Origin of the sequence: Amycolatopsis sp. NPDC051128, from assembly GCF_040682715.1 — a bacterium.
In the GTDB taxonomy this organism is placed as follows: Bacteria; Actinomycetota; Actinomycetes; order Mycobacteriales; family Pseudonocardiaceae; genus Amycolatopsis.
Genome location: NZ_JBFBBN010000017.1, coordinates 13387 through 68118 on the forward strand (window position 1 = coordinate 13387; position 54732 = coordinate 68118).

Sequence of the window (54732 nt, forward strand, 5' to 3'; positions counted from 1 at the left end):
CTCGAACACCTACCACGCCAACTTTTGGCGCAAGCTGCTGCACGTGCCCGCATTGAGGGACTTGAAGTCCCTCAATGCGACATTCACGGCCCTACGGAGTGGGGGTCGGAGCGGCGCCCTGGCTGGAGGACGCGGGGGCCGAAGTCGTCGGCTGCTGGGCCGACGTGCTCGGGCTCGTCGGGGTCGATGAGGTGCTGGGGGTGGTCGACGTCGTCGGGGCCGTCGACGTGTCCGGCGGGCTCGTCGTCGTCTCGGTCGGTGACACCTGGGTGTCGGTGCTGGTCGGCGGGGTCGACGACGGGGCCTTGTCCGGCCGGCCGGAGCCGCCGCCGAGGACCTTGCCGATGCTCGAGCCCGTTCCGCCGCCGATCTGGGTGCCCGTCGCCGACTCGAAGCCGACGATCGACAGGATCGCCACCGCGAACGCCGCCACGCTCGTGCCGATGATCAACGGCCAGCGCAGTTTCCGCAGGCGGCTCGCCCCTTCCTCCGGGGGCTTCGCCAGCTGGACCGTCGGCTGGTCGGCGATCGGCACCGCCGGCTCGGCGGGCCCCCGCCGCCGGATGCCCGACGTCGCCAGCACCCGCGCCTTGAGCGCCGCTTCGCGGGTGCGCTGCAGCGAGCGCAGGTACACCTCGCTGCCGACTGTCGACACCACGCTCGCGACGCCGGCGCCGACGACCGTGCCGGCCACGCCCAGCGTCGACCCCAGCAGCGCCGCCGTCACCGCCGCGAGCGCCGCCGCCATTACCTGCGCGATGCGCAGACCCGACTTTTCTGCCTTCACTTCGGAAGCCGCTGCGTTCTCCTTGCTCATGATCCCGATCCGGTAGTAAGACTTCTCCCCTGTCCAACGTCTAAGGCGCGCGAGGAACTCCCCCCGTTGTCCCAACGTGAGAAGCACCACTCGGACTGTCTACAATAGACAGTGCCGATCGAAGATTTTCTTGACATACTCGGCCGATGGAACTGGTGACGATCTCTGACATCGAGGCCGCCGCGAAGCGCGTCGAAGGTGTTGCCGTGCGGACGCCCCTGCTGCTCCAGACGTGGGATCCCCGCAACACCCTGTGGCTCAAACCTGAAAGCCTGCAACCGATCGGCGCGTTCAAGGTGCGCGGCGCGTTCAACGCGATCGGCACGCTCGACGACGCGGCCCGCGCACGCGGCGTCATCGCGTACTCGAGCGGCAACCACGCGCAAGCGGTCGCGTACGCGGCGCAGCGATACGGGGTGCCCGCGGTGATCGTCGTGCCGGACGTCGCGCCGCGGATCAAGGTCGAGGCCACTCGCTCGTACGGCGCCGAAGTGGTCGAGGTGCCGATCGGCGAACATGAGGCGAAAGCGCACGAACTGGCCGCCGAACGCGGGCTGACCCTCGTGCCGCCCTTCGACGACGCGGCGATCATCGCCGGCCAGGGCACGGCGGGCCTCGAGATCGCCGAGGACCTCCCGGACGTCGAGGTCGTGCTGGTCCCGATCAGCGGCGGCGGGCTGGCGGCCGGCGTCGGCACCGCGATTAAGGCCCGCTGCCCGCGGGCGAAGGTCATCGGCGTCGAGCCCGCGCTGGCCGCGGACGCCGCCGAGAGCCTCCGACGGGGCGAACTGGTCCGGTGGCCGCAGGCCGACCGCGCCCGCACGATCGCCGACGGACTGCGCTCTCAGCCGTCCGAGCTGACCTTCGCCCACCTGCTGGAGGTCGTCGACCAGATGGTCACGGTCACCGAGGACGAGATCCGGGACGCCGTCCGCACGCTGGCCCGGCAGGCGCGGCTGGTCGCCGAACCCAGCGGCGCGGTGACGACGGCGGCGTACCTGTTCCACGCCGGCGAGCTACCCGCCGGCCGCACGGTCGCGATCGTGTCGGGCGGCAACGTCGACCCGGCGCAGTTCGCCGAGATCCTCGCCTGATCAGGGGCCCCGCAAGCGCCCCAAAGTGGCGTTGGTTGCGTCCAACGCACCCAACGCGGCGTTCGGTGCGCCCAACGCACCCAACGCCACATTGGGGCGCTTGGGCGGCTAGGAACCGGCGACCGGGGTCCCGCCGCCGCGGACGTGCGTCGGCGGGCCCTCGACGCCGCAGTGGTAGCACTTGCCCAGGTGGGGGCACTCCTCCGCGTCCGAAGCAGACTGCGACGGCGGTTCGAGGACGCCGTTGTGGATGCCCAGCGCGATCAGCCCGCCGGCGATCGCCAGTACCGCGCAGATGACCAGCGCCACCCGCCAGCCCGCGGTGAGCGCCACCGGGTCGGCGTAGGACTCGCCGGTCAGCCCGGCCGCGGCGGGCAGCACCGCCACCGCGAGGAGGCCGCCCGAGCGGGCGATCGCGTTGTTGACCCCCGAGGCGACGCCGGCGTAGCGGTCCGGGGCCGCGGCGAGCACCGTCGCGGTCACCGGGGCCACGACCGTCGCCAGGCCGAGCCCGAACACCGCGACCGCGGGCAGCACCGCGCCGAGGTAGGACGCGCCGGGCGCGATGCGCAGCATCAGCAGCATGCCGGCGCCGACGATGATCGGGCCGACCACCAGCTGCGTGCGCGGGCCGATCCGCTGGGCGAGCGCGCCGGAGCGGCCGGAGAGCAGGAGCATGATCACCGTCAGCGGCAGCCCGGCCAGGCCGGACACGGTCGGCGAGTAGCCGAGCGAGACCTGCAGCTGCATGACCAGCAGCATCATGACACCGCCCAGTGCGGCGTAGACGACGAACGTCAGCGCGTTCGACAGCGTGAAGGTGCGGTCCCGGAACAGCGACGGTGGCACGAGCGGTTCCCGCGACCGGTGCTGGACGAGGACGAACGCGGCCAGTCCCGCGATCCCCAGCAGGCCCGCGACCAGCACGATCGGGTCGCCGATGCCGCGTCCCGGCGCCTCGACGAGCGCGCCGGTGACCCCGGCGAGGCCGAGCGCGCCGAGCGCGGCGGCGCCGAAGTCCGGGTGTCCGGTGGCGTCCGGGTCGCGGGACTCGGGGACGAACCGCCGCGCCATCAGCACGACGACGACCGCGATCGGGACGTTGATGAGGAACGCCAGCCGCCACGACCAGACCTGGACGAGCAGACCGCCGACCAGCGGCCCGGCGGCGGCCGCGATGCCGCCGAGGCCGGACCACGCGCCGATCGCGCGGGCGCGGGCGTCGTGCGCGAAGGAAGACTGGAGGATCGCGAGCGAGCCGGGCGTCAGGAGGGCGCCGCCGATCCCCTGCAGGATCCGCATCGCGACGAGCATCTCGGTGGACACCGCGGCGGCGCACAGCCCGGAGGCGACCCCGAACCAGACGACGCCGACGAGGTACACGCGGCGCCTGCCGTACCGGTCGCCGAGCGAACCGGCGACGAGGATCAGCGCGGCGAGCGCCAGCAGGTAGCCGTCGAGGATCCATTGGAGCCCGGCGACGGAGGCGTCCAGTTCGACGCCGATGCGGGGCAGGGCGACGTTGACGATGGTGCCGTCGAGCATCGCCATGCCCGAACCGAGGATCGTGGTCGCGAGCACCCCCCGCCCGGCATGGGTCCCCCACCGGATCCCGGTGTCTTCGGTGGCAGTCACCCACCCACTCCACCGCGCACAGGGGACCCCGTCAACTCACGGAAGCAGCGTCGTCACGAACTTGTACCGGTCCCCCCGGTAGATCGCCCGGGCGAACTCGACCGGCTTGCCGTCCGTCGCGAACGAGTGGCGGGTCAGCATCAGCACCGGCATCCCGACGTCCGCGCCGAGCATCTCCGCTTCCTGTGGCCCGGCGAGCGACGTCTCGATCGTCTCCTCCGCACGCTCCAGTTCGACTCCGTAGTGCTCGCGTAGAACGGCGTACAACGAGCCGCCGGCCGAGACGTGCTTGCGCAGTCCGCGAAAACGGCCCAGGGGGAGGTGCGTCGTCTCCAAGGCCATCGGCTGGGAGTCCGCCAGTCGAAGACGTCGAAGGCGAAGAATTTTCGCACCCGTCCGGATTCCGAGCAGCTTCGCGAGATCGCCCTCCACCGGAAGCTCCTCGACTTCGAGGAGCTTCGACGACGGCTTGAGGCCCTGCTTGCGCATGTCCTCGGTGTAGGACGACAACTGCAGCCGCTGGGCGAGCTTCGGCTCGGCCGCGAACGTGCCTTTTCCCTGCACACGGTGCAGGCGCCCTTCGGCGGTCAGGTCGGCCAGCGCCTGGCGCACGGTGGTGCGGGAGACCGTGAACTCCCCGGCGAGCGCGCGTTCGGTCGGGATCGGCGACCCCGGCGGCAGCACGTCCAAGAGGTCGAGGAGGTGCTGCTTCAGTGCCCAGTACTTGGGCTCGCGCTGCCCGCGCATCCCGGCGACGGCGCCCGCCTCGCCCGTGGTGGTGGTCTCCAACATGCCCGGCTCCCTATGTCTTCCCTCATCGCACGCCACGTCCCCCGTAAGAAACGTACCCTTTTCCCCAAACGCGCCGCCCCACTAAGATTGGTCTAGACCTGACCGACGCCGCCTGAGTCCGGTACATAATGCCGGAGGTGGAGAGGAAAATGATGACCGAACAACGGCCCGGCGCGCACATGGCCGCGGAGATCGCCCAGCAGCCGGACGTCCTGGCGGGACTGGTCGAGCGTCAGGCGGAAATCGCCGGCGTGGCGGAAAAGATCTCACACCGGCCCCCGCGCTTCGCGTTGCTCGCCGCACGTGGATCGAGCGACCACGCAGCGTTGTACGCGAAGTACCTGATCGAGGTACTCCTCGGCCTTCCGGCGGGTCTGGTTTCGCCCTCCACGGCGACGCTGTACGGCGCGCGGCCCGATCTGCGCGACGTGCTGTTCGTCACGGTCAGCCAGAGCGGTGGCTCGCCTGACCTGATCGAGGTCACCGAAACAGCGCGGCGCCAGGGCGCGCTGACGGTGTCCGTCACCAACACGCCGGACTCGCCGCTGCGGGCCGCGTCCGAGCTCGGCGTCGACATCGGCGCGGGCGTCGAGAAGGCCGTCGCCGCGACCAAGACGTACTCCGCGACGCTGATGGCGCTGTACCTGCTGATCGACGCGGTGCGCGGCGGCAAGGCGGCGGACGCCGAGAAGATCGGCGAACTGGCGCAGCAGACGCTCGACGGCGCGGCCGAAGGCGTGCAGCGCGCGGTCGACCGGTACCGCTTCGTGGACCGGGTCCTCACCACCGGCCGCGGCTACTCCTACGCCACCGCGCTCGAAGGTTCGCTCAAGCTCGCCGAGACCAGCTACCTCGCCGCCCGCGCGTACAGCGGCGCGGACCTGCTGCACGGCCCGGTCGCGGCGGTGGACGGCGAGACCGCCGTGCTCGCGGTGACCAGCGCCGGGCACGGCGGCCGGGCGATGCACGAGGTCCTCGAGGCCGTCGGCAAGCGCGGCGCGGACGTCCTCGCCGTCGGTTCGGCCGCCGCCGAAATGCCCGCGGCGCTGCGCATCGACGTCGCCCCGACGGTCGAGGAGCTGGCACCGATCCTGGAGATCCTGCCGATCCAGCGGATCGCGCTCGGCCTGTCGCTCGCCCGCGGCGGCGACCCGGACAGCCCGCGCGGCCTGCTGAAGGTGACCAAGACCCGGTGAACCTCGCGGTGGGCGTCGACGCCGGCGGCACGTCGACCAGGGCCGCCCTGGTCGACGCCGCCGGCGCGGTACTGGGCACCGGGCGCGGTGAAGGCGCCAACCCGAACGCGCACCCACCCGAGGTCGCCGCGGGCCGGATCGCCGACGCGATCACCGCGGCGCTCGGCGCGCACGACCCCGGCGCCGTGCGGGCGTGCGTCGTCGGCATGGCCGGGGTGAGCAAGCTGAGCGACCCGGCGGTGGCGGCGGTGTTCGACGCGGCGTGGGCACGGATCGGGCTCACCGGCGTCGTCCGGATGGTCACCGACGCCGAAGTGGCGTACGCGTCCGCGACGCCGGCGCCGGACGGGACCGTGCTCGTCGCGGGCACCGGGTCGATCGCGGGCCGGATCCGGAAGCGGCGCCTGGCCGGCACCACCGGCGGTTATGGCTGGCTGCTCGGCGACGAAGGATCCGCGTTCTGGCTCGGCCGCGAAGCCGTCCGTTCCACTTTGGAGGCTCTCGGGCGCGGCCTGCCCCTCGACGGGCTGCCGTCGGCGGTGCTCGCCGCGGCGCTCGGACCGTCCGGTTTGGACGTCCGCACGGACGCCGGCCGGCTCGCCGCGGCACGGGCGCTGATCACCACGGCCAACGCCGAGGCACCGGTCCGGCTCGCCCGGTTCGCCCCGTTGGTGAGCGCGGCGCACGACGCGGGCGAGCCCGCGGCACGCGCGATCGTCGCCCGCGCGGCCGAACTTCTGGTCGCGAACGCCCTCGCCGCGCGCGAGCCCGGCGAGTCGACCCCGGTCGTGCTCGTCGGCTCGGTGTTGACCGGCGAGAGCCCGGTCGGGGCGCTCGTCCGCCGTGGATTGTCCGGTTGCGAGGTGCTGACCAGCTCCGATGGGGTGCTCGGGGCGGCCTGGCTCGCCGCCGTGGACGCTTTCGGCGACCGGGTGGTCAGACCAGTATTTCCCCGAGATTGAGCAAAAAGTGGCGCGAAGGCACCAAAACATCGACTGAACGCGGGTATTCCAGGTAACGTAGGCAGTGGCCCCCGGACCCTCCCCCCTCGCCGGGGGCCGCCTTATGCCCTGGGTACGTCGTCCGAGCCGGTTTCGGGGGCCAATCGCAGCCCGGGATGCTCCGGCGGCAACGCCCGGTAGAGCACCCAGCCACTCACCGCGACGGTCAGCGCGACCAGCGGCCACGACAGCAGCGTGCGGGCCACGCCGAGCGCGATCACCTGGCCGGACCACCACAGCAGGCCGTAGACGACCACGCGCAGCGTGTACTGGCCCAGCACCCACACCCAGCTGGCCCGCGAGTAGGCCTTGAGCAGCACCGGGTCGCGGCGCCAGCGCGTCTTCTGGCCGAGCACCAAGCCGACGACGACGCCGAGCAGCGGCCAGCGGATCACGATGCTCGCCGCCCACAGCAGGGCGCTGGCCACATTGGACATCAGCTGCAGCAGGAAGAAGTCCTGGGCCCGGCCGGTGTGCAGGGCGATCAGCGCGGCCGCGACGACGGCGGCCAGGCTGACGAGCAGCGCGCGGATCTTGCCGCCGCGCGCGAGCCGGTAGCCGCCGAGCCCGACGGCGACCGCGATGGCGGCACCGGCGCCCCAGGCGATGGACTGCCCGGCCGCGAGCCAGCCGGCGACGAAGCCGACCGGCGGGATACTGGCGTCGAGCGCGCCCCGGCGACCGCCGAGGATCTGCGCGAGCGACTCACGGGGTTCTCCGGACACGTCTCCAGCCTGCCGGATCGTCGTCAAGACCCCCTGGGCAGGGAGACCTTCGCCACACGAAGTGTGGGATTTGCCTTCGAGTGTGCTGTTTGCGGCATACCGAAGGTGAAGACTGCGTAATAGAGAGGCGGGGAAGGCCGACAAGAGAAGACACTGGCACCGCAGGCTGAACCGTAGGTGGCGGCGGACGCGTCGTGGGGGTGCGGCCCGACTGGATAGTTGAGGTGTACAACTACACGTCGGGGGAGTGTCGGCCGCAGGATGGGAAGGGGACCCAACGTGTACGGATTCGACAGCTACGTAGCCCTCGGGGACAGCTTCACCGAGGGCCTCAACGACGCGCTGCCGGACGGCTCCTTCCGGGGCTGGGCCGACCGGCTCGCGGAGATCCTGGCGGGTGGCAGGTCGGACTTCCGGTACGCGAACCTGGCGCTGCGCGGCAAGATGCTCGACGAGATCGTGGACGAGCAGCTGCCGATCGCGCTGGAGCTGAAACCCGACCTCGTCACGCTGTGCGCGGGCGGCAACGACATCATCGTGCCGGGCGCGGACGTCGACGCCGTCACGGAACGCCTGGAGGAGGCCGTCGCGAAGCTGCGCGAGGCCGGGATCCCGGTGCTGATGGTCAACGGCCCCGACACGAAGGTGCTGTCGGTGATGTCGGTGCTGCGCGGCAAGGTGGCGATCTACAACACGCACCTGTGGGCGATCGCGGAACGCCACGGCGCCCGGATGGTCGACCTCTGGGCGATGACACCCCTGCACGACCGCCGCGCCTGGAGCGACGACCGGCTCCACTTTTCCCCGGAAGCGCACCGCCGCATCGCCCTGAAGTCGGCGGAGGTCCTGGGCATCCCGCTGGACGGCGACTGGCGCGAGCCGTGGCCGGAGGAAGTGCTCCCGAGCCGCTGGATCGACTCGCGGCGATCCGATCTGACGTGGACGAAGGTGCACCTGCTGCCGTGGATCCGCCGGCAGCTGAAGGGCGAGTCGATGGGGGACGGGCTGTCGCCGAAGCGGCCGCAACTCGCGCCGCTGGTGCCGATGGACGTGCTCGAGGTGCCGGACAGCACCCAGCAGCAGCAGGCGAGCTGACGGGCTTCCGTCCCGTTCGGGCGACTCGGCTCAGCGCGAGCAAGCAGCCGCCCTAGAGGGCCCACAGACCTACCCCACCGCTCCCTGGGGGGGCCGCCCGCATCCAGCGTATCGGCCCGCACCGACGGAAAGCGTCCGGACGATCACTCGGCGGCCAGTTGTCCACATGCCGGCTTGCCTGGGGACAACTTGTGGACCACCACTCTTACTTCGGCTCGCCAACCCGCGTCACCCGGCTTACAGTCCCCTTATGTCCGGTGGTCGTCGCTGGATCCTGATGGTCCCGATCGCGGTGCTGGTCACGGCGCTGCTCGCGGCGGTCGTGACCTGGGTGCGAGCCGGTGACATCCAGCAGGATCTCACCTCCCGGGCGCAGGCCGCGCTGGCCGGCGCCGGGCTTTCCGCCGGGCACCTCGGCTTCCACGGCCGGGACGCCACCCTCAGCGGCTTCCCGCTCGACCAGTCGCTGCGCGCGCTCGAGGTCGTCCGGGCCGTCGACGGCGTCCGGGCCGCGCGGTTCGAAGGCGACGCGCTCCCCGTGACCACGAGCCCCGTCACCAGCGCGCCGCCCAGCACCCCGCCCAGCAGCAGCCCGCCGCCGACCACCACCCCGGCCGGGCCGCCGCCGCCGCCGACCGACAAGGCCGGCGTTCAGGCCGAGATCGACCGGATGCTCGCCGAGGCGCCGATCTCCTTCGTGCCGAACACCGCCCGGCTCACCCCCGAAGGCGCACAGGCCGCCCGCGACGTCGCGATCGCCCTCGCCAAGTCGCCGGCAAGCTTCCGGTACCGCGTCACCGGCCACGTCGCCCGCGGTCCGGGCGGCGCGACCGCCGCACTGAAGTTGTCCCAGGACCGCGCCCGGGCCGTCGCGCGGATCCTCACGTCCAACGGGCTGACGGCCAAGCGCGTGACCTACCGCGGGCTGGGCGACACCCGGCCGGCTTCCGGAGCCGGCGAAGACCGGCGCGTCGAAATCACGGTCCTGTGAGGGGTGAAGCGGATGCTGTGGCTGTTCGGGCAGATCTGGCTCTGGCTGATCGTCGCCTTCGTCCTCGGCGTGCTCACCGCGTGGCTGGTCCTGCGCGCCTCGCCGCGCCCGAAGCCCGAACCAGCGGGCGAAGCAGGCGAACCGGCCGAACCGCGGCACGAGCCGACGCCGTCGGCGGCCGAGCAGACGCAGTTCATCCCGGCCGCGTGGGCCCAGCACGCTCCCGACTGGACCGATGACCGCTTCCCCGGCGAAGAACAAGAGTCCGAGCCCGACGGCCACCGCGAGGGGCGGCTGCCGCTGCCGCCGCAGCGCGGGGCGCAGGCCGAGAACTGGTTCGCCGAGGAGGAGCCGGCCTGGCCGGAAGCCGACGAGGTCCCGGACGCCACCCGGCGGTGGCCGCACCAGCCTGGGCGCGGTGGCTGACACCCATCCTGGTAAATTCGGCTACGCACTGTGAGCGAGGCTGAGGAGGGGGTGGCGTGGCGCTCCCCCATTGGACGTCGCAGCAGGTCCTGCCACCGGGCCGCCACGCCGGCGATCTCGCCGACGTCTACGAACGCCTGGTCTTCGACGCCCCGCACCAGAACGACCGCGAAATCCTGTTCAGCGCGCTCAACAGCTACCTCGGCGTCGCCCGGCGGATCATCCCGTCCGGCCGCGCCTGGATCGGCGGCGAGCTCATCGCCCGGACCGCGGACCCGCCGCGCAGTCTCGACGTCGTCCTCATCCCGGACGAGTGGGGCGCGCTGAAGCGGCTCGACGACGCCGGCCGGTCGGCGCTGTACGGCCTGCTCACGCTGCGCGGCGTGATCGTCGGGCAGCCCGCGATGTACCTCGACCAGGTGCAGCCGGTCGGCGGCATGCTGGACGGCTTCCTGTGCCGTCCCGGCGACGAGGACGTCTGGGCCGAGGTCTGGGCCGAAGGCGGCAGGGGCTACCCGGAGATGATCTGGTGAGGAACGAGTTCCGGCGCATCGCCGACGAGATCCCCGGCGGCACGTGGCTCGACGACCTGGCGCGCGCGTCGGCGATGGCGGCGAACGCCAAGTTCGAGCGGACGTCGCGGTCGCCGTTGCTGCACGTTTCGGTGATCGGCGAGCAGAGCATCGACGCCTACACCTTCTCCGACATCAGCCGCGCCCTGCAGGACGCGACGGCGAAGATCGGGCACATCATCCGGAACCCGTCCGGCGAGGTGACGATCGTCCAGCAGGCCGACCGGGACAAGGCGCCACTGATCCAGCGCGGCCAAGCGGGCAACGCGATCTTCTTCGGCTTCCCGGAGCTCGACGTCTCCGACGACGCGCTGATCATCGACGGCATCGAGACGCTGTCCGAGCGCGCCGTCAAGGAGCTGTGCGACTTCCTGCCGGCGAACGGCTCGGACGACGGCGCGCTCGACGCCGTGCTGCTCCAGCGCGACACCGTCCGCAACGCGGTGAGCGACATCGTCAACGCCGTCGCGAAGAACGCCGGAATCGGGATGGCGCTGACCCCGACCGCGGGCGAGCAGGTGACCCGGAGCATGACCACCGAGCAGGCCCGGATCCTGCAGGGCAGCCTCCGTGAGTCCCGCGAGGCGGTCGGCTACGAGACGGTGCGCGGCCGGCTCGACGGCGTCCGGACCCGGCGGCGGATCTTCTACCTCGACCGCGAATCGGGCGGGACCATCCAGGGCGCGGTGGCGCCGGACCTGCTCGACGAGATCAAGGAGAACCTCGACCGCCCGGTGACCGCCCGGCTGCGCGTCGTGCGCACGACCACGATCGACGGCCGCCGCGGCCGGCCGGTCTTCGAACTCCTCGAAATCACGCCCGAAGTAAGTCTTTTCGACTGAGAAGTCCGGTATGCGACCTTCGTCGCGGAACCGGTACCTACGCTCGTCGTAGGCCTCACGGCGGTGCCAAGATGCGCGTACGGTATTTACGATCCCCAGGGTGAGGTCGTTATAACCGACGTCGAACAGTGGGAACTCCGATATTCTTCCCATTGATCACTTGGCCACATCCTGCCCGCGATGTCAGGAAATACCGATACCTGACGCAAAATGGTGGGACAATGACTTTTTCCAGAATGTAACATTTTCGTTCGGGGCCACACTTATGGGTTAACGTCGTCGCACTCCCACCCGAAGGGGTCTGCATGATGACCGACCCGCAGTACTCGCCGGCCACCGCGCGCCACGGCAGGCCCGCGCCGCCGGTGACCGCCACGGAGCGTCGTCAGGCCAACGCGAAGCCGGGGCGGAACATCGTGGCGATCGTCGGCCTGCTGCTGGGCGTGGCCGCACTGGCCGTCATGTTCGTGCCGGACGTCGAGTTCGTCGCGTGGCCACTGGCGGGGCTCGGGCTGGTCCTGGCGATCGTCGGGTTGGTCCAGGTCAAGAAGGGCACCGCCGGCGACCGCGGGCTGGCCATCACCGCCACCGTCGTCTCGGCCGCCGCGCTGCTTTCGACGGCCGGGATGCTGCTGTACTCGACCTTCCTCGGCGGTGGCGAGGCCGGGCTGCACCTGCCCGCGGTCGACGGCGACAAGCACTCGGTGATCTTCCAGGTCACCTCCTCGGGCGGCGCGACCGTGCGCTACGGCAGCCTCAGCGACCAGCGCACCGAAAACGCCCCCGGCAGCACCGACGCGTGGCAGGGCGCGGCGTCGTACAACAATGGCTCGTACCTGCTGACGCTCACCGCGGACACCGGCAATTCGGGCGTGAACAACGTAATCTCCTGCGCCATTACCGTCGACGGCAAGAAGGTCGCGGAAAACAGCGGGACGACGATCGCGCTCTGCACGGCGAACGTGGGCTGAGCGCCTGGCGACCGGCCGGCCTACCCCCATCTCGGCCGGCCGGGCCGCCACCAGCCGCTCCTGGCGGCTCCCGGCCCCACCGCGTTTCCCGTGCGGGGCCCGGCACCGGCGTCTCCGCCTGCCCCTCCCCTAGGGCTCTGCCGGCACCGCCGAACCTACGCGGACGCCACCCGAGGGCACTAAGAATCCACTAAGGATTCACCGGCCGAAGCCGGGCCGTGACCCATTCGCAACCGGATTCTCGCCACAAATGAGGATCACCGACGCCGGGTTGTCGCAGCCTCAATCGCGCCGGAAAGACTTCACGGCAGTTCGGCGAGTTCGGCGCGAACCTCGCCCACGAGTTTCGGGTGCACCCGCTCGTAAATGCGCACGGACAAGGCGAGCTGTTCGCGCGCGCCGTCGATGTCGCCACGGGCCCGCAGCACCCGGCCGAGAGTCAGCCTCAGCGCACCCTCCCGCGCGACGAACTCGCGGCTGATCGCGAGGTCGATCGCCTCCCGGACGTACCGCTCGGCCGCCGCGTGGTCCCCGGCGCGCAGGCTCAGCTCGGCCAGCTTGTCGAGCGAGCCGACGACCCGGTCGTCATCGCCGAGGTCACGGTCGATCCGCAGTCCGGCGAGCTGGTGTTCGATCGCCTCGGGCAGCCGGCCCGCCCGCTTCTCCGCCTGCGCGCAGCTGCTGAGCGCCTGCCCGCGCAGGGTGACGTCGCCGGCCTCCGCCACGGCCTTGGCCAGCCGTCCGATGGCCTGCTCGTGCCGGCCGAGCCGGCTCAGCGCGCGCCCGAGGTGCAGGTCGGCCGAGGTGGCCAGCCGCTCGTCGGCGAGCCCCGCGGACAGCTCCGCCGCCCGTTCGGCGTCGGCGAGACCGAAGCCGGGCAGCTCGAAGACGAGCGCGATTTCGCAGCGTGCGAGCCGCAGCCAGCACTGGCCCGCGACGTCGCCCGCGGCTTCGGCGGCGGCGACGCCGAGGTCGGCCATCCGCGTCCATTCGTCCAGCAACGGGCAGGCCACGCGGTAGGTGTGCCCCAGCCGGGCCAGCCGCCAGACGTCGTCGTAGCGGCCTGCGGCGTACGCGGCGTCGAGGACCGCGAGGAGGTTCGGCCACTCGGCCGCGAACCAGTCCCGCGCCTCGGCGAAGCCCGCCAGCGGCGGCATCGCCTCGTCGGCGAGCACGCCGCCGAAGTCGAGCGGGTCGGCGACGCGACCGAGCCGGCGCCGCGCGCGGTCGGCCACCGCCTGGTAGTACCGGACCGTCCAGCCGAGCGCTTCGTCGCGTTCCTTCTCGCCGAGCTCCTGTTCCGCGAGCTCACGCAGGTAGAGCCAGACGAGGTCGTGCGGGACGAAGACGTCGCGGGCGGTCTCGGCGATGAGGTTGTGCGCGGCCAGCGCGCGCAGCCGCCGCCGCGCCTCGGGCACCGGGATCTGCGCGACCGCGGCCATCAGGTGCGGCCCGACCATCACCCCGGGCACCGCGCCGAGCTGCAGGAACGTCTCGGCGATCTCGCCGGGCAGGCCGCGGAAGGAGACGTCGAACGCCGCGCGCACGCCGTCGTCGGCGCCGTCGACCTGCAGTCCCGCCAGCCGGGTGCGCTCGTTGCCGAGTTCGCCGACCAGCTCTTCGGCGGTGCGCTGCGGGCTCGCCGAGAGCCGGGCGCCGGCGATCCGCAGCGCGAGCGGGAGGTAACCGCAGAGCCGCGCGAGCGTGTGGTTGTGGCCGGCCGGCCCGGCGAGCTCCTCGATGAGCCGCACGGCGTCGTCCGGCGCGAGCGTGCCGAGCACCCGCTGCTTGGCCGCGTTCGACACGGCCAGCCCGTCCAGGCGCGAGCGGCTGGTCACCACCGTCATCGTGCGCGCGCTCGGCGGCAGCAGCGGGCGCACCTGCTCGGCCGTGCGCGCGTCGTCGAGCAGGACGAGCATCCGCCGTTCGGCGATCAGCGACCGGTACAGCGCGATGCGCTCGTGCAGCAGCTCGGGGATCTTCGCGGTTTCGACGCCCAAACCGAGCAGGAACTGCGTGAGCAGCTCGGCGGGCTCCAGCGGCGGGTGGTGGGGGTCGAAGCCGCGCAGCGAGGCGAACAGCACGCCGTCCGGGAACCGCGGCGCGACGCGGTGCGCCCACCACACGACGAGCGTGCTCTTGCCGACCCCGGCGGTGCCGGTCACCACGGCGATCGTGGTCTCGCCGGCCTCGGCACGGGTGACCAGGCCGTCGAGCCAGGCCAGTTCCTCGGCGCGCCCGGCCAGGCTGGGCACCGCGGCGGGCAGCTGCGAAGGCCCAGAGCCGTCGCTTTCACGTGAAAGCGGCGGGAGGTCGTCCTTGAGCACCCGTTCGTGAAGCCAGCGCACCTCGGCGCCGGGCTCGACGCCCAGGGTGCGGAGGGTGGCACGGGAGACCGTCCGGTACAGCTCGAGCGCGTCGCCGCGGCGCCCGGCGTGGTACAGCGCCCGCATCAGCTGGCCCGCGGTCCGCTCGGCGAGCGGGTCGGCCCGGACGATCGGGCTGAGCTCGGCGATCAGCTCGGCGTGCCGGCCGAGGTCGAGGTCCGCGTCGACGCGGGCGCCGTGCACGGCGCGGCGGAGGTCCTCCAGTTCGGGGGCCCGCAGGGAGTCGGGCACCCCGCCCAGCGCCGGGCCCTGCCACAACGCGAGCGCCTCGGCCAGCAGCGCGGCCGCGACCTCCGGGATGGCCACCGACGCCTGGTCGAGCAGCATGCGCGCCCGGTGGACGTCGATCCGGTCCGGCTCCACCTCCAGGCGGTAGCCCGGCGGGGTGGTGAGAATGCTCGGACCTTCGATTTCGCGCAGGATCCGCCGGAGGTGGGAGACGTTGCCGTGGACGATGGTGCGGGCCGTCGCGGGCGGGTTGTGGCCCCAGAGCGCGTCGATGATTTCGTCGAGCCCGACGACCTTTCCCGGCGTGAGCGCCAGCAGCGCGAGCAGGCCCCGGACACCGGGACCGCCGATCGGGACGGGCTGGTCGCCATCGAAGAGCTGGACGGGCCCGAGCAGCTGGAGCCGGGTTTCGGCCATGCTCGCGCCCACCTCCCCGTGGTTCTCAGTCCTTCGGCGTCTCCCTCACCGGAAAAATCAACCTACCGTGACCGTCAGCCGACGAATACCACCCGGCCGCGAACTCCCCACAGGCTTTCACTGGTCAGCGGAATCCGTAGGGATAGTGGGCCGGACCTGCGGCTTTTTCCGGCTTCCGCGGTCGCGAGCGGGCCTGTCGCGGAACGCTCACGCAAAACGGGCCCCCACGAGAAAGCAACCGACAGTTCGCGAGAGCCGCGGGAAAAGCTCGACCTTCCGCGGCCCCGCTGAGCACCCCGGACATACCACGACCCCGCACCATCGGTCCCGATTCCGCTGGTGCGGGGTCGTGCTGAATCTCCGGTCGGGCCGCCAGGGGGCCGGTCCGCCCGCCGCCGCCGCCGGCGACCGGGCGGGTGGGCTCACCCCGAGCGAAGCACCCGCCGGTCGTCCGCGAAGACGTTCCTGCGCGGACCACACGCCCACGCGGTGGCGACACGGTAACAAAGCGCACCGGGTCAGTCACGGGCGGGCCACCGCGTTCCGGGCTCCGGGTGGTGAAGCCCGGGATGACTCAGCGCGAAATCGGCGTCGAGTCGCGGCCGGCGATGAACGCGGGCCGCGGCGCGCCCGCCGCGAACGGCTGCTCCAGCGCGTTCTCCACGCTGTTGAACACCAGGAAGATGTTCGAGCGCGGGTACGGGGTGATGTTGTTCCCGGAGCCGTGCATGATGTTCGAGTCGAACCACAGCGCCGAGCCCGCCTGGCCGGTGAACTGGTCGATGCCGTACTCGGCCGCCATCTTCGTGATGTCGTCCTCGCTCGGCACGCCCACCCGCTGGTCCTTGAGCGAGCTCTTGTAGTTGTCGTCCGGCGTCTCGCCGGCGCACTGGACGAACGTCCGGTGCGAGCCCGGCATGATCATCAGGCCGCCGTTGAACGGGTAGTTGTCGGTCAGCGCGATGGAGCAGCTGACCGCGCGCGGCGACGGCATGCCGTCTTCCGCGTGCCAGGTTTCGAAGTCCGAGTGCCAGTAGAACCCGGTGCCCTTGAAACCGGGCATGTAGTTGACACGGCTCTGGTGGATGTACACCTCGGAGCCGAGCAGCTGCCGGGCCCGGTCCAGCACGCGCGGGTCGCGCACCAGTTCGGCGATCAGGTCCGAGATCTCGTGGACGTCGAAGATCGACCGGACTTCACCGGTCTTCGCCTCGGTGATCACGCGCTCGTCCTCGGCGAGTTCCCGGTCGGAGGACAGCCGCACCAGCTCCTGCCAGTACGTCTGGACCTCTCCGACGGAGAGCATGTCCTCGACCACGGTGTAACCCTTGGTCTCGTGGTTCGCCAGCGTGGCGGCGTCGATCGGGCCGTCGGCTTCGGTACCCCACACCGTGGGGTGCACGCGCGGCAGATGCGCCGGCGTACCGGTGATCCGGGTCGGGTAAGTGTCGTCGACCCGGGTGTCCGTCAGCGTCACGGGCTTCGCCTCCTGTTTCCTCTCCGGTACTTACGCTTCCTCGGTGATCAGCGGGTACACGCCGTTTTCGTCGTGCACCTCGCGGCCGGTCACCGGGGGGTTGAACACGCACACGCACTTGATCTCGGTCTTCGGCCGGACCTGGTGCTTGTCGTGGTCGTTGAGCAGGTAGAGCGTGCCGGGCTTGAGCTCGTACACCTTGCCGGTGGCCAGATCCTCGATCTCGCCCTCACCGGAGGTGATGAACACCGCCTCGATGTGGTTGGCGTACCAGAAGTCGTTGACCGTCCCCGCGTACAGCGTGGTCTCGTGCACCGAGAAGCCGACGCCCTCCTTGGCGAGGATGATCCGCTTGCTGCGCCAGTTCTCCGTCTTGATGTCGGCGTCGGTGTCGGTGATCTCGTCGAGCGTGCGGACGAGCACGTCGGACTCCTTACTTGGTCAGGACGGCCTTGACGGACTCGTCGATGATCGACAGGCCCTGCGTCAGCTCGTCGTCGGTCAGCGTCAGCGGCGGCAGCAGTTTCATGACTTCGCCGTCGGGACCCGAGGTTTCCATCAGCAGGCCGCGCGCGAAAGCTTCGGCGCAGACCCGGCCGGCCAGGTCGCCGTTCGTGAACTCGATGCCGCGCGCCAGGCCGCGGCCCTTGGCGAACAGGTTCGCTTCCGGGTAGGCCTCGACGATGCCCGAGAACGCGGAGGCGATGCGCTCGCCCTTCGCCTTGGTCGACTTCTCGAGCTCGTCGTCGCTCCAGTAGACGTCGATCGCTTCCTTGGCGGTGACGAACGCCGGGCTGATGCCGCGGAAGGTGCCGTTGTGCTCGCCGGGCTCCCAGACGTCGAGTTCGGGCTTGATCAGCGTCAGCGCCATCGGGATGCCGTAGCCGCCGATGGACTTCGACAGGCAGACGATGTCGGGCGTGACCCCGGCTTCCTCGAAGCTGAAGAACGGCCCGGTGCGGCCGCAGCCCATCTGGACGTCGTCGAGGATCAGCAGGATGTTGTGGCGCTTGCAGAGGTCGTCGAGCCCCTTCAGCCACTCCAGGCGCGCGGCGTTGATGCCGCCTTCGCCCTGCACGCCTTCGACGATCACCGCGGCCGGCTCGTTGAGCCCGCTGCCGGAGTCCTGCAGGAGCTTCTCGAAGTAGAGGAAGTCCGGCATCGCGCCGTCGAAGTACTTGTCGTACGGCATCGGGGTCGCGTGCACCAGCGGGACGCCGGCGCCGCCGCGCTTCATCGAGTTGCCGGTGACCGACAGCGCGCCCAGCGTCATGCCGTGGAAGGCGTTGGTGAAGTTGATGACCGACTCCCTGCCGGTCACCTTCCGCGCCAGCTTCAGCGCCGCCTCGACGGCGTTCGCGCCGCCCGGCCCGGGGAAGACGACCTTGTAGCCGAGCCCGCGCGGGTCGAGGATCTTGTCGCGGAAGGACTGCAGGAAGTCGCGCTTGGCCACGGTGAACATGTCGAGCGCGTGGGTGACGCCGTCCCGCTGGATGTAGTCGATCAGGGCCTGCTTCAGCTTCGGGTTGTTGTGCCCGTAGTTCAGCGCGCCGGCCCCGGCGAAGAAGTCCAAATAGGGCTTTCCGCTCTCGTCGTAGAGCCAGCTGCCCTGCGCGCGGTCGAACACGACCGGCCAGCCGCGGCTGTAGCTGCGGACTTCGGATTCGAGCTCTTCGAAGATGCTCATAACGGTTCTTTTCTCCTACTCGCCCGGATCTGTGCGTGTCGTCAGCGGACCGATGCGGTAAAGCTCTTCGGGCAGGTGCCCGGCTTCGGGGAAATCCTCCCCGCCGAACAGCACACTGGTTTCCATCGCGGCGTCCCATCGCTTCGCGAACGACGCGAACAGCCGGATGGACGCCTCGTTGTCCGGGGTGATGGTGGTCTCGAGGTAACGCACCCCCTCGCCGGTGAGCCGCGTGTACAGCGCGTCCAGCAGGGCTCCGGCCAGGCCTTTCCCTCGCTGCGACGCGTCGACCGCGACCTGCCAGACGAGCGCTGCCTCGGGCTCGTCCGGCCTGCGGTAGGCGATGACGAATCCGACCGCCCGGCCATCCTCACGCGCGACCACCGAAGACTCGGCGAAATCGCGGCACCACAGCATGTATGCGTACGGCGAGTTGAGATCGAGCTTGGCGGAATCACGCGCGATTCGCCACAGCTCCGCGCCGTCCGCCTTGGTCGGGGATTCGATCAAGTGCGTTACGGACATACTCAGGAAACGTAACAGAGAATTTTCGGGCCGCCAGCGACGTGGCTCACGACCCCCGCAATGACCTGCGACGACGCGGGGTACCCGGTGAGCAGTCCCACAAACATGTTTGACGGGGCCGGTGCCGGGGCACACGGGCGCCCGTGCCGCGTGCGCATGGCCCGTGACCTACCCGCACCATGAACCCAAATCGGACTGATCGCAAGGCGACGGGCCGAACGGTTACGCCGGTCGGTGGGTCACTTCGCCGGCCGCGACCGCCGGTGACGGAGACGCCGCCGGAGCGCATTGACCGGCATCACCACCGCAGGCAGGATCAGCAGCCCCGAGACCACGAGCCACCACACCGCGCCTTCGCCACGCCGCCAGCCCGCGACGACGTTGCCGAGCCAGCCGAAGAACGGCCGCGCGAGCGGTGGCAGGAACGCGGCCAGCAGCAGCGCCGCCACCACCAGCACGCCGAGCAGCGAGAACAGCCGTCGTGGCGTGCGGCCCATGGTGAGCACCGCCGTCGCCAGGTAGACGGCCGCGCCGGCCAGCACCGGGAGCCCGATCCACTGCAGGACCGCACCGCCGTCGGTGCCGATCACCAGGCCGGCCAGCAGCGCGAGCACGCCAGCCGCGAGCGAACCCGGGGTGCCGAGCCGTGACGCGCTCCGCGAGACCTTCGCCGTGCTCCTGGCGACCGTCCGCAGGAGACCCGCGACCGTCCGCGGCCAGCCGCCGGGCAGCCGGAACGCGACCGTCCCGGCGTTGACCGCGGCGGCACCCAGCGCGACCAGCGTCCTGGTCAGCCGCGCGGTGCCCTGCTCCCCGGCCAGCGTCTCGGCCGAGACGCGGCAGGCCTGGAACCGGCCCTGCGCGGCGGCCACGTCGACCGGGGGCCGCTCCTCCGCCAGTGCGTCCTCGATGCCGTCGCGGTCGTCGGCGTCGTAGCGCGACGCGAGCGTGACGACCGGGAGCTCCTCCGCCGCGATCTCGGCCTGCCGCGCCCGGGCCAGCACCATGGCCGTCACCGGCAGGCTGACCGGGCGTTTCGTGCCGAACTCGACCGGTTTCAAGTCGGCGTCGAGGCCGAGGAACGCCAGCTCGGCGGTCAGCTCGTCGCGCAGCTGCGCCGACTCTTCCGGGGAGCACCGGTCCCGCGCGTCCGGCTTCCGCCAGAGCGGCCCGAACGCCGCGACGAGCTCGTCCCGGAACCGCTCCCGCCCGACGATCTCCCGGAGCGTCTCGAGCCGGTCGGGATCGAGCAGGCACTGCACCAGCCAGCCCGCGCCGTCGACGCGGCCCCACATCCAGTCGCTGGCCCGCCACGACGCCTTGTAGAACGCGCCGAAGGAGCTTGCCTGCGTCCCGGTCAGCTTGTCCCGCGACCGGCGCCGTGTCATGTCCAGCAGCGTCCGCGAATCGGCGCTGACCTGCACCAGGTCGACCCGCTGGTCGACCGACGGGGCCTGGGCGAGCAGCCCGCGCGTCGCCACGTGCAGGGCCACCAGCCGGGCCTGGACGACCTCGTCGGCCCCGGCGTCCGGGCCCAGCGCCAGCCAGTTCAGCAGGGTGGTCACCGTGCCCGCCTCGTCCTCGGCGGCCAGCTCCCGCAACGTCGGCGCGGCCGCCCGCAGGCCCGCGACCACCTTCGGCCACGCTTCGGCGACGGCGGCCGAGCGGCCCAGCCCGGCCCACTCCTCGGCGAGCTCGCGGATCCAGCCTTCGAGCGTGCTGCTCGCGCCGGGCGCGGTGTGCGAGGCGACCCATTGCGCCAGTCGCACGCCGCGCCCGGCAGTCCGGCGCGCCGCGTGCAGCTGGGCGCGTACGTCGTTGAGCTCCTTCGCCCGCGCGGCGTCCGGCCGGAGCCGGAACCCGGCGTTGACCAGTTGCAGGCCGGTCGCGACGGCGTCGTCGAGCGCGGTCGTCCGGTAGCCGACGAGGTCCGCGACCGCCAGGCTGGTGGGCGGCGGGCCGGCCGGGACGCCGGTTTTCAGCCCGGTCACGGCGATCGCGCGCAGCTGCCGCGACATCCCGGACGCCCAGTCGCGATCCTCGGTGGCCGCCGCGGAAAGCGCGTACTGACGGGCGCCGACCCGGACCAGCTCGGCTGCGTCTTCGGCGGTCCGCCGCTCGAGGTAGGCAGCGGCGATCCGCGCGTCCACCAGGCATTCCGGCCCGCCGCGCAGCCCCAGCGCGGCCAGGGAGACCCGGGTGTCCCGCGCGCGGAGCACGGCGTCGTTGTGCCGGGTCAGGTCGTCCAGCTCGGCACTGATCGACTGGCTCATCACCGTGTCGACGACCTTGGCCATCGTGCTCGACAGCAGCGGCGGGTTCGCCGGGTCGCAGCCGACGACGCCGACCTCCCGTTCGCCGGTCGGCACGACGTACAGCAGCAGCCGCCGGACGTCCGCGTGCGACGGCCGTTCGAAGATCTCGCGCAGCGCCGGGCGCAGCGGCTTGTTCAGCAGCACGCCGCCGTCGGTCAGCCAGTGCGACCGGGTCAGCTCGGTGTACGGCGTCATGTCGGGGTGCAGCCGGTCGACGCCGTCGGCGCCGATCGGCATCCGGGACAGCTCGAAGGCGCCGGGGAACGACGCGGTGGAGCGGGCCGCCAGCGCGAGCGGCCCCTCCACGCCCGGCGTCCACAGTGGACCGCAGAACCGGAAGAGCATCCGGTGTTCGGTGTCCCGCACCAGGTTTCCCAGCGCGTCGTCGAACCGGGTGGTCTCGCCGTCGATCATGGTGCCGGTGAGCAGCACGGTGACGTCCGGCTCCGCGGCAGGCGGCGTTCCTGCTTCGCTGATCTGCCGCAGCGCCCGCTCGACGGCGCCGAGCAGCACGCCGTCCCCGTCGAGCACCGACCGCGGCTCGCTCTCCCGCGCGTCCCGGATCAGGTTCTCCAGCGAGCCGCTGGTGATCCAGGTGTCCCGCAGGACCTGTGGCGAGGACCCGAAGGCCTCGGCCAAGCCGAGGCAGGCCGCGTTGACCCCGCCGGCGCTCGTGCCGGTCAGCACGTCGATCGACACCGTCGCGCGCAGCAGGTCGAGGAGCCTGCGGTACAGCCCGGGCTCGGCGTCGCCTCGCGATTCCCGCAGCAGCAGGGAAGTCTCGCCGGCGACGCCGCCCATCCAGATGGCGAGGCTGGCGCCGCCGGCCATCGTCATCGCCAGGCGGATCTCCTGCTGCCACGGTTCCGCTGTCCCAGCCATGGGCTCCCCCGCCCGTCGTCGTCCTGACGCAGATTAGAGGCGCGAGGTGCGTGCGGGTGTACGGCTGTTCGGGTGGACTTGACCGCCCGGTCACCCGCCCGCGCTGACCACCACCTTGCCGAACTGGCCGTTCGCCTCCAGGTAGCGATGGGACTCGACGACGTCGGCGAGGTCGAACACGCGGTCCACCCGCGGCCGGAACGTGCCCGCCCGGACGCCGGCGCGGATGAAGTGCTCCGCGCGGGCCAGGCGTTCGGGGTCCATGGTCAGGTCGAACGCGTTGAACAGCCGCATGGTCGGCACGAACCACAGCGGGAACGGCGTTTCCTTCGTGTCGAGCGCGCCGTAGACGACCAGCGTGCCGCCCTTCGCGGTGGCGTCGGCCAGCTTGCGCACGCCTTCGCCGGCGACGGCGTCGAAGACGAACTCCGCGCCACGGCCGCCGGTGATTTCGCGGGTGCGTCCGGCGATGTCCTCCTCGTCGGTGACGATCACGTGCGCCGCGCCCGCGTCGAGGAGCCGTTGCTTCTTCGCGGCCGTGCGGGTCGCGGCGATCGGGATCGCGCCGATGTGGTTGGCGACGTCGATCGCCGCCAGCCCGACGCTGCTCGACGCGGCCGTGATCAGCACGAAATCACCGGGCCGCACGCGTCCTTCGTCGACGATCGCGCCGTACGCGGTGAGGAACGGCCCCCACAGCGCGACGGTCTCGGTGGCGTCCAGCCCTTCCGGGCGCCGGAGCACGGCGGTCGCCGGCACGATCGCCGCCTCGCCGTAGACGCCGTAGTCCCGCATCGAGAAGCCCGCCACCGTGCTGACCGCCTCGCCGACGGCGAACCCGGTGACCCCGTCGCCGAGGGCTTCGACGATGCCCGACGCCGAGTAGCCGAGTTTCGCCGGAAACTCGTCGGGGTGTTCGAAGTAGGTGCCGGCGCGGAACATCGCCTCCGCCCGGTTGAGCCCGATCGCTTCGACCCGCAGCCGCAGTTCGCCGGGGCCCGGCTCGCCGAGGTCGACGTCCACGAGTTCCAGCACTTCCGGTCCGCCGGCCGCCGCGAACCGTACCGTCTTCGTCATTCCTGATTCCTTTCCGGTGCTTGCGGAATCGATCGTGCCCCAGGCGCGTTCCTGCTGGAAGACGGCACTTTTCTGGTACGACGGCACACGTCTGTTACGAACGAGGTCACAGCGATGGACAACGGCGAAACTCCTCCGGCCGAGATGTGTTCCCTGCGCGAGGTCCTGGATCTGGTGGGCGACAAGTGGGCGATCCGGGTCCTGGTCCAGCTGGGCTCCGGACCCCGCCGCTTCAGCGAACTGGAGCGCGCGCTGGACGGCGTCTCCCGGCGGATGCTGTCGCTGACGCTGCGCGGCCTGGAGCGCAACGGCCTGGTGACGCGGAAGATCTACCCGGAGGTCCCGCCCCGGGTGGAGTACACGATGACCCCGCACGCGGCAGAGCTGGACGAGCCACTCCACGCACTGTCGGCGTGGGCGGCCAAGCACCGGGCGAAGGTGGGCGCGGCACGGCAGGCGTACGACGGCGTCACCGCCTAGACCGCCAACTGCTCCAGCAGCAGGACCTGCGCCTCACCGACCGCGAAGCCGAGCACCGCGCCCGTGGCGATGAGGATCCATTCGTCCTGCTCGAAGGCCGGCCGCAGCAAGCGCTCGAACTCCTGCGGCGAGAGCTGCTTCATCTTCGACACCAGCACGTTCCGGATGTCCATCGCGTCCGTCGCGTAGTCCTCGATGTACCGCATCGTCTCGGGCAGCCGCGACATGATCTGCGAAGCGATCGCCAGTTTCATGTCCTGGTACTTGCGGCTGCCGACGGCGAACACCAGCAGCGGCTTGACCCGGCGCCCCAGCTCGAGGTCCAGCTGGCGCTGGATCAGGGCCAGCACCCGGTCCGACAACGGCCCGTGGAGGATCGCCTCGATCACGTTGCGCGGCGTGATGATCTCCTGGGCGATCAACGAACCGTACGCCTCCGCGACCTCCTCGCGCCGCTTCAGGAACAGGCCTTGCCACTGGACGCCGAAATAGCGACGCGGCTCGATCGGGTAGAAGATCATCCGCAGCGCGAGCCAGTCGGTGAACCAGCCGGTGAAGAGGCCGAAGACCGGCATGATCGGCGGGAACTTGAACAGCATCCACGCCACCATCTGGATGACGCCGATCGCGCCGCCGAACACCAGGCCGGAGCGGGCGATGAACTTGAACTCCTGCGCGCCGGCCTCCTGGAAGATCCGGTTCAGCAGCCGCTTGTCCTTGACCAGGCTGGTGACGACCATGCCCTTGAGGTCGAACACACTGTCCACATCGGACTTGATGAGGTCGAGCACGGCGGCGACCATCCGCGGTGTCTCGTGCTGGACGCGCTCGATCACCAGCCGCTGCACCCGCACCGGCAGTGACTCCCAGAGCCCCGGCTGGTAGTGCCCGGCCACCTCGCGGACGATGTCCTCGACGCCCGCGAGCAGCGGTTTCTCGATCTCCTGGGCAATGCGGGACGCGTCGAGCCTGGCGACGACCTCGGCCGGCTTGATCAGCTGCTCGGTCATCGTGTCGCAGGCGATGCTCGCCATCCGCGCGGCGCGCTTCGGCACGATGCCCTGCCAGCCGAAGAACGGCCTGACACCGATGAACTCGACCGGCTGGAACATCATCCGGATCGCGACGAGCTTCGTGCCGTAACCGATCAGGGCGGCGACGATCGGGATCGAGACGTAGACGGGCCAGTGCCGCGCGAAGTCGGCGACGACGCCGCCGAGAAAAGCCCCCATCCCGCTAACCGAGGCTCGGGTTGCAGGCCTGCCAGAACTGCGCGCCGAGGCGCGAGACGTGGATGGTCCGCCGGACGAACTTCGCGCGCTTGACGTGCTTTTCCGCGTCGCGCACGGTCTCGTCGGTCAGCAGGATTTCGTACTGCGTCTCCAGCGCGGGCACCTCTTCGTCGAGTTCGACGAGGCCGAGCCCGATCAGCCGGGTGACGTAGCCGGGCACCTGGTCGGGCAGCGACACCCCGGCCGCCTTGCCGACCGTCGAAGCGTTGCGCAGCGCGACGCGGCCGTTGCCGCCGAGGCCGGTCCGCTCGACGACGTCGATCGCGGGGAACGGCGAGCCGTCGGACAACGCGGCCAGGATGCGCGCCTCGTCCGGCGTCAGCTGGCGCAGGATGATCGCGTAGAAGTACTCGCGGGCTCGGTCGCGCCCGAAGCCGATGGAGTGGTTGAGCAGCTCGGCCATCGCGGCGCGCAGCGGCTCGGCGTGGTTGTCGCGCGCGGGCACGAGCGTCACGGCGGCCTCGGCCGGGCGGCCACCGGACGTCGCCGGTCGGTTCATCGCGGACGCCGCGGTGAGCGCCGCGTGGTACGGGTCGTCGACCTCGTCGAGCCGGCGGCGCAGCTCGGCGAGCAGCTGGCGCTCGACCTGCCGCACCCCGCGTTCGGCGGTCTCCACGCCGGGAAGCCGCCGGGTGAACGCGAACCCGGTGCGCGCGGCCCAGCCCGCCAGCTGCCCGGCGCGCCGCGTCAGGCCGGCGACCTCGTCGGCGGTGCCCCGGTCGTTCGGTCGCTCCGCGTTCACGGGCCACTCCCCTCATGCTTACGGGTGATGCTACCTGCGGGTAGGCCGAACGGAGGTGTGACGACCAGCATCCCTTCGGGGTCCGGGTGGCGGAGCCCCCGGCCCGGGGCGAAGCCCCGGACAACACAGTTGTTGGATGCAGGCATGAGTCCGACGCGCTGGGGCCCGCCGATCGACGTCCTCCCGTACTTCTCCAAGGAGGAACAGGCGCTGATGACGCTGCTCGGCGCGCTGACCGAGGAGGACTGGACGCGGCCGACGATGTGCGCCGGCTGGTCGGTCAAGGACGTCGCGGCCCACCTGCTCGGGGACAAGGTCGGCCGGCTGTCCCGCGGCCGCGACGGCCACCGGGCCGACGGCCCGCGCCCCGGCGAGGCAGTCCCCCGGTTCGTCGACCGGAGCAACGAGGAGTGGGTCGTCGCGTGCCGCCGGCTGTCGACCGACGTCCTGCTCACGATGCTGTACGAGTTCATGGGCCAGACGACCGACTACTGGGCGAAGCTGGACCTCGACGTCCTCGGCGAGCCGGTGCCGGGGGCCGGCGACGAGCCCGCGCCGCGCTGGCTGGACGCGGCCCGCGACTATGCCGGGTTCTGGGTGCACCACGTCCAGATTCGCGAAGCGCTGGAGCACACACCGCTGGAGGCGGAGTACGCCGAGCCGATCGCCGACACGTTCGTCCGCGCGCTGCCGCACGCCCTGCGCGACGTCGAGGCCCGCGTCGGCAAGCAGGTCGGCTACACGGTGACCGGCCAGGGCGGCGGCAAGTGGCACGCGCGCCGCGAGCGCGACGGCTGGGTCCTGGACCGGGGCGCGCCGCCGTCGCGCACCCCGCTGGCCTCCGTGACGACGGACCTGGACACGTTCTGGCGGCTCTGCACGGGACACACTTCAGCCATCGACCGCGTCCGGGCGACCGGGGACGAAAACGTTTGCGCGCTGGTCCTGCGGATGCCCTCCATCATCGTCTGACGAGCGTTTCAGCGGTGGCGCGCCTGCTTCCGCAGCTGCAGGATCCGGGCCCCGCCGACCAGCGCGACCAGCACCGCCCCGCCGATGGCGGAGAACAGCATCGCGATGGCCAGCGGCAGGCTGCCCTCGGCGCCGAAGAAGCGGACCCTCGCCGGGTCGAGGTTCTGCAGGATGAAGACCAGCAGCACGACCAGCACGACCAGGCCGGCTATCACCGCGACCCAGGTGCCGCTGATCCGCGTCGGCCGGCTCCTGGTGGACACCGGCTTACTCGACGCCGGCCGGACCGGCGCGACCTCCTCCGCGCCCGGCCGGACGTCGCCGGCCCGCAGTTCGGCGGGCTCCAGGGCGCCCTCGGGCACCTCGTTCCCGGGCAGCTCGTGACCGGTGGGACCAGTGGGGCGGTCGGCCGCGCCCCCGCGCGCGTGCGTCATGTACCCAGTGTCCGTCCAGCACGCGGGGAGCGCTGCGTCAAACCCCCTAACGGGCGAATCCGTCGACCTCCCGGAGTACGCGGAGCGTGTTCTTCCCGGCCAGCTTCGCGCAGTCTTCCTCACTCCACCCGCGCTCGAGCAGCGCGGCGAACAGCACCGGGTACTTGGACGTGTCCTCCAGCCCCTCCGGCAGCGAGCCGACGCCGTCGTAGTCGCCGCCGAGGCCGATGTGGTCGATCCCGGCGACGTCGCGGGCGTGCTCGATGTGCGCGACGACGTCCTCGACACCGGCCTTCGGCTTGACGGGGCCAGCCCAGTCCTTGACGAACTTCCCGCGCAGATCGAGGTTCCGGTAGTCCTCGCCCGCCTCCGCCATGGCGGCCTTGAGCTGCTGGTCCCAGGCGGCGACCTTCGGTGAGACGAACGCCGGCACGAAAGTCGTCATCGCGACGCCGCCGTTGCCGGGCAGCTTCGCCAGGACGTCGTCGGGGATGTTGCGCGGGTGGTCGTTCACCGCGCGGCACGAGGAGTGGCTGAAGATCACCGGGACCGAGCTGACCTCGATCGCCGCCCGCATCGTCGACGGCGCGACGTGCGACAGGTCGACCATCATCCCGATCTTGTTCATCTCGCGCACGACGTCGCGGCCGAACTCGGTGAGCCCGCCGTGGGCCGGCTCGTCGGTGCCCGAGTCGGCCCAGGTGGTGTTGAAGTTGTGCGTCAGCGTCATGTAGCGGACGCCGAGGCGGCGCAGGATCCGCAGCACCCCGAGCGACTCGGCGATGCTGTGCCCGCCCTCGGCGCCCAGCAGCGACGCGATCCGGCCGTCGGCGAACGCGGCCTCGGCTTCGTCCGCGGTGTCGACCAGCCGGAGCCGGTCGGGGTAGCGCTCGGCCAGCTGGTAGACGACCTCGATCTGCTCCAGCACGGCGGTCACGGCGCTGTCGCCCAGGAACTCACAGGGCACGTACACCGACCAGAACTGCATGCCGAGCTTTCCCTCGGCGAGCTTCGGGAAGTCGGTGTGCAGGGCCGGCTGCCGGACGGTCAGGTCGAGCGACGCGGCCGCCTCGACCGGGTTCGGGCCGCCGTGCTCCCGCAGCTCCCACGGCAGGTCGTTGTGCCCGTCGGCGAGGATCGCCGACTCCAGCAGTTTGGTAGCACGCTGTAGTGCCTCGTTAGTCATCGCCTGATGGTAGGAGGGCGCGATATACGCTCCGTACAAACGTCAGGGCGCCAGCCACTCCGCCGCCGCCCGAGCGCCGTCCTCGGTGATCTGGTGCCCGCCGGGATGGCGGTGGGTGACGACGTCGGCACCGCGCTCACGCAGCAGCCGGATCAGCTCCCCGGTCGACGCGAGCGGCGCCATCGGGTCGCGTTCGCCGTTGGCCATGAAGACGCGGGAAGCGGAAAGGTCCAGCTCAGGCGGTTCCGGGACCGGGGACATCGCCGCGAACAGCGCGGCTTCCCTGACGACCTCGGGCCGCAGCAGGACCACCGCGGCCGCGATGTTGGCGCCGTTCGAGAAGCCCACGGCGACCAGCCGCCGGTCGCCGAGCCCGTATTTCGCCCGGGCCTCGAGCACGAAGTCCGCGAGCTGGTTCGCGCGCTTCACGACGTCTTCGTGGTCGAACACACCCTCGGCCAGTCGCCGGAACCAGCGTGCCGCGCCGTACTCCGTCACCGGGCCGGCCGGGGCCAGCACGGCGGACCCGGGGCTCAGCTCGCGCGCCAGGCCGAGCAGGTCGTCCGGGCTGCCGCCGGTGCCGTGCAGCAGGAGCAGCACCGGCGCGTCCGGCGCGCCTTCGACGTACTTGTGCTCCAGCGTCATGACAGCTCCGGATTGTTCTCGACGGGGAGGTTCAGCTTGGGCAGCATGTGCTCGATCTCGTCGCGGCGCGGCTCCAGCCACGGCGGCAGCTTGAGCGCGCGGCCCAGTTCCAGCAGCGGCTCGTCGATGGCGAAGCCCGGCTCGTCGGTCGCGACTTCGAGGAGCGTGCCGCCCGGCTCGCGGAAGTAGATCGAGCGGAAGTACTGACGGTCCAAAATGGACGTCACGGACACCCCCTTGTCCACGAGTTCTTCGCGCCAGGTCTTCTGGGTCGCCTCGTCCGGCGCGCGCCAGGCGACGTGGTGCACGGTGCCCGCGGCGACCAGCCCGCGCGGCGCGTCCGGCGTCACGAGGACGTCGACCAGCGCGCCCGGCCCGCCTTCACCGGCGGCGAAGCGCAGGCGGCTGCTCTCCTGGTTGGCGAAGCTGAGGCCGAGGCCGTCGGTGAGCATGCCCGCGGTGGCGTCTTCCTCGGTCACCGAGAGCGTCACCGAGTGGAGGCCCCGGACGGCGTGCTCGGCGGGAACCAGCTCGGTGTCCCACGGGTCGCGCGGGTCGCCCTGCGGGTGCGCGACGAGCGCGAGCTTCAGGCCGTCGGGGTCACGGAAGGTGAGCGTGTCTTCGTCGTCGGCGTTGCGGACCTCGCCGGTCTCGATGCCGCTTTCGGCGAGGTGCCGCTTCCACCAGCCGATGGACGACTCGGGCACGGAGAACGACGTCGTCGTCGCCTGGCCGGTGCCGTGCCGGCCGCTCGGCGCGTCGGGCCACGGGAAGAAGGTCATCAGCGAGCCCGGCTTGCCGGAGCTGTCGCCGTAGTAGAGGTGGTAGGTGCCCGGGTCGTCGAAGTTGACGGTGGTCTTCACCAGCCGCAGTCCGAGGGTCCGCAGATAGAAGTCGGCGTTGCGCTGCGGGTCGCCGCCGATCGCGGTGACGTGGTGCAGGCCGGACGTCCTGATCGACATGGTTGCCTCCTCAGGTCAAGGTAACCCCAGAACCTCTCGCGCGCAAGATATATTCCGTACAGACTTCCGGTAGGCTGGGCCGGTGGATCCGCAGACCGACGACGACGAGATCGTCACGTGGTGGGGCCTGGTCATCGAGGGCTACCTGGCCACCCAGGACAAGCTGATGGGTGAGATCGCCGACCGCTTCGGGCTCGCGCCCGCGTCGTTCGACATCCTGGTGCGGCTGGTCCGCTCGCCCGAGCACCGGATGCCCATGACCCGGCTGGCGAACGAAGCGGCGTTGTCCAGCGGCGGCTTCACGAAGGTGGCCGACCGGCTGGTGGCGGCGGACCTGATCTGCCGCGTGCCGAGCCCCGACGACCGCCGCGTCACGTTCGCGTCCCTGACCGACCACGGCCTGGAGGTGGCGAACCAGGCCCGCGCGGCCGCGGCGGACATCCTGCGCCGGATCGTGCTGACCCCGCTGGGTGACGACGCGGCCGCGCTCGCCGAAACGATGCGAACACTCCGCGCGTTCAACACCGATCGTTGAAAAAGTCGTGGCCACGGACGTGTGCGGAAAGGCGCCGGAGGAGGCGGAAAGGCGCAGGATGAGATCCATGCTGACCGAATCGACCATCACGACGATGCTCCCGGTGACCGACAGCGAACGCGCCGGCCACTTCTACGCCGACTCCCTCGGCCTCAAACAGACGGGGAAGGGCGAAGACGGAACCCTCTACTTCGCGGCGGCCGGCGGCGGCATCGGGCTCCGGCCGATGCCGGCCGGCGCGCAGAGCGAGAACACGGCACTGAGCTTCGAAGTCGGTGATCTTTCGTCCGAAATCAGCGCCCTGGAAAGCCACGGCGTGCGATTCCAGGACTTCGAGATGGAAGGCCTGAAGACCGTCAACCACATCGCGGAAATGGGCAACGAGCGCGCGGCGTGGTTCAACGACTCCGAGGGGAACGTCCTCTGCCTGCACCAGGTGCTCAGCTGACCCCGGCGTGAGTGGGAAACAGGGTTGGCACACTGTTTCTCACTCACGACCCCGGGTAGTGCGCCGCCAGCCGGTGGTACTCGGCCCGCGTCACCGGCAGCACCGTGCCGTGCCGGGGCCGGCCCGGCAGCCGCGCGTTCGCCACCGGCCGCCAGTCGCCCGAGTTCAGGTCCGTGGTCTCGAACGGGGCGTAGCCGCGGCCGCCGTACTCGTCGATGAACAGGTACCACTTGTGCTCGGTGTTCGACCGGAACACCAGCGGCCCCTCGCCGCCGACGACCGCGTCCTGGCCGTCGTGCCGGATCACCGTGGAGTCGATCACCGAATGCCCCGGGTCGAACCAGACCTTCGGCTCGCTGAACGTGCGGAAGTCCTTCGTGGTGGCGTACATCATCCGGTTGTGGGACTCGGTGGTGTGGCCGGGATCGCCGGCCGGGTAGAGCGTGGACGCCCAGAACACCACGTACGCGCCACGCGCCGGGTCGTAGAACGCCTCCGGCGCCCACACGTGGCCCGCGGTCTCCGGGGCGAGCTGGACCAGCCGCGGTTCGCTCCACCGCACCAGATCCTTCGACTCCCACACCACGATCGACCGGCTCCCGCGACGCTGCGCCTCGTCCCAGTCGTCGCGGCCGTACATCCGCAGGTCCGTCGCGATCAGGTAGAACCGGTCGCCGCGCGGCGAGCGGATGACGAACGGGTCCCGGATTCCCCCGGTGCCGAGTGGGGAGCGCAACGCCGGCCGGCCGGAAGGTTCCCGCCACCGCACCGGGTCGTTGCCCTGGCTCAGTCCGAAGTAGACCTGCTCGCCGTCGGTGGTGCCCTCGCCGGTGAAATAGACGAACATGTATCCGGCATACCGCGGCCGGCCGGCACTCGCGGACCCCGCCGGCGCCAGCAGCCCACAGGCGATCAGCAGCACCGCGGCGATGGTTCGAAAACGACGCATACCCCGTGTCCTCCTGGCGAGGGACCGTATTCGCCCATTTCCGGAAGTGTCAAATCTTCGTCGAATTCGACGAAGATTTCGACAAATCAGGCGAGCGACGGCATCAGCTTGATCGCGTTGCCACCAAGGACACCACTCAGGACGTCGTCAGGCAGGCCGAGACCGGCCAGCGTCCGGACGTTCCCGGCCACCGAAGGCACGCCGGGCCAATCCGTGCCGAACACGAACTTCCCGGCCAGCCGGGCGAAGTCGAACCGCCGGTAGTACTCCGGCAGCTTCCGCGGCGGCAGCCCGGCGAGGTCGAGCCAGACGTTGTCCCGCGCCAGCGCGAGGAACGCCGCCACGTCGTACCACCAGCCGCGGCCGCCGTGGGCGAAGACGAACTGCAGTGACGGGAAGTCCTCGACCACATCGGACAGCAGTTCGGGATTGCCGAAACTGGTGCGGGAGCCCGGAAAGCTCGACGTTCCCGAATGGAGGATCACCGGCACGCCCCGCTCGAGGCACACTTGGTAGACCGGGTACAGCTCCTTGTCCGCCGGCGAGAACGCGCCGTGCACGGGATGGATCTTCAGCGCCACCGCGCCCAGGTCCAGCTGCCGCGAAACCTCGGCCGCCGCCGGGTGGTGCACGTACGGGTTCACGTTCGCCACGAGCCGGAACCGCGTCGGGTTGTGCTCCACCAGCGGCAGGTTGTCCTCGATCGGCTGGATTCCCGTCGCCCGCGGGCTGTATTCGCAGAACAGCAGCACCCGGTCGACGCCCTCGGATTCCATCAGCTCGTCCATGGCCGACGGAATCACCGAACCCGAAGCGGAGTACACCGAACGCCACGGGTACGCCCCCGCGAAGTCGTGCGCCCACTGCAGCCAGGCGGGCTTGAGCGTCGGCAGCCGCGGCGTGTGGACGTGCGCGTCGACTACGAAGTGCCCGTCGATCATGGGTGCGGCGCCACCGCCCGCAGCGCGTCGCGGACCTGCTCGCGGATCACGTTCCGCCGGATCTTGCCGGTCGCCGTCTTCGGCAGTTCCGCCAGCTCGACCACGCCGCGCGGGCGTTTGAACGCCGCGAGCCCCTCGCGGCAGAACTCGATCAGCTCGGCCGGGTCGACGGCGAAGCCGGGGGCCGCCACCACGCACGCCACGGGCTTGTCGAGGCCGTCGGCGTCCGGCGCGGCGACGACCGCGACCTCCGCCACCGCCGGGTGCTGCCGCAGTCGTTCCTCCACTTCGGACGGTGACACCCAGATCCCGCCCGCTTTCAGCATGTCCCCGAACCGGCCGAGGCAGCTGTAGGTGCCGTCCTCGTTGCGGACGTAGCTGTCGCCGGTCCGCAGCCACTCGCCCTGGAACACGAGCTTGGTCGCGTCGTAGCGCGCCCAGTAGCCGGTCGCCGTCGACGGCCCGGACACGAACAGCTCGCCCGGCCGGCCGGGCGCGTCGATCACGGCGCCCGTCTCGTCGCGGAGCTGGACGTCGTACCCGGGCACGGCGACGCCGGTGCTGCCGGGCCGCACCTCGCCGGGCCGGTTCGACAGGAAGATGTGCAGTGCCTCGGTGGACCCGATGCCGTCGAGGATTTCCAGCCCGAAGCGGGCGCGGAACCGTTCGAACAGCGAGGCGGGCAACGGCTCGCCCGCCGAAACCGCGTACCGCACCGAGGAAAACGAGTCGTCCGGGACGTCGCTCGCGAGCAGCGCCGCGTAGAACGTCGGCACGGCGAAGAACAGCGACGGCCGCTCCTCGCGAGCGCGCCGGGCGAACAACGCGGGCGTCGGACGCGACGGCTCGAGCAGCGTCGTGCCACCGGCGCCGAGCGGGAAGAAGCACGAATTCCCCAGCCCGTAGGCGAAGAAGAGTTTCGGCACGGACAGGAACCGATCGGCCGGAGTCGTGGCCAGCACGCCGCGGGCGTACGTCTCGCAGACCGCGCGGATGCTCGCGTGCCGGTGCATCGCGCCCTTCGGCTGCCCCGTCGTCCCGGAGGTGTACAGCCACAACGCGGGCGAGTCCTCCCACGTCCGTCCACCGTGGAACGAACCGGTCAGCTCGGACCACTGGTGCGTCCGCACCGGGATGCCCGTCGCGTCGGAGCGGTCGAGCAGCACGTCGGTGACCTCCGGGGCGAGCCCGAGCGCGGTCACCGCCTGGTCGGCGAACTCACCGGACACGGCGAGCACGCGCGCCCGCGAGTCGGCGAGCATCTGGCCCAGCTCCAGCCCGGTGACCATGGTCGAGACCGGCACCGCGACCGCGCCGGCGAGCATCGCGCCGAGGATGCCGCTGAGCAGCTCGACGTCGTCGACCATGCAGAACATGACGCGCTCTTCGGGGCGCACGCCGAGTTCGGTGAGCCCGGCGGCCACCCGCCGGGATTCGGCCGCCAGCTCGGCGTAGGTGAGCGAACGGCGAGGCGACACGACCGCGGTCGCGTCCGGTTGCCCACCCGCGAGCAGGTATTCCGCGGCGTTGAACCCTGTCGCCACCGGACCTCCTACGTGAGATACACGTACTCGTAGTCGAAGGGCTTCCCGTTGATGCCCTGCCGTGGCGGCGCCACCCAGCTCGCGATCTTCCCCCGCTCGTACACCGGGTGCATCAGCGAGCGGACGAACGTGAGGTCCTCGGTGGTGGGCAGCCACTTTCTCCTGCCGGCCTGCCACGTCGCCTCGTCGACGATCGTCCCGTCGGGAGTGACGTGGTGGCCGGAGTTTATGCCCACTTCCCGGTTGAATCCAGGGTGCGGCAAACGGAACGTGAAGTCGATGCCGGCTTCGGCGAGGATCTTGTTCCACCGGTTGACGCCGGTCTGGCAGTCGGCCACGTACTCGCTGCGCAGGTCGAGGTTCAGCAGCAGGATCGCCTGCAGCTCCTCGGTCGTCCACGTGCCGTCGCCGTTCGGCCGCTCCAGCGTGCGGGCGTCCTCGGTGAGCTTGTGGTCGTCCTTGCGGCGGGTCTCCTGCCAGCGGCCCTTGAGCCCGGCGGTGTAGTAGTTCGCCGCGTTCGTCGACGTCTCGCTGCCGAACAGGTCGAGCGAGACGGTGTAGTGGAAGTTGATGTACTTCTGGATGACGTCCAGCGGGATGCCGCCGTGCGGGCCGACGTCGAGCGTGTCGTGCTCGCGGATCAGCTCGGCGGTGCGGATCACCACGCGGTCGACGCCGGTGGTGCCGACCATCATGTGGTGCGCCTCCTCCTTCAGCATGAACTCGCAGGTGCGCGAGAGCGGGTCGAAGGAGCTTTCCTTGAGCGTGCCGAGCTGGTACTTCCCGTCGCGGTCGGTGAAGTAGGTGAACATGTAGAAGGCCAGCCAGTCGGCGGTCTCCTCGTTGAACGCGCCGAGGATGCGCGGCGCGTCCGGGCTGCCGGAGTTGCGCAGCAGCAGGCCTTCGGCCTCGTCACGGCCTTCGCGCCCGAAGTAGGCGTGCAGCAGGTACACCATCGCCCACAGGTGCCTGCCCTCTTCGACGTTGACCTGGAACAGGTTGCGCAGGTCGTAGAGGCTCGGCGCGGTGAGACCGAGGAGCTTCTGCTGCTCGACCGACGCCGGCTCGGTGTCGCCCTGGATGACGATCAGCCGCTGCAGGTCGGCGCGGTACTCGCCGGGCACCTGCTGCCAGACCGGCTCGCCCTGGTGATCGCCGAAGGCGATCCGCCGGTCCGGGTCGCGCTCGGCGAGGAAGATGCCCCAGCGGTAGTCGGGCACGTTGACGTGGTCGAAGTGCGCCCAGCCCTCGCGGCCCACGCTGACGGCGGTGCGCAGGTAGACGCCGTGGGTCTCCAGCGTCGGCCCCATCTCGCCCCACCAGTGCATGAACTTCGGCTGCCACCCCTCCAGCGCGCGCTGGAGCCGCCGGTCCTCGGAGAGGTTGACGTTGTTGGGGATCTTGGCGTCGTAGTCGATCTTCTCGGGCATCTGCGCTAGACCCGCTTCCTGTCGAAGACGGCCTTCTGCCCCGTACCGTATCGGCGCAGCGCGCCTTCCGGCCCGGATGCGTTCGGCCGGGTGAAAATCCAGTTCTGCCAAGCCGCCAGCCGGCCGAAGATCTTCGTCTCGATGGTCTCGGGACCGACGAACCGGTGGTTGGCCTCCATGCCGGTGAGTGCGTCCGGGGACAGCGACGCCCGGCCTTCCAGCGCGATCCGGATCTCGTCCTCCCAGTCGAGGTCGTCCGGGGCGTCGGTGACCAGGCCGAGCTCGGCGGCTTCGGCGGCACTCAGCTCGCGGCCCTTCTCGCGCGCCAGGCGAGCGAGGTGGTCGTCGTCGCCGTAGAAGCGCGCCTGCAGGCGGGTCAGGCCGTTGCCCATCGGGAACGCACCGAAGTTGGCGTCGGTCAGCCGGATCGTCGCGCGCTCGTCCGAATCTTCGTCGTCGATCGGCGGGCCGTCGAGGATGTACTGGCGGTCCGCGGCCAGCGCGAGCTCCAGCAGCGCGCCGGTGAAGCAGCTGCCGGGTTCGATGAGCGCGATCAGGCTGCGGCTGGTGACGTCGAGGCGTTTGAGCGTGCGTTTGAAGTAGTGCGTGATCTCGTTGGCCAGCCAGTCCTTCGCGCCGAGGACGGCCTGTTCGTGGGCCAGCACCTTCGCCGGGTCGCCCTGGGTCTTCAGGATCCACGTGCCGGCTTCGATCTCGTTGGTGCGCAGCCTCAGGATGGCGTCGTCCAGCTCGCGGGTCATGGCGAGGAACCAGCCGCCCGCACCCTCTTCGTGCAGGTCGCCGGGGTCGTTCTCGGGCCCCTTGACGGTGATGGTGGCCTGGTCCTTCGTGATCTCGACGTCGACATGGCGATGGTCGAGCGGGGTCAGCTCGATGCCGTGGTCGCCGTGGCGCTCGGACCGGCGGGCGAGTTCCCGGGCCTTTTCGAGGACCTTCTCGCGGAAGTCCTGGCGTGGGACCAGTTCGTCGACCAGCCGCCAGTCGACCGCCGTCTTGCCCTTGACGCCGTCCGGGCGCGTCGCGAAGACGTCGGCGAGATCGCGCCGGACCCGTCGCTTGTCCACCACGCGGGTCAGCCCGCCGGTGCCGGGCAGCACGCCGAGCAGCGGCACCTCCGGCAGCGCGACGGTCGAGGAGTTGTCGTCGATCAGCAGGATCTTCTCGCAGGCCAGCGCGATCTCGTAGCCGCCGCCGGCGCAGGTGCCGTTGACCGCGGCCACGTACGTCTGGCCGGAGTGCTCGGTGGCGTCCTCCATGCCGTTGCGGGTCTCGTTGGTGAACTTGCAGAAGTTCACCTTCCAGTGGTGCTCGGACGCGGCGAGCATGCGGATGTTCGCGCCGGCGCAGAACACCTTGTCCTTCGCGCTGGTCACGATGACCACGCGGACCTCGGGGTGCTCGAACCGCAGCCGTTGCGTGGCGTCGTAGAGCTCGATGTCGACGCCGAGGTCGTAGGAGTTGAGCTTGAGCTCGTAGCCTGGGACCAGCCCACCCTGCTCGTCGACGTCCAGCTCCAGCCAGGCCACCTCCCCGTCGAAGTGGAGGCGCCAGTGGCGGTACTCGTCCGGACGACGGTCGAAGGCAACCGGTGTGGTGGTGGTCACCCCGTCGAGTGTCTACACGCTTTCAACGAACGTCAATGTTGTGTAGAAATTTGATCTCGCACGATCACCCGGTTGAGCGTGGCCCAGGCCCAGGTCACGAAGACCCACAACGCCAGCCCGGCCGCGGCGTCGGTGAAGATCGTCACGAACCAGAACGCCGGGATCCGCGGCACACCGGTCAGGAAGTGGCCGAGCGTGACCATTCCGGCCAGGGAGTAGACCAAGAGGAACGCCAGCGCCTTGGTGTACCGGCCCTCGGCGTACGCGCGGTAGCCGAGCCAGCCGAACCCCGTGAGCAGCACCCAGGTGACGGCGACGACGATGCCGCCGACGAGCGTGGAGATGCCCGGGAGCTGCGGATAGTCCGCGTACCGGATGGCGTTGTGCGCGTAGTGGACCGTCGTGCTGAGCAGAGAGAAGCCGAGGATCACGCGAAGCGGCGTCAGTCCCTTGTCCATCACACCCCCGATTTGATAGATCGCTCTAGCGAGCATACCGCGCGCAACTTTCATAGGGAAAGTGCCACTTTTTGGCACTTTCCCTATGAAAGTTGCGGTCAGGCGAGGTCGATGCGGTGCTGAGCCACCGGGTAACCCGCCTTCGCGAAGGCCTTGGCCATCGGGACATTGCCGACGTCGGTGCCCGCGACGATCCGGTCCGCGCCGTAGCCGACGAGGTCGTGTGTGGCCTCGACCAGGAGGTCATAGGCGTAGCCGTGGCCTCGGTGCTCCGGCACCACGGCGACGTAGCCGACCACCGGGTCGTAGACGTTGCGGCTCGGCAGGACGAGGCCGACCAGCTCGCCTCCGGGCGTGTACGCCAGCCGCCACCAGTCCCGCGGCGCCGGCATCCACCGCATGATGTCGAGGTCCTCCCGCGCGGCCGCGTCGAGGCCGTGCTCCTCGACGGTCTTCCGCGCGTGCGCGTCGAGACTGCCGACGTGCACGCGCTTGAAGACGTCGAGGATGACGTCGTCGTCCGGCTCCGGCCGGAACTCGAGCCTGCCGGGCTTCTCCGGCAGGCCGTTTTCCGGGGTCCAGCGGAAGCGGTAGCGCTCGACGAGCTTGCGGTAGCCCGCCCGCTCGGCCGCCTCGACCCGGGCGTCGACCTCGGCCGCGACGTCCGGATCGTCCTGCCACCCCGGTGGGGTGTGCAGCGAGTACTCCGTGCGCAGCGGCGCCGTCTTCAGGAGTTCGACGGCCGCGTCGAAGTCGGTGAAGTCGAACCAGTCCAGGGCGATCGGGTCTTCGTCGCCGGCCTTGGCCCACCAGGCGGCGCGGGCCACGACGACCTCGTCGCGCAGCGCGACCCAGATCCGCTCGGGTGGGTATTCGCCCCTCTGCGCCATCACGGCGAAGTCGTCGCCGAGCAGCTTGCGGCCGACGAGACCGCGGTCGGGCAGGGAGGTGAACAGTGCTTCTTCGCCCGCTTCGAGCGGGCGCACGACCAGATCGGTCATGGAAATCCTTCCGGGAGTACGCGCCCCCGGTCAGACAGCCGGCACCCTCGCGGCGGGGTGGGAGCGCGTGATCGGTTGCGTGATCATCGGTCCCACCTCCTTTCACCTGGTCGAGGGTGCGATCGTGACCTTAGGGGTTCCACCCCGCGGTGATCAACGTATTTTCTGCAGCACCACGCGCGTGCTCAGCCGCGGCTCGGCGTAGGAGTGCGAAGCCTCCAGGACGTACTCGCCCGCGATGTGCCGCCAGCCGTCGCTCCAGACCGAGACCGACCGCGGCGCGATCGCGATGTCGGCCTCCACGGACTGGCCGGGCCCGGCTTCGACGCTCGCGAACCCGGCGAGCCAGCGGTGCGGACGGTCGCCGCGCTCCGTCGGGGCCAGGTAGAGCTGGACGACTTCGCGCCCTTCGCGGGTTCCTGTGTTGCGGACCCGGACCCGGACGCGCGCGCCACCTTCGTCGTCCGGGTAGACGTCGAGCTCGTCGTACACCCAGGTGGTGTAGCCCTGACCGTGGCCGAACCAGTAGGCGGGCTGCCGGTCGGCGCGGGCCCAGGCGCCGTACCCGACGTAGACGCCTTCGTCGTAGGGCAGCACGCCTTCTTCCGGGGTCACGTTCGTGACAGGCGAGTCTTCGAGCTTCGCCGGCCAAGTCGTCGGCAAGCGGCCGCCGGGCTCTTCGCGGCCCAAGAGGACGTCGGCGAGCGCGTCGCCACCGGCCTGGCCGGGGAACCAGGTGAGCAGCACCGCGGCGACGTCGTCCCGCCACGGCATCTCCACCGGCGAGCCGGCGTTGACCACGACCACGGTGCGGGGGTTGGCTTCGGCGACTCGCCGCACCAGTTCGTCCTGGCGGCCCGGAAGCGCGAGCGAGGTCCGGTCGAAGCCCTCGCTTTCGACCTCGGCGGTGGTACCGACCACGACGACGGCGACTTCGGATTTCCCCGCCAGCGCGACGGCTTCGTCGAGCGCGGCATCCGGGTCGAGCACCGGGCCGCGGTGCCTCAGCGCGAAGGTGACCCACGCGAAGGTGCCCCGGGCGAACTCCGCCATCTCCGACGGGATCCAGTAGGTCAGGCTGACCTCGACGAGCTCGCCCGCAGTCAGCTCGACCTCCCGCCGCTGCTCGTTCACCTGCATGAGCGACGTGAAGATGTCCCCGCCTTCCGGCAGGTTCACGCCGTCGAAGACGGTCTGCCCGGCGACGGTGAGGCGGAGGTCGCCGGGGCCGGTGACGCCGAAGGTGTGCGTGCCGCTCCGCTCCGGGAGGAACGTGCCCGCGATCTCGACCGACGCGAGCGTGCCGATGTCGAGGCCGGCGGGGAGTTCGCCGATCCAGTCGATTTTGGCTTGCTTGAGCGGAAATTCCGCCAATCGGGTGCCGTCCGCCGCTTTGGCCGTCGCGCGGAGCCGGAAATTGTCGGTGGCCGGCGGTAGCGTCGTTCGTGGATCGGCACCGGTGGCGTACGTGAGCTCCGTGCCAGGGGGAACGGCCGCCTTGAGGCCGTCGAGAGGGGAGACGACGTGATCGGGGAACACGGTGGCACTGCCACCACCGAGGATCTTCGGGTCCGCGGCCAGCGCGCCGATGAGCGCGATGCTCCGCGGTTCACGCAGAGGCAGCAGGCCGGTTTCGTTGCGGAGCAACACGAACGACCGGTGCGCGACCTCGCGCGCGACCGCATCACCGTCCACATTGGAGAATTGGCCGGCCGCGCTCGCGCCGAGCGCGCCGGCGCGGTGGGCGAGCAGCAGCACGCGGCACACCATGGCGTCGACGACGCCGGGGTCGACTTCGCCACCGCGCACGGCTTCGGCGAGCCGAGCGCCGAACACCGTGCGAGGGCCGGGCATCGCGACGTCGAGACCGCCGTTGGCGGAGGCGACGGTGTCGCGCGCGGCCAGCCAGTCGGAGACCACGAAGCCGTCGAAGCCCCATTCGTCGCGCAGCACGCCGTTGAGCAGCTCGGCGTGCTGGGTCATCGTCACGCCGTTGACGCTGTTGTAGGCGGCCATGATCCCCCACGGCTTCGCCCGCCGGACGATGAGTTCGAACGGCGCGAGGTAGAGCTCGCGCAGCGCGCGCTCGCCGACCCGCACGTCGGCCGTGAAGCGCTCGGTCTCGAAGTCGTTGGCGACGAAGTGCTTGACCGTGACGGCGACCCCGCCGTCCTGCACGCCGGTGACGTAGCCGGCGCCGATCATCCCGGTGAGGAGCGGATCTTCGGAGTAGCACTCGAAATGCCGGCCGCCCAGCGGCGAACGCTGCAGGTTGACCGTCGGCGCGAGCAGCACGTGCACGCCCTTGCGCCGTGCTTCCTGCGCGAGCAGGCGCCCGACCCGCACGGCCAGCCGCGGGTCCCAGCTCGCGGCGAGCGCCGTCGGGCTGGGCAGGGTCACCGAGGGGTCGGCCGGGCTCCACCGCACCCCGCGGACGCCGACCGGGCCGTCGGAGAGGACCAGCGAGGCAAGCCCGATCCGCGGCAGCGCGGGGAGGGACCAGACGTCCTGCCCGGCGAGCAGGCTCACCTTGGTGTCCAGGTCGAGTTCGGCCAGCAGCGCGTCGACGTCGAAGCTCATGGGCACCCTCCGCGATCGGTCCTGTGGTCACTCTACCTGGCGATCGGTAGTGAAAGTTATGGTTCCGTGACAAGTTCTCCCGTAGGCTCGGGATCATGACCCGGGCCAGGGGCGCCGACCGCCGCGAGAGCATCGTCCGAGCGGCGTTCGAGGTGATCGCCGAACGCGGTTATCGCGGCACTTCGCTGGCGGCCGTCGCGGAGCGCGTCGGGCTGACCCAGCAGGGGTTGATGCACTACTTCCCGACCAAGGAAGACCTGCTGACGGCGGTGCTCGAGACCCGGGACGAGTGGGATCTGCTGCACTTCGGCCACGCTCCGTCCGGGGATCCGTCGGCGATGACCGTGAACCAGCTGGCCGAACTGGTCGACTACAACGCGACCCGGCCGGGGATCGTCCAGACGTACACGGTGCTCTCGGCGGACAGCGTCACGGAAGATCACCCGGCGCGCAAGTACTTCCACGATCGCTACGCGCGCGTCCGGACGGGCATGACGCAGATGCTCGAACGCCACCGGGACGAACTGCCGCCCGGCACCACCCCGGAGCAGCTGGCCCCGATCGCGATCGCCGTCCTCGACGGCCTGCAGCTGCAGTGGCTCCTCGACCCGTCGGAAGTCGACATGTCCGCCGGGTTCCGCACCTTCCTGACGGCGCTGGGCATCAAACCCGACTGACCTCAGCGCATGCCCACGCTCTGCCGGCCGGGCTCGATGAGCGCGACGACCCGCTCCTGGTCGCGCGGGTACGGGCCACCGAGGTACTTGACCGCGATCCGGTCGACGATCGCCCAGGCGGCGTCGCCCTCGATCCACTCCACGACCCGGCCGCGGATGATCACCGGCTCGAACGGGTTGTCCACCGGGGTCAGGGAGAGTGCGACACGCGGGTCGCGCCGCAGGTTGCGGGCCTTGCGCGAGTCCGGGCCGGTGATCACGGCGATGCGGTCGCCTTCCGCGTCGGCCCAGACCGGGACGGCGTGAGGAGCGCCGTCGGGCAGGACGGTGGCGAGGTGCGCGATCGAGGTGCTCTCGAGGACTCGGCGGACGTCGGATTCGAGCATGGTGAGCACTCCTTGGTTTCAGGCGACGGTTTTCAGGCGACCGCGTAGTGGAGGCGGGTGACGCCGGGCGCGGCCTCGGATCCTTTCGGCGTTCCTTGAGGAGACTCCAGAACCATAGCAGCTCAAGTTCCCTAAGGGAACTCCGAATGCTAGAGTCGGCGTCATGCAGCGCACGAACTTCAGCGAACTGGCCGCGTGCTCGATCGCACGCACGCTCGACGTCATCGGGGAGCCGTGGTCGCCGCTGATCCTCCGGGACGTCTGGGCCGGGTTCAGCCGGTTCGAGCAGATCCAGACGGACCTCGGCATCTCGCGCAAAGTGCTGACCGAACGGCTCAACCATCTGGTCGACGAGAGGGTCCTCGAGCGCCGGCCGTACGACCGGCGGCCACGCTACGAATACGTCCTGACCGAGAAGGGCGCCGAACTGGTCGACATGCTGATGGCGATGACCCGCTGGGGCGACAAGTGGCTGGCAGGCAAGGCGGGACCGCCGGTGCTCTACCGCCACCACGCCTGCGGCGAAATCAGCAGCGTCGACCTCCGCTGCGCCCACTGCGGCGAACCGATGCACGCAGGAGACGTCGACCTCCTCGCCGGCCCCGGCGCGGCAAGCTAGCCACAGCCCCGCCCACCGCCGAAAACTCCCCGCCACTCCCAGGCACTCCCAGGGGGGCGGCCCCGAGGCCAGTCTATCGGCGCCCCGGACAAAACCCGGCCCAAGCCCGCCCGCAGCTCCAGGTTGTCCACATCACGGCCAAGCTGTGGACAACCCGGCTCACAGCAACCGCGGCTGGGCCACCGCCTCCCGCAACCGCCGCAATGTGCGCAACGTCGTCTCCAGGTCCTCCTGCGACACCTCCGCCGCCACGCCTTCCGCCCACTCGACCTGCGCCGCTCCCAGCTCTCGCATCGCCGCGCGCGCCCGCCGGGTCAAGGACAGCAGGGGCGCCCGCGCGTCGGCCGGGTTCGCCGTTCGGTCGAGCATTCCGTTGTGCAGCAGGCGGTTCACCGTCTCCTGCACGCTCTGCCGGCGCAGCCCGCGGCGGCGGGCCACCGCCGCCGCCGTCGCGGGGCCGTCTTCGAGGAAGCCGAGCACCTGCCACTGCGCCGCGGTCAGCCCGACCGGCTCCGTCAGCGCGTCACCCGCCGCCAGTAACCCGCCGTTGCACGCGAAGACCGCGTCGATCACCCGGGTGAACATCTCGGCTCGAGGAGACCGCATGCGTGTTAGTCTCGCACATCGACAGGCACCTGTCGAAACGGAGACGACCATGGATATGCCCCGCCTCGGCCCCACCCACGACGCACTGAAGGCGTTCGTCGGCGACTGGACCGGCACCGAAGAGCTCGCCGCCTCGGCGTGGGCGCCGGCCTCGACCGCGCGCGCCGAGTGCGAATACCGCTTGGCGCTCAACGGTTTCGCGCTGATCCAGCAGTACCGCCAGCGCCGCGAGGATGGATCGGAGTTCCTCGGCCACAACGTCTTCACCGCCGACCCGCAGACCGGCGAAACGCTCTGGTACGGCTTCGACAGCTACGGCTTCCCGCCCGAGTCACCTGCCCGCGGCGACTGGACCGGCGCCACGCTGACCCTGGAGAAGAAGACCGCTCGCGGGGTGGCCCGGCACCGGCTCACGCCGGACGGCGACACCCTGACCCACGAAATCGACGTCCTGATGGGTGAAGACCGCGAATTCAGCCCATTCCTGCGCGCGCGGTACACCCGGAAAAACGGGTAGCGGAAACAGGCGACGCCCCTCCCCCCTTGCCCGAGGACGTCACCCGTTTCCGGTCCCTGCCACCACATCCGCAGACCTGCCGACCGGGCGGTCTCGCGATGGGTCAATTAAGCAACAATTATGAGTTATTCGGCCTTGCGCAGTTTTCGGCTATGCAGCGAGTGTGTCCCGAATGGCGCCGAAGGCCCAGAGAAAACGATTACTTTCACTCGAACGGCCTAGCGTCGGACGCGGCCACCGCGCCGCCGGGCACCGGAAACTGTCGGACCCCCGGAGTACAGATGAAAGCGTGCCCAGATCCGCCGGAACACCACCGAACACCACGGACCCGCCCCCGCTGATCGGGGTCGAGAACGTGAAGATGCCCGAATGGGCGCGCGTCGACGAACGCGTGGCCGCCGCGGGCTTCGGCCAGGCCGTGCGCGCGCTGCCCACCGCGATCTCGGTCGTGCTGCGGCTGGCGTGGCGGACGTCGCCACGGCTGACGCTGCTGGCCGGCGTCGTGCACGTCGTCTCGGGCTGCGTCACGGCGTTCGGCTTGCTCGCCACCGCGAACGTCTTCACCGCGCTGCTCGAACAGGGCCCCACCCCGGAGCGGGTGCTCCAGTCGCTGCCCGCCATCGCGGTCGTCACCGGCTCGTACGCGGCACGCGCGGTGCTCGACGCGGCCGTCGCCGCCGTCGAGGGTGCGCTGCGGCCGCGCGTCACGGCGGCGGCGGACGACGCGGTGACGGCGGCGGTCGTGCGCGTCGGGCTGATCGCGTTCGAGGACGCGGACTTCCGGGAACTGGCCCGGCAGGGCGCCCGGTTCGGCGTGCGGGCCATCGAGACCAGCCTGCGCCGGCTGGCCGACCTGACGTCGTCGGTGATCTCGCTCGCGGCGGCGATGCTCACCGCCGGGCTGCTCAATCCCTGGCTGGCGCCGGTGCTGCTGCTCGCCGCGGCGGCCGACGGCTGGGCCGCCGCGCGCGTCGCCAAGCTGAACTACCAGCACTTCATCGCCACGGTCGGGCGCAACATCCGCAAGTCGGTCGTCGAGGAGGTCGCCACCTGGCGCTCGATGGCCCTCGAACGGCACGCGCTGACGTTGCAGGAGCCGCTGCTCGGCGAGTACCGGCGCATCTCCCGCAGCCTCACGCGGGAGGAGATCCGGCTGGCCCACCGCAGCAACCTGGTGCGCACCACCGGGCGGGCGGCGGCCGGTTTCGGCACGGCCGTCGCGTACCTGGTGCTCGGCTGGCTGCTCTACACCGGCGCGATGGAGCTGGCGCTGGCCGGCACGGCGGTGCTGGCGATGCGCACGGCGTCGACCGCCCTGTCCAACACCATGCGCGCGGTCAACTCGCTGTACGAGGATTCGTTCTACATCGGGTTCTACAACCAGCTGCTCGAGGAGTCGGTGAAGCTGCAGCCACCACCGACGGCGTTGACCGCGCCCGCCGATCCCGCCGAGATCCGGCTGGAGGGCGTCACGTTCAGCTACCCGGGCCAGAAAAGTCCGGCGCTGCGGGACATCTCGGTGACCATCCGGCGCGGCGAGGTGATCGCGCTGGTCGGGGAGAACGGCTCGGGCAAGACCACCCTCGGCAAGCTGCTCACCGGGCTGTACCCACCGGACGAGGGCACGGTCCGCTGGGACGACGTCGACCTCGCGCGGGCCGACCCGGCGTCGGTGCACGCGAACATCGCGGTGATCGCGCAGGAACCCGCGGAGTGGCCGATGACCGCGGCGAACAACATCACGGTGGGCCGCCTCGGCCGCGCCGATCCCGACAGGCTGGCGTGGCGCGAAGCGGTGGACTACTCGGGCGCGGACGAAGTGATCGAATCCTTGCCCGGCAAGGAGAACACGATGCTGTCGAAGAAGTTCGACGAGGGCCAGGACCTCTCCGGCGGCCAGTGGCAGCGCATGGGCATCGCCCGCGGCATCTACCGCGACGCCTCGGTGCTGGTGGCGGACGAGCCGACGGCGGCGCTCGACGCCCGCGCGGAGGCCAGGGTGTTCGCCGGGCTGCAGCACGCGAGCAGGTCGAGCCGCGGCCGCCGCACGACGGTCCTGGTGACGCACCGGCTGGCCAACATCCGTTCGGCGGACCGGATCCTGGTCCTGGAGAAGGGCAGGCTGATCGAAGAAGGCACGCACGAGGAACTGATCCGCGCCGGCGGGGTCTACCACGAGCTGTACGAAATCCAGGCTCGCGCCTACCGGAACGGCTCGGACCACCTGCGCGAGCAGTGACAGCCGGGCCTTCGCCCCGGGCCGGGGGCTGCACCCTCCTAGCGGATTTACGACTCGCGCCGCGGGAGCCAGACTGGCCTGTCGAGTCCCGAGGAGGTCCGATGCGCCAGCTCACCGCCCTGGACGTGCAGTTCCTCAACGCCGAATCCACCACCACGACCGGGCACGTCGGCGGGCTTTCGATCCTGGATCCGTCGACCGCGCCGGGCGGCACCCTGACCCTCGACGACCTGCGCGATCTCATCGGCGCGCGGCTGCACCTCGCCAAGCCACTGCGCTGGCGGCTGCTGCCCGTGCCGCTCGGGCTCGATCATCCGTACTGGATCGACGATCCCGAGTTCGACCTCGAGTACCACGTCCGGGAGATCGCGCTGCCCGCGCCGGGTGACGAACGGCAGCTCGCGGAGCAGATCGCCCGGCTGACCGCGCGGCCGCTCGACCGGCGGCGGCCGCTGTGGGAGGCCTACCTGGTGCACGGCCTCCGGGACGGCAACGTCGCCGTCTACACGAAGGTGCACCACAGCGCGATCGACGGGGTCTCCGGGGCGGAACTCATCGGCGTGCTCATGGACACCACCGCCGAACCGCGACCGGGGGAACCGCCGAAAACCCCGCGGCCGGACCCCGTGCCTGCTCCCCTCGTGCTCGCCCTCAACGGCGTGAAACGGCTAGCGCTGCACCCCGTCAAGGCCGCGCTGCAGGTCCCGAAGCTGCTCCAGCACCTCGACGAAGTGCCGGGCCTCGGCCGCTACCCCGGCGTCGGGCTGCTCGCGAAGGCGGGCAGCGTGCTCAACCGCGTCACGCGTCAGGGCTCCGGCCGCCACGAGGCCGACCGGCCCCGGCTCGCCGTGCCGCACACGCCGTTCAACGGGCCGATCGGCCCGCACCGCCGGTTCGCGTACGGCTCGCTGCCGCTCGACGAGGTCAAGCGCGTCAAGAACGTCTTCGGGGTCACTGTGAACGACGTCGTGATGGCGTTGTGCGCGACCGTGCTGCGCCGCTGGCTCGTCGACCACGACGCCCTGCCCGAGCAGCCGCTGGTCACGCTCGTCCCGCTGTCGGTGCGGACGCCCGAGCAGGCGAAGGACGCCGGCAACCAGGTGTCGGTCATGCTCGCGCCGCTGCCGACGCACCTCGCGGACCCCGCCGCCCGGCTGGCCGAGGTCACCAGCGCGATGGTCGCTGCGAAGCAGCGGTACCAGCCGCTGCCGGCGTCGTGGCTGGTCGACTTCAGCGGGATGCTCCCCGCCGCGCTCGGCGGCCTCGCCGCCCGGGCGACCATGCGGTACCTCGGCGCCACCACGCCGGTGGTGAACCTCGTCGTGTCGAACGTGCCCGGCGCGCAGGTGCCGCTGTACCTCGCCGGAGCGCGGCTGCTGGCCAACTACCCGGTGTCCGCGATCACCGACGCGAGTGGCGGGCTGAACGTCACCGTGATGTCCTACGACGGTCAGCTCGACTTCGGGTTCGTCGCTTGCCGTGAACTGATCCCGGACGTCTGGGACCTGATCGACCATCTGCACGACGCGCTGGCCGAGCTCACCAAGCTGGCCGCCGAGCACACCCGGGAGGCCTGATGGCGGAGCGCGTCGCGGAGGTCGACGGCATCGAGCTGTGCCACGAGACGTTCGGCGACGCGGGCGGGCGGCCGCTGCTGCTCGTGATGGGCCTCGGCGCGCCGATGATCTGGTGGGACGAAGAGTTCTGCGAAAGCCTGGCCGGCCAAGGGTTCCACGTGATCCGGTACGACAACCGGGACGCCGGGCGGTCGAGCCGGATGCGCGGCCGGGCGAACCTCGCGCAGGCGTACCTGCTGCGCAGCGCGCCGTACACGCTGGCTGACATGGCCGGCGACGCGGCCGGGCTGCTGACCGCGCTCGGCATCCCGGCCGCGCACGTCGCTGGGGCGTCGATGGGCGGGATGATCGCGCAGACCCTGGCGATCCGGCACCCTTCGCGGGTGCTGTCGCTGACGTCGATCATGTCCAGCACCGGCGGCAGGCTCGTCGGCAGGCCGAGCACGCGCGCCATGTCGATGCTGCTCGCCGCGCCGCCGCGCGACCGCTCCGGCTACGTCGAGATGCTGGTGCGCACGTTCCGGCTGATCGGTTCGCCGGGCTACCCGTTCGACGAGGAGCGGATGCGAGACCGCGCCGAGCGCACGTACGACCGCGGCGTGCACCCGGACGGCACCCTCCGCCAGCTCGCGGCGATCATGGCCGACCGCGACCGCGCGCCGCGGCTGCGGAAGGTGCGGGTGCCGGCCCTGGTGGTGCACGGCGCCCGCGACCCGCTGGTCCACGTCTCGGGCGGCCGCGCCACGGCCCGCGCGATCCCGGGCGCGGACCTCGACGTCGTCCCCGGCATGGGCCACGACCTGCCCCGCGCGGTCTGGCCTCGGGTGGTCACGGGCATCACGCGGATCGCCGACCGTGCGGAAGTGGCGAACTCGCGTGATTGAAGGCGTATCTCGCGTGATTGGACGCGTATCTCGTGTGATTGAAGGCGGATCTCGTGTGATGCGTGGACGACGTCGTCACGTTGAGAGGGTGACCGAGCCCAGGTGGGAGAAGTGGGCCGCGATGCGGGAGCCGCGGCGGACCGGCACCGCGTCCGTCATGCCGCCGGTCAGGACCAGCCAGCCCGGTTCCAAGGCCAAGCCGCGGGCGCCCAGCGCGTTCGCCGCCAGTGCCAGCGCCTCCGCCGGGTGGCCCTGGACCGCCGCGCCCGTCGCGGTGTCGACGATCTGGCCGTCGACCTCCAGCAGCGTCGCTTCCAAGGACAGGTCCAGCGCGGACGGCGGCAGCCCCACCGGCCCGACCCCGAAGTACGCCGAAGACCCGTTGTCCGCGACGGCGTCCGGCAGCGTGAAGCGGTAGTCCGCGTACCGGCTGTCGATGACTTCGATGCCGCCGTAGACGCGGTCGACGGCGGCCAGCGCCGTCGCCGCGGTGACGCCGGGGCCCGACAGCGAACGACCCAGCACGAAGACCAGCTCCGGCTCGGCGCGCGGGTGGATCAGCGCGTCCAGCGGCACCGGTGACCCCGCCGGCAGCACCATCGCGTCGGTGAGCCAGGCGAGCAGCGGCGAGTCGATCCCCATCCGCTGCTGCTTGGCCCGCGACGTCAGGCCCAGCTTCAGCCCGATCAGCGTCTCGCCGCGAGCACGGCGCTGCCGGAGAGCCTCGTCCTGGATCGCGTACGCCGTGTCGACGTCCAACCCTGGCCAGTCCTCGGAAAGCGGAGCCCGCTCCGAAACCGTCCCCAGCAGCGAAGCGGCTGCCTCTCGCACGTTCATGCTTCCTCCGAAGACGACGCGGAGAACACCGCGGTGACACTGCCGAGGCCGGCGATCGTGGCGACGATCGTGTCGCCCGGCGACACCGGGATCGCCCGGGTCATCGAGCCCGGCAGCACGACGTGCCCGGGCTCCAGCGTGACGCCGAGCGGGCCGACCGTGTTCGCCAGCCACACCAGCGAGTTCAACGGCGAACCGAGCACCGCGCCGCCCGCACCGGTGGCCGCCACCGAACCGTTCTGGTACAGGATGCAGCCGGCCAGGCGCAGGTCGGCGTCGCGCAGCGCCGTCGGGCGGCTGCCCAGCACCACCCCGCCCGAGGACGCGTTGTCGGCGATCGTGTCGAACAGCGAGATCTTCCAGTCCTGGATCCGGGAGTCGACGATCTCCAGTGACGGCAGGACGAAGTCCACCGCGCGGACCGCGTCGGCGACCGTGACGCCGGGGCCGCGCAGGGCCGAGCCGAGCACGAAGGCGATCTCCGGCTCGATCCGCGGCTGCAGGAACGCCGAAACCGGGATCGGCTGGTGCTCCAGGTGGAACATGCTGCCGGTGAGGTGGCCGTAGTCGGGCTGGTCGACGCCCATCTGCCGCTGCATCGCCGCGGAGGCGAGGCCGACCTTGTGCCCGCGGACGGCGTCGCCGCCCTCGGTCCAGCGCCGCACCTGCTCCTGCTGGATCCGGTACGCGTCCTCGACCCCGGCTTCCGGGTAGGTCTTGATCAGCGGCTCGATCGGCTCGCGCGTGGCGTAGGCCTGCGCCAGTACGGCGGCGGCCTCCTGCACCCTGCTGGCGTCCATGGGTTCCTTCCGTCACCGGAACTCTGCCGTGCGCTCATCCCGCACACAAGCCGCGCTGTTCCACTCAGCGGAACTCTCGCTAGGCAACCTCTTGCGCGCGAGATAAATGCGGCGTAGCGTTCCGGGTACCACCAGGAAAGGGACGTGAGGGACATGGCACCGACCCAGGCCGAAGTCACCAAGCTCGCCGAGATCCGCGACGCACTGCGCGAGCGCCACCTGCGTCCGGCCGCCGAGCGACCGGCGACGAACGGCCGCGGCATCCACCACACCGCGCTGATCTCCAGCGACGTCGAGCGGACCATCGAGTTCTACCAGGACGTCCTCGGCTTCCCGCTCACCGAGCTGTTCGAGAACCGGGACTACCCCGGCTCCAGCCACTTCTTCTTCGACGTCGGCAACGGCAACGCGGTCGCGTTCTTCGACCTGCCCGGTCTGGACCTCGGGCCGTACGCCGAAGTCCTCGGTGGACTGCACCACCTGGCCCTGTCCGTCCCGCCCGAGCGGTGGAGCGTCATCAAGGACAAGCTCGACGAAGCCGGCATCCAGTATCTGCTGGAGAGCAAGACGTCGATCTATCTGTCCGACCCGGACGGCGCGCGCGTCGAGCTGATCTCCGACCCGCTGGGCGAGATGTACGGCGAGAAGATCGGCTGAAGCCGTGGTCCGGGCGCCGCGCGGCGCATAGCCTGTGCGCGACGTCTGGAGGTCCGATGTCCGACTGGTCGCTCTCCCGGGCGAAGGCCCGGCTCGATCACCGCGAACTGCTCGACGAACTCACCGCGCGCACCCGGTTCGAGGTGCGGCTGCACCTGAACGAGCCCGCCGCGAACGGCCGCTACGACGACCTGGCGAGCATCTTCGCGATCGGGCACGCCGAGTGCGCCGCGTTGCTCGCGCACCGGAGGATCCTGCCGCCGTGGGAACGCCTCCTGCTCGCGCGGTACGCGCGGCGCGTGCACGGCAAGGCGATTTCGCGCAGTGTTGGTGCTGTACCGGCGGAAGCCGCGTCGGGGGTCGCGCGGGCGTTCGGCGCCGAGATCGCCGAACTCGCCCCGGACTCCGGGGACACCGGCGCGAAGTACGACCTCCAGGGCCGGGGCCTGCTGACCGTGTTCCGGATCGCCGTCGGCGCCACGGGCGAAGCCTGGCCGGACCGCCACGAGGTGGCGACGACGTCCGCCCGCAACATCCTCACCTGCGCCGCGACCTTCGCCCGCCGCAAGCCGTGGCACGTGCTCTGGCCGGTCTACCGCGTCCGTGGCCTGCGGCTCTGGAAGCTTTGACGCCCGCCACGCGTTCCACCGGCATGAACGCAGAGGAAATCCTCGAGGGCGCCAAGACCATCGCGGTCGTCGGCCTGAGCCGGGACCCGGCCAAGGCCGCGCACGGTGTCCCGGCGATCCTGCAGGCGCACGGCTTCCGCGTCATCCCGGTGCACCCGAGCGCGACCGAGCTGCTCGGCGAGAAGGTCTACCGGTCGCTGAAGGACATTCCGGATCCGGTCGACCTCGTCGACGTCTTCCGGCCGTCCGCCGAAGCGCCCGGCATCGCGCGCGACGCGGTCGAGATCGGCGCCAAGGCGTTGTGGCTGCAGCAGGGCATCGTCTCCGCGGAAGCTCGCCGGATCGCCGAGGAGGGCGGGCTCGCGTACGTCGAGAACCGCTGCACCGCCGTGGTCCGCGCGACGGCCGCGATCTCGAAGACCTGACCGGCCGCCGCTCACCAGCTCCACCGCGAGCGGGCCCGCCGCTCGAGGAAGCTGTACGCGGGCAGCGGCCCGATCCAGTCCGCCTGGACGCCCTCACTGCGGCCCAGCCCGGCGACGGCGTCGCGAACGACGTGCAGGTCACCCAGCCCGACCAGGAACGCCCACCGCTCGTCGGCGGATTCGCCCGCCGGCAGCGACACGGAGTCGCGGGACCGTTCGGCGACGTCCGCGAGCAGCCCGTCCGACCGGGTCGACCGCCACGCCGCCCCGGGTTCGGTGAACCGCAGGCAGACGTGCACCTCGGCCAGGCCGTCGAGCCGGTCGAGGTCGGCGCGGTACCGATCCGCGGTGGGCGCGAGCACCTCGGTGCGGACGAGGTCCTCGTCCTCGGCCACCGTGCCGAACCGCACCGGCAGCACCGGGCCGCCCTCGACCAGCGCGGACACCACCGCCAGGTGCGCCGCCGGATCGGGCTCGGCCGGGGCCTCGCCGACGACCATCGCCAGGTCCTCCCAGCACACCACCCGCGGCGCCCGCGGGTGCCCGGCCCGCACGACGCCGTAGAGCTGCAGCTTCACGGCTGTTTCTTGCCCGGGACGGCCGGCTCCATCGGCACCGCGACCGGGACGGCCTGCTCCATCGGCACCGCGACCGCCTGGGTCGGCGGCGGGGGCGGGATCAGCCCGACCGTCTGCCCGAGCCCTATCGAGACCTGTCCGGGATTGGGCATCTGTGCCTGCGCGTTCACCCGCTGCATCGCTTCGAGGTAGCGGATGTAGGTGTCGACGCAGGCGATCACGATCCGGGCCTCGATCGCCAGCAGCTCGATCCCGATCACGGAAACCCGGATCGAAGCATCGATGACGAGTCCCTTGTCCAGCAGGATGTTGAGGGTTTCGGCGAGCCCGCCGCCCTGTCCGGGTGAGGTCACAGTGGTCTTCGTCCTTCCGTAGCGAGGATGTCAGCAGGGATGTCGGAGGGAATGTCGTCGAGGGCGGCGCGGATCTCGGCGAACCGCAGCTCCAGCCCGATCAGGGCCTGGCCGAGCCGCTCCACCTGGTCGGGGGTGAGGGTGCCGGCGTCGAGCCGCCGCAGCGCCTGCCTTTCCAGTACCTCTTTGAGGATGTCCAGCACGGTGATGACGAGGTGGCCGAGCCCGCGGCCGGCGTCGGCGGCGATCCGGACGGGCTCGCTCATCCGAGACTCTCCTCGATCCCGATCAGCAGCAGCCGCAGGTCGAGCCGCACCAGGTCGATACCGGCGAGCGAGATGATCACGTCGCCGGTCACCACGGCGCCGCGATGCACCACCCGGTCGAGTAAGTCCACGACCGCTTCGGCGGCGTCAGCCATGAGCCACCGCTCCGAGCTCGACGTCGGTGAACGAGTACGGCGGCCAAGGCCCGGTGGTCTCCACCGTCGCGCCCGCCGCGCGCAGCTCGCGGGCGAACCACTCGACCTCTGCGTGGAACGCCGCCTCCCGTCCGGTTTCGACGAGGTACGCGGTGTTGACCAGCACGCCGTGCGGCCGGGCCCGGCCGACGCTGTCGGCGGCGTGGCGGCGCAGCGCGTCCTCGAGCCGCCCGGCGGCGCCGACGATGTCCTCGCGCGCCCGCTGGATCGCCTTCAGCCGTTCACGCCGGCGGACCAGGTACTGCGTGCCGGTCAGGCCCGCGGCGTCCGGCCGGCTGGCCGCCGCGGGCTCGGTGTGCCGCACGCGGACACCCCACTCGCGGTGGCCCTCCACCTCGTCGAGACAGTTCCGCGCCTGGTCGTACGCGACCTCCAGGAGCCGCCGCACGGAGCCTTCGCCGTCGAGAACCGTGCCGAACCTCAACGGCAGCACGGGTTCGTGGCGGAACACGGCGCGCACCACCGCGTCGTGTTCGCGGGCCAGCTCGGCGAGCGTGCCGTCCACCGGGTCGACAGTGTCGAGGCTTTCGAACCGGGCGGGCTCGGCCTCGGCGACGACCACGCCGAGATCCCGGTAGCCGATGAGCCGCGGCGCCGGGCCCAGGTCCAGCTCAGTGGGGCGGTTGCGCGTGATCGCGTACGCGCACAGCCAGTTCCGGGTGCTCACCGCGGCTCTTCCCCTCCGCTCGGCACGGCCGCGGGCAGCCGGGCCTCCAATTCGGCGACCCGCGCCGCGAGGTCCGTTTTCTTATCCAGTTCGCCGCGTGCGGCATTCGGCGCAAAGAACGGGTCATTCGTCCACCAGTCCATGCCCATTTCCCGCGCGGTCTGCGCGGAGGCGATGAACAGGCGGATCCGCAGGGTCAGCAATTCGACATCGACGACACTGATGCCGATGTCTCCGGCGATCACGACGCCCTTGTCGAGCACGCGTTCCAAGATGTCGGCCAGCGAATCGGACGATCCGGCCAATCGTGTCACCTGTCTCTCAGGAATCAATGGTTCCCCGCGTGAACCGCCGCAGCCGTTCGCACGCGCTGAGCTCGCCGGCACCGTCGATGTCCACCCGATAGGTGGCCATCACGCTGGTG

58 protein-coding genes (1 of these 58 only partly in view) are annotated in these 54732 nt (G+C 70.9%); 22 read left to right on the forward strand and 36 right to left on the reverse strand.

What is annotated here, in order from left to right; all coding sequences use genetic code 11:
- Positions 1 to 91: 91 nt before the first annotated feature.
- Positions 92 to 817: a hypothetical protein gene (locus AB0M82_RS19295; protein WP_364723318.1), complete on the reverse strand. Its 726-nt coding sequence runs from the start codon at positions 815 to 817 to the stop codon at positions 92 to 94.
- Positions 818 to 963: 146 nt separating this feature from the next.
- Here AB0M82_RS19295 and AB0M82_RS19300 point away from each other — a divergent pair, with 146 nt between their 5' ends.
- Positions 964 to 1911 (forward strand): threonine/serine dehydratase, encoded by a 948-nt coding sequence (locus AB0M82_RS19300; protein WP_364723321.1) that lies wholly within the window; start codon positions 964 to 966, stop codon positions 1909 to 1911.
- Positions 1912 to 2019: 108 nt separating this feature from the next.
- Here AB0M82_RS19300 and AB0M82_RS19305 read toward each other — a convergent pair whose 3' ends face one another.
- Together AB0M82_RS19305 and AB0M82_RS19310 are read right to left on the reverse strand one after the other, a co-directional pair.
- Positions 2020 to 3546, reverse strand: coding sequence for an MFS transporter (locus AB0M82_RS19305; RefSeq protein ID WP_364723324.1), 1527 nt, complete (start codon positions 3544 to 3546; stop codon positions 2020 to 2022).
- Positions 3547 to 3582: 36 nt separating this feature from the next.
- Positions 3583 to 4338 carry a GntR family transcriptional regulator gene (locus AB0M82_RS19310; protein WP_364723326.1) on the reverse strand — a complete coding sequence of 252 codons (756 nt, stop codon included), beginning with the start codon at positions 4336 to 4338 and terminating at the stop codon, positions 3583 to 3585.
- Between the two features lie 149 nt (positions 4339 to 4487).
- On the opposite strand from AB0M82_RS19310, the gene AB0M82_RS19315 reads away from it, so the two are divergent.
- Positions 4488 to 5534: an SIS domain-containing protein gene (locus tag AB0M82_RS19315; protein WP_364723329.1), complete on the forward strand. Its 1047-nt coding sequence runs from the start codon at positions 4488 to 4490 to the stop codon at positions 5532 to 5534.
- Complete coding sequence (locus tag AB0M82_RS19320; protein ID WP_364723331.1) at positions 5531 to 6496, forward strand: BadF/BadG/BcrA/BcrD ATPase family protein; 966 nt, start codon at positions 5531 to 5533, stop codon at positions 6494 to 6496. The genes AB0M82_RS19315 and AB0M82_RS19320 overlap by 4 nt, the downstream gene beginning before the upstream one ends.
- Positions 6497 to 6597: 101 nt before the next feature.
- On the opposite strand, the gene AB0M82_RS19325 is transcribed toward AB0M82_RS19320, so the two are convergent.
- Positions 6598 to 7260: a DUF3159 domain-containing protein gene (locus AB0M82_RS19325; RefSeq protein WP_364723334.1), complete on the reverse strand. Its 663-nt coding sequence runs from the start codon at positions 7258 to 7260 to the stop codon at positions 6598 to 6600.
- A gap of 279 nt (positions 7261 to 7539) precedes the next feature.
- On the opposite strand from AB0M82_RS19325, the gene AB0M82_RS19330 reads away from it, so the two are divergent.
- The 6 genes from AB0M82_RS19330 to AB0M82_RS19355 all read left to right on the forward strand — a co-directional run bounded on the left by AB0M82_RS19330 (position 7540) and on the right by AB0M82_RS19355 (position 12157).
- Positions 7540 to 8355: an SGNH/GDSL hydrolase family protein gene (locus AB0M82_RS19330; RefSeq protein ID WP_364723336.1), complete on the forward strand. Its 816-nt coding sequence runs from the start codon at positions 7540 to 7542 to the stop codon at positions 8353 to 8355.
- A gap of 250 nt (positions 8356 to 8605) precedes the next feature.
- Positions 8606 to 9346, forward strand: coding sequence for an OmpA family protein (locus AB0M82_RS19335; RefSeq protein ID WP_364723339.1), 741 nt, complete (start codon positions 8606 to 8608; stop codon positions 9344 to 9346).
- A gap of 12 nt (positions 9347 to 9358) precedes the next feature.
- Positions 9359 to 9772 carry a hypothetical protein gene (locus AB0M82_RS19340; RefSeq protein ID WP_364723340.1) on the forward strand — a complete coding sequence of 138 codons (414 nt, stop codon included), beginning with the start codon at positions 9359 to 9361 and terminating at the stop codon, positions 9770 to 9772.
- A gap of 56 nt (positions 9773 to 9828) precedes the next feature.
- Positions 9829 to 10305, forward strand: a complete 477-nt coding sequence (locus AB0M82_RS19345) for a hypothetical protein (protein WP_364723343.1) — start codon at positions 9829 to 9831, stop codon at positions 10303 to 10305.
- On the forward strand, positions 10302 to 11186 hold the full coding sequence (locus AB0M82_RS19350; protein ID WP_364723346.1) for a hypothetical protein: 885 nt from the start codon (positions 10302 to 10304) through the stop codon (positions 11184 to 11186). Before AB0M82_RS19345 ends, AB0M82_RS19350 begins: the two co-directional genes overlap by 4 nt.
- Before the next feature lie 305 nt (positions 11187 to 11491).
- Positions 11492 to 12157 (forward strand): DUF4190 domain-containing protein, encoded by a 666-nt coding sequence (locus tag AB0M82_RS19355; protein WP_364723349.1) that lies wholly within the window; start codon positions 11492 to 11494, stop codon positions 12155 to 12157.
- A 302-nt stretch (positions 12158 to 12459) separates the two neighbouring features.
- Here the strand turns inward: AB0M82_RS19355 and AB0M82_RS19360 are convergent, their stop codons facing one another.
- The 7 genes from AB0M82_RS19360 to AB0M82_RS19390 form a co-directional block, all read right to left on the reverse strand.
- Positions 12460 to 15189, reverse strand: a complete 2730-nt coding sequence (locus tag AB0M82_RS19360; RefSeq protein ID WP_364723352.1) for a BTAD domain-containing putative transcriptional regulator — start codon at positions 15187 to 15189, stop codon at positions 12460 to 12462.
- Between the two features lie 574 nt (positions 15190 to 15763).
- Complete coding sequence (thpD, locus tag AB0M82_RS19365) at positions 15764 to 16666, reverse strand: ectoine hydroxylase (RefSeq protein ID WP_364723354.1); 903 nt, start codon at positions 16664 to 16666, stop codon at positions 15764 to 15766.
- A gap of 30 nt (positions 16667 to 16696) precedes the next feature.
- Positions 16697 to 17089, reverse strand: coding sequence for an ectoine synthase (locus AB0M82_RS19370; RefSeq protein WP_364723357.1), 393 nt, complete (start codon positions 17087 to 17089; stop codon positions 16697 to 16699).
- 10 nt (positions 17090 to 17099) lie between these two features.
- Positions 17100 to 18353, reverse strand: a complete 1254-nt coding sequence (gene ectB / locus AB0M82_RS19375; protein ID WP_364723360.1) for a diaminobutyrate--2-oxoglutarate transaminase — start codon at positions 18351 to 18353, stop codon at positions 17100 to 17102.
- A 15-nt stretch (positions 18354 to 18368) separates the two neighbouring features.
- Complete coding sequence (ectA, locus tag AB0M82_RS19380) at positions 18369 to 18878, reverse strand: diaminobutyrate acetyltransferase (RefSeq protein ID WP_364723362.1); 510 nt, start codon at positions 18876 to 18878, stop codon at positions 18369 to 18371.
- A 239-nt stretch (positions 18879 to 19117) separates the two neighbouring features.
- The gene (locus AB0M82_RS19385) at positions 19118 to 22075 is read right to left on the reverse strand and encodes a patatin-like protein (protein ID WP_364723364.1); all 2958 of its coding nucleotides are present in this window, start codon (positions 22073 to 22075) and stop codon (positions 19118 to 19120) included.
- Between the two features lie 90 nt (positions 22076 to 22165).
- Positions 22166 to 23152, reverse strand: a complete 987-nt coding sequence (locus AB0M82_RS19390) for a zinc-dependent alcohol dehydrogenase family protein (protein WP_364723367.1) — start codon at positions 23150 to 23152, stop codon at positions 22166 to 22168.
- 114 nt (positions 23153 to 23266) lie between these two features.
- Between AB0M82_RS19390 and AB0M82_RS19395 the strand changes: the two genes are divergently transcribed.
- Complete coding sequence (locus AB0M82_RS19395) at positions 23267 to 23632, forward strand: helix-turn-helix domain-containing protein (RefSeq protein ID WP_364723369.1); 366 nt, start codon at positions 23267 to 23269, stop codon at positions 23630 to 23632.
- On the opposite strand, the gene AB0M82_RS19400 is transcribed toward AB0M82_RS19395, so the two are convergent.
- On the reverse strand, positions 23629 to 24864 hold the full coding sequence (locus AB0M82_RS19400; protein ID WP_364723371.1) for a DUF445 domain-containing protein: 1236 nt from the start codon (positions 24862 to 24864) through the stop codon (positions 23629 to 23631). The two genes, AB0M82_RS19395 and AB0M82_RS19400, sit on opposite strands and share 4 nt — an antisense overlap.
- 4 nt (positions 24865 to 24868) lie before the next feature.
- The gene (locus tag AB0M82_RS19405) at positions 24869 to 25666 is read right to left on the reverse strand and encodes an Abi-alpha family protein (RefSeq protein WP_364723374.1); all 798 of its coding nucleotides are present in this window, start codon (positions 25664 to 25666) and stop codon (positions 24869 to 24871) included.
- A 144-nt stretch (positions 25667 to 25810) separates the two neighbouring features.
- On the opposite strand from AB0M82_RS19405, the gene AB0M82_RS19410 reads away from it, so the two are divergent.
- A complete protein-coding gene (locus AB0M82_RS19410; protein WP_364723376.1) occupies positions 25811 to 26638 on the forward strand; it encodes a maleylpyruvate isomerase family mycothiol-dependent enzyme in 828 nt (275 codons plus the stop codon).
- A gap of 8 nt (positions 26639 to 26646) precedes the next feature.
- On the opposite strand, the gene AB0M82_RS19415 is transcribed toward AB0M82_RS19410, so the two are convergent.
- From AB0M82_RS19415 to AB0M82_RS19430, 4 genes are read right to left on the reverse strand one after another with little or no spacing between them, the layout of a single operon-like run.
- Positions 26647 to 27072, reverse strand: coding sequence for a lipopolysaccharide assembly protein LapA domain-containing protein (locus AB0M82_RS19415; RefSeq protein ID WP_364723379.1), 426 nt, complete (start codon positions 27070 to 27072; stop codon positions 26647 to 26649).
- A 46-nt stretch (positions 27073 to 27118) separates the two neighbouring features.
- Positions 27119 to 28258 carry a dipeptidase gene (locus tag AB0M82_RS19420; protein WP_364723381.1) on the reverse strand — a complete coding sequence of 380 codons (1140 nt, stop codon included), beginning with the start codon at positions 28256 to 28258 and terminating at the stop codon, positions 27119 to 27121.
- 42 nt (positions 28259 to 28300) lie between these two features.
- A complete protein-coding gene (locus AB0M82_RS19425; RefSeq protein WP_364723383.1) occupies positions 28301 to 28903 on the reverse strand; it encodes an alpha/beta hydrolase in 603 nt (200 codons plus the stop codon).
- Positions 28900 to 29865 (reverse strand): ring-cleaving dioxygenase, encoded by a 966-nt coding sequence (locus AB0M82_RS19430; protein ID WP_364723386.1) that lies wholly within the window; start codon positions 29863 to 29865, stop codon positions 28900 to 28902. The genes AB0M82_RS19425 and AB0M82_RS19430 overlap by 4 nt, the downstream gene beginning before the upstream one ends.
- 82 nt (positions 29866 to 29947) lie before the next feature.
- Here AB0M82_RS19430 and AB0M82_RS19435 point away from each other — a divergent pair, with 82 nt between their 5' ends.
- Together AB0M82_RS19435 and AB0M82_RS19440 are read left to right on the forward strand one after the other, a co-directional pair.
- The gene (locus AB0M82_RS19435) at positions 29948 to 30400 is read left to right on the forward strand and encodes a MarR family transcriptional regulator (RefSeq protein WP_364723388.1); all 453 of its coding nucleotides are present in this window, start codon (positions 29948 to 29950) and stop codon (positions 30398 to 30400) included.
- Between the two features lie 67 nt (positions 30401 to 30467).
- Positions 30468 to 30848, forward strand: coding sequence for a VOC family protein (locus AB0M82_RS19440; RefSeq protein WP_364723391.1), 381 nt, complete (start codon positions 30468 to 30470; stop codon positions 30846 to 30848).
- Positions 30849 to 30891: 43 nt separating this feature from the next.
- Here the strand turns inward: AB0M82_RS19440 and AB0M82_RS19445 are convergent, their stop codons facing one another.
- The 8 genes from AB0M82_RS19445 to AB0M82_RS19480 form a co-directional block, all read right to left on the reverse strand.
- Positions 30892 to 31797: a glycoside hydrolase family 43 protein gene (locus tag AB0M82_RS19445; RefSeq protein ID WP_364723393.1), complete on the reverse strand. Its 906-nt coding sequence runs from the start codon at positions 31795 to 31797 to the stop codon at positions 30892 to 30894.
- 86 nt (positions 31798 to 31883) lie between these two features.
- Positions 31884 to 32738: an amidohydrolase family protein gene (locus AB0M82_RS19450; RefSeq protein WP_364723395.1), complete on the reverse strand. Its 855-nt coding sequence runs from the start codon at positions 32736 to 32738 to the stop codon at positions 31884 to 31886.
- On the reverse strand, positions 32735 to 34282 hold the full coding sequence (locus AB0M82_RS19455) for a benzoate-CoA ligase family protein (protein ID WP_364723398.1): 1548 nt from the start codon (positions 34280 to 34282) through the stop codon (positions 32735 to 32737). Before AB0M82_RS19455 ends, AB0M82_RS19450 begins: the two co-directional genes overlap by 4 nt.
- A gap of 8 nt (positions 34283 to 34290) precedes the next feature.
- Positions 34291 to 35712, reverse strand: coding sequence for a benzoyl-CoA 2,3-epoxidase subunit BoxB (gene boxB / locus AB0M82_RS19460; RefSeq protein ID WP_364723400.1), 1422 nt, complete (start codon positions 35710 to 35712; stop codon positions 34291 to 34293).
- 5 nt (positions 35713 to 35717) lie between these two features.
- Positions 35718 to 37337 carry a 2,3-epoxybenzoyl-CoA dihydrolase gene (gene boxC / locus AB0M82_RS19465; protein ID WP_364723402.1) on the reverse strand — a complete coding sequence of 540 codons (1620 nt, stop codon included), beginning with the start codon at positions 37335 to 37337 and terminating at the stop codon, positions 35718 to 35720.
- A gap of 32 nt (positions 37338 to 37369) precedes the next feature.
- The gene (locus AB0M82_RS19470; RefSeq protein ID WP_364723404.1) at positions 37370 to 37795 is read right to left on the reverse strand and encodes a hypothetical protein; all 426 of its coding nucleotides are present in this window, start codon (positions 37793 to 37795) and stop codon (positions 37370 to 37372) included.
- A gap of 98 nt (positions 37796 to 37893) precedes the next feature.
- On the reverse strand, positions 37894 to 38796 hold the full coding sequence (locus tag AB0M82_RS19475) for a GNAT family N-acetyltransferase (protein WP_364723407.1): 903 nt from the start codon (positions 38794 to 38796) through the stop codon (positions 37894 to 37896).
- A 153-nt stretch (positions 38797 to 38949) separates the two neighbouring features.
- Positions 38950 to 41376, reverse strand: a complete 2427-nt coding sequence (locus AB0M82_RS19480) for a glycoside hydrolase family 3 C-terminal domain-containing protein (RefSeq protein WP_364723410.1) — start codon at positions 41374 to 41376, stop codon at positions 38950 to 38952.
- Positions 41377 to 41471: 95 nt separating this feature from the next.
- On the opposite strand from AB0M82_RS19480, the gene AB0M82_RS19485 reads away from it, so the two are divergent.
- Positions 41472 to 42053 (forward strand): TetR/AcrR family transcriptional regulator, encoded by a 582-nt coding sequence (locus AB0M82_RS19485; protein WP_364723412.1) that lies wholly within the window; start codon positions 41472 to 41474, stop codon positions 42051 to 42053.
- Between the two features lie 2 nt (positions 42054 to 42055).
- On the opposite strand, the gene AB0M82_RS19490 is transcribed toward AB0M82_RS19485, so the two are convergent.
- Entirely contained in the window at positions 42056 to 42439 is a 384-nt protein-coding gene (locus AB0M82_RS19490) for a PPOX class F420-dependent oxidoreductase (RefSeq protein ID WP_364723414.1), read from the reverse strand.
- Between the two features lie 163 nt (positions 42440 to 42602).
- Here AB0M82_RS19490 and AB0M82_RS19495 point away from each other — a divergent pair, with 163 nt between their 5' ends.
- Positions 42603 to 43058 (forward strand): helix-turn-helix domain-containing protein, encoded by a 456-nt coding sequence (locus AB0M82_RS19495; RefSeq protein ID WP_364723415.1) that lies wholly within the window; start codon positions 42603 to 42605, stop codon positions 43056 to 43058.
- Positions 43059 to 43217: 159 nt separating this feature from the next.
- Here the strand turns inward: AB0M82_RS19495 and AB0M82_RS19500 are convergent, their stop codons facing one another.
- Complete coding sequence (locus AB0M82_RS19500; protein ID WP_364723418.1) at positions 43218 to 43664, reverse strand: MarR family winged helix-turn-helix transcriptional regulator; 447 nt, start codon at positions 43662 to 43664, stop codon at positions 43218 to 43220.
- A 49-nt stretch (positions 43665 to 43713) separates the two neighbouring features.
- On the opposite strand from AB0M82_RS19500, the gene AB0M82_RS19505 reads away from it, so the two are divergent.
- From AB0M82_RS19505 to AB0M82_RS19520, 4 genes are all read left to right on the forward strand, one after another.
- Positions 43714 to 44181 carry a DUF1579 family protein gene (locus tag AB0M82_RS19505; RefSeq protein WP_364723421.1) on the forward strand — a complete coding sequence of 156 codons (468 nt, stop codon included), beginning with the start codon at positions 43714 to 43716 and terminating at the stop codon, positions 44179 to 44181.
- A gap of 361 nt (positions 44182 to 44542) precedes the next feature.
- The gene (locus tag AB0M82_RS19510; protein ID WP_364723568.1) at positions 44543 to 46420 is read left to right on the forward strand and encodes an ABC transporter ATP-binding protein; all 1878 of its coding nucleotides are present in this window, start codon (positions 44543 to 44545) and stop codon (positions 46418 to 46420) included.
- Between the two features lie 101 nt (positions 46421 to 46521).
- Positions 46522 to 47997: a wax ester/triacylglycerol synthase family O-acyltransferase gene (locus tag AB0M82_RS19515; protein ID WP_364723424.1), complete on the forward strand. Its 1476-nt coding sequence runs from the start codon at positions 46522 to 46524 to the stop codon at positions 47995 to 47997.
- Positions 47997 to 48881 (forward strand): alpha/beta hydrolase, encoded by an 885-nt coding sequence (locus tag AB0M82_RS19520; protein ID WP_364723427.1) that lies wholly within the window; start codon positions 47997 to 47999, stop codon positions 48879 to 48881. Before AB0M82_RS19515 ends, AB0M82_RS19520 begins: the two co-directional genes overlap by 1 nt.
- Positions 48882 to 48956: 75 nt before the next feature.
- On the opposite strand, the gene AB0M82_RS19525 is transcribed toward AB0M82_RS19520, so the two are convergent.
- Complete coding sequence (locus AB0M82_RS19525; RefSeq protein ID WP_364723429.1) at positions 48957 to 49718, reverse strand: fumarylacetoacetate hydrolase family protein; 762 nt, start codon at positions 49716 to 49718, stop codon at positions 48957 to 48959.
- Positions 49715 to 50518 carry a 2-keto-4-pentenoate hydratase gene (locus AB0M82_RS19530; RefSeq protein ID WP_364723432.1) on the reverse strand — a complete coding sequence of 268 codons (804 nt, stop codon included), beginning with the start codon at positions 50516 to 50518 and terminating at the stop codon, positions 49715 to 49717. The genes AB0M82_RS19525 and AB0M82_RS19530 overlap by 4 nt, the downstream gene beginning before the upstream one ends.
- 153 nt (positions 50519 to 50671) lie before the next feature.
- Between AB0M82_RS19530 and AB0M82_RS19535 the strand changes: the two genes are divergently transcribed.
- The 3 genes from AB0M82_RS19535 to AB0M82_RS19545 are packed head-to-tail and all read left to right on the forward strand — an operon-like array spanning position 50672 to position 52229.
- Entirely contained in the window at positions 50672 to 51175 is a 504-nt protein-coding gene (locus tag AB0M82_RS19535; RefSeq protein ID WP_364723434.1) for a VOC family protein, read from the forward strand.
- 56 nt (positions 51176 to 51231) lie between these two features.
- Complete coding sequence (locus AB0M82_RS19540; protein WP_364723435.1) at positions 51232 to 51804, forward strand: hypothetical protein; 573 nt, start codon at positions 51232 to 51234, stop codon at positions 51802 to 51804.
- Between the two features lie 23 nt (positions 51805 to 51827).
- The gene (locus AB0M82_RS19545; RefSeq protein ID WP_364723437.1) at positions 51828 to 52229 is read left to right on the forward strand and encodes a CoA-binding protein; all 402 of its coding nucleotides are present in this window, start codon (positions 51828 to 51830) and stop codon (positions 52227 to 52229) included.
- 11 nt (positions 52230 to 52240) lie between these two features.
- Here AB0M82_RS19545 and AB0M82_RS19550 read toward each other — a convergent pair whose 3' ends face one another.
- The 7 genes in view from AB0M82_RS19550 to AB0M82_RS19580 are tightly spaced (at most 16 nt apart) and all read right to left on the reverse strand, a layout consistent with a single transcriptional unit that may run on beyond the window.
- Positions 52241 to 52807 (reverse strand): GvpL/GvpF family gas vesicle protein, encoded by a 567-nt coding sequence (locus AB0M82_RS19550; RefSeq protein WP_364723440.1) that lies wholly within the window; start codon positions 52805 to 52807, stop codon positions 52241 to 52243.
- The gene (gene gvpJ / locus AB0M82_RS19555) at positions 52804 to 53160 is read right to left on the reverse strand and encodes a gas vesicle protein GvpJ (protein ID WP_364723443.1); all 357 of its coding nucleotides are present in this window, start codon (positions 53158 to 53160) and stop codon (positions 52804 to 52806) included. The genes AB0M82_RS19550 and gvpJ (AB0M82_RS19555) overlap by 4 nt, the downstream gene beginning before the upstream one ends.
- Positions 53157 to 53426, reverse strand: a complete 270-nt coding sequence (locus AB0M82_RS19560) for a gas vesicle protein K (RefSeq protein WP_364723445.1) — start codon at positions 53424 to 53426, stop codon at positions 53157 to 53159. The genes gvpJ (AB0M82_RS19555) and AB0M82_RS19560 overlap by 4 nt, the downstream gene beginning before the upstream one ends.
- Complete coding sequence (gvpJ, locus tag AB0M82_RS19565; RefSeq protein WP_364723447.1) at positions 53423 to 53581, reverse strand: gas vesicle protein GvpJ; 159 nt, start codon at positions 53579 to 53581, stop codon at positions 53423 to 53425. Before gvpJ (AB0M82_RS19565) ends, AB0M82_RS19560 begins: the two co-directional genes overlap by 4 nt.
- Positions 53574 to 54308 (reverse strand): GvpL/GvpF family gas vesicle protein, encoded by a 735-nt coding sequence (locus AB0M82_RS19570; protein ID WP_364723449.1) that lies wholly within the window; start codon positions 54306 to 54308, stop codon positions 53574 to 53576. Before AB0M82_RS19570 ends, gvpJ (AB0M82_RS19565) begins: the two co-directional genes overlap by 8 nt.
- Entirely contained in the window at positions 54305 to 54613 is a 309-nt protein-coding gene (locus AB0M82_RS19575; RefSeq protein WP_364723452.1) for a gas vesicle protein, read from the reverse strand. The genes AB0M82_RS19570 and AB0M82_RS19575 overlap by 4 nt, the downstream gene beginning before the upstream one ends.
- 16 nt (positions 54614 to 54629) lie before the next feature.
- On the reverse strand, positions 54630 to 54732 hold the final stretch of the coding sequence (locus AB0M82_RS19580) for a gas vesicle protein (RefSeq protein WP_364723454.1). Its footprint extends 227 nt past the window's final position; the window shows 103 of its 330 coding nt (coding positions 228-330); the start codon falls outside the window, past its right edge; it ends in the stop codon at positions 54630 to 54632.

Excerpts from the sequence above, each read along its gene's own strand:
- AB0M82_RS19295 (WP_364723318.1), bottom strand. The coding sequence starts at position 817 with ATGAGCAAGGAGAACGCAGCGGCTTCCGAAGTGAAGGCAGAAAAGTCG.
- AB0M82_RS19300 (WP_364723321.1), top strand. The coding sequence starts at position 964 with ATGGAACTGGTGACGATCTCTGACATCGAGGCCGCCGCGAAGCGCGTC.
- AB0M82_RS19310 (WP_364723326.1), bottom strand. The coding sequence starts at position 4,338 with ATGTTGGAGACCACCACCACGGGCGAGGCGGGCGCCGTCGCCGGGATG.
- AB0M82_RS19315 (WP_364723329.1), top strand. The coding sequence starts at position 4,488 with ATGATGACCGAACAACGGCCCGGCGCGCACATGGCCGCGGAGATCGCC.
- AB0M82_RS19335 (WP_364723339.1), top strand. The coding sequence starts at position 8,606 with ATGTCCGGTGGTCGTCGCTGGATCCTGATGGTCCCGATCGCGGTGCTG.
- AB0M82_RS19340 (WP_364723340.1), top strand. The coding sequence starts at position 9,359 with ATGCTGTGGCTGTTCGGGCAGATCTGGCTCTGGCTGATCGTCGCCTTC.
- AB0M82_RS19355 (WP_364723349.1), top strand. The coding sequence starts at position 11,492 with ATGATGACCGACCCGCAGTACTCGCCGGCCACCGCGCGCCACGGCAGG.
- AB0M82_RS19360 (WP_364723352.1), bottom strand. The coding sequence starts at position 15,189 with ATGGCCGAAACCCGGCTCCAGCTGCTCGGGCCCGTCCAGCTCTTCGAT.
- ectB (WP_364723360.1), bottom strand. The coding sequence starts at position 18,353 with ATGAGCATCTTCGAAGAGCTCGAATCCGAAGTCCGCAGCTACAGCCGC.
- ectA (WP_364723362.1), bottom strand. The coding sequence starts at position 18,878 with ATGTCCGTAACGCACTTGATCGAATCCCCGACCAAGGCGGACGGCGCG.
- AB0M82_RS19385 (WP_364723364.1), bottom strand. The coding sequence starts at position 22,075 with ATGGCTGGGACAGCGGAACCGTGGCAGCAGGAGATCCGCCTGGCGATG.
- AB0M82_RS19390 (WP_364723367.1), bottom strand. The coding sequence starts at position 23,152 with ATGACGAAGACGGTACGGTTCGCGGCGGCCGGCGGACCGGAAGTGCTG.
- AB0M82_RS19395 (WP_364723369.1), top strand. The coding sequence starts at position 23,267 with ATGGACAACGGCGAAACTCCTCCGGCCGAGATGTGTTCCCTGCGCGAG.
- AB0M82_RS19400 (WP_364723371.1), bottom strand. The coding sequence starts at position 24,864 with ATGGGGGCTTTTCTCGGCGGCGTCGTCGCCGACTTCGCGCGGCACTGG.
- AB0M82_RS19410 (WP_364723376.1), top strand. The coding sequence starts at position 25,811 with ATGAGTCCGACGCGCTGGGGCCCGCCGATCGACGTCCTCCCGTACTTC.
- AB0M82_RS19415 (WP_364723379.1), bottom strand. The coding sequence starts at position 27,072 with ATGACGCACGCGCGCGGGGGCGCGGCCGACCGCCCCACTGGTCCCACC.
- AB0M82_RS19420 (WP_364723381.1), bottom strand. The coding sequence starts at position 28,258 with ATGACTAACGAGGCACTACAGCGTGCTACCAAACTGCTGGAGTCGGCG.
- AB0M82_RS19425 (WP_364723383.1), bottom strand. The coding sequence starts at position 28,903 with ATGACGCTGGAGCACAAGTACGTCGAAGGCGCGCCGGACGCGCCGGTG.
- AB0M82_RS19430 (WP_364723386.1), bottom strand. The coding sequence starts at position 29,865 with ATGTCGATCAGGACGTCCGGCCTGCACCACGTCACCGCGATCGGCGGC.
- AB0M82_RS19440 (WP_364723391.1), top strand. The coding sequence starts at position 30,468 with ATGCTGACCGAATCGACCATCACGACGATGCTCCCGGTGACCGACAGC.
- AB0M82_RS19445 (WP_364723393.1), bottom strand. The coding sequence starts at position 31,797 with ATGCGTCGTTTTCGAACCATCGCCGCGGTGCTGCTGATCGCCTGTGGG.
- AB0M82_RS19450 (WP_364723395.1), bottom strand. The coding sequence starts at position 32,738 with ATGATCGACGGGCACTTCGTAGTCGACGCGCACGTCCACACGCCGCGG.
- boxB (WP_364723400.1), bottom strand. The coding sequence starts at position 35,712 with ATGCCCGAGAAGATCGACTACGACGCCAAGATCCCCAACAACGTCAAC.
- AB0M82_RS19470 (WP_364723404.1), bottom strand. The coding sequence starts at position 37,795 with ATGGACAAGGGACTGACGCCGCTTCGCGTGATCCTCGGCTTCTCTCTG.
- AB0M82_RS19475 (WP_364723407.1), bottom strand. The coding sequence starts at position 38,796 with ATGACCGATCTGGTCGTGCGCCCGCTCGAAGCGGGCGAAGAAGCACTG.
- AB0M82_RS19480 (WP_364723410.1), bottom strand. The coding sequence starts at position 41,376 with ATGAGCTTCGACGTCGACGCGCTGCTGGCCGAACTCGACCTGGACACC.
- AB0M82_RS19485 (WP_364723412.1), top strand. The coding sequence starts at position 41,472 with ATGACCCGGGCCAGGGGCGCCGACCGCCGCGAGAGCATCGTCCGAGCG.
- AB0M82_RS19490 (WP_364723414.1), bottom strand. The coding sequence starts at position 42,439 with ATGCTCGAATCCGACGTCCGCCGAGTCCTCGAGAGCACCTCGATCGCG.
- AB0M82_RS19495 (WP_364723415.1), top strand. The coding sequence starts at position 42,603 with ATGCAGCGCACGAACTTCAGCGAACTGGCCGCGTGCTCGATCGCACGC.
- AB0M82_RS19500 (WP_364723418.1), bottom strand. The coding sequence starts at position 43,664 with ATGCGGTCTCCTCGAGCCGAGATGTTCACCCGGGTGATCGACGCGGTC.
- AB0M82_RS19505 (WP_364723421.1), top strand. The coding sequence starts at position 43,714 with ATGGATATGCCCCGCCTCGGCCCCACCCACGACGCACTGAAGGCGTTC.
- AB0M82_RS19510 (WP_364723568.1), top strand. The coding sequence starts at position 44,543 with ATGCCCGAATGGGCGCGCGTCGACGAACGCGTGGCCGCCGCGGGCTTC.
- AB0M82_RS19515 (WP_364723424.1), top strand. The coding sequence starts at position 46,522 with ATGCGCCAGCTCACCGCCCTGGACGTGCAGTTCCTCAACGCCGAATCC.
- AB0M82_RS19520 (WP_364723427.1), top strand. The coding sequence starts at position 47,997 with ATGGCGGAGCGCGTCGCGGAGGTCGACGGCATCGAGCTGTGCCACGAG.
- AB0M82_RS19525 (WP_364723429.1), bottom strand. The coding sequence starts at position 49,718 with ATGAACGTGCGAGAGGCAGCCGCTTCGCTGCTGGGGACGGTTTCGGAG.
- AB0M82_RS19530 (WP_364723432.1), bottom strand. The coding sequence starts at position 50,518 with ATGGACGCCAGCAGGGTGCAGGAGGCCGCCGCCGTACTGGCGCAGGCC.
- AB0M82_RS19535 (WP_364723434.1), top strand. The coding sequence starts at position 50,672 with ATGGCACCGACCCAGGCCGAAGTCACCAAGCTCGCCGAGATCCGCGAC.
- AB0M82_RS19540 (WP_364723435.1), top strand. The coding sequence starts at position 51,232 with ATGTCCGACTGGTCGCTCTCCCGGGCGAAGGCCCGGCTCGATCACCGC.
- AB0M82_RS19545 (WP_364723437.1), top strand. The coding sequence starts at position 51,828 with ATGAACGCAGAGGAAATCCTCGAGGGCGCCAAGACCATCGCGGTCGTC.
- AB0M82_RS19560 (WP_364723445.1), bottom strand. The coding sequence starts at position 53,426 with ATGAGCGAGCCCGTCCGGATCGCCGCCGACGCCGGCCGCGGGCTCGGC.
- gvpJ (WP_364723447.1), bottom strand. The coding sequence starts at position 53,581 with ATGGCTGACGCCGCCGAAGCGGTCGTGGACTTACTCGACCGGGTGGTG.